General features: G+C 45.3%; 47 protein-coding genes and 1 pseudogene (2 of these 48 cut by a window edge). 6 read left to right on the top strand and 42 right to left on the bottom strand.

What is annotated here, in order from left to right; genetic code table 11:
• From smc to motA, 13 genes are all read right to left on the bottom strand, one after another.
• Nucleotides 1–2,976, bottom strand: partial view of a chromosome segregation protein SMC gene (smc, locus tag T355_RS0112860; protein ID WP_027398084.1) — the 5' portion only. 585 nt of this gene lie to the left of the window's left edge; only the first 2,976 of its 3,561 coding nucleotides appear in the window; its start codon is at nt 2,974–2,976; the stop codon falls past the left edge of the window.
• Nucleotides 2,977–3,126: 150 nt separating this feature from the next.
• Nucleotides 3,127–4,263 (bottom strand): sodium ion-translocating decarboxylase subunit beta, encoded by a 1,137-nt coding sequence (locus T355_RS0112855; protein WP_027398083.1) that lies wholly within the window; start codon nt 4,261–4,263, stop codon nt 3,127–3,129.
• Nucleotides 4,264–4,283: 20 nt separating this feature from the next.
• On the bottom strand, nt 4,284–4,631 hold the full coding sequence (locus T355_RS0112850) for an OadG family protein (RefSeq protein WP_027398082.1): 348 nt from the start codon (nt 4,629–4,631) through the stop codon (nt 4,284–4,286).
• Between the two features lie 225 nt (nt 4,632–4,856).
• A complete protein-coding gene (locus tag T355_RS0112845; RefSeq protein WP_027398081.1) occupies nt 4,857–5,639 on the bottom strand; it encodes a sirohydrochlorin cobaltochelatase in 783 nt (260 codons plus the stop codon).
• An 11-nt stretch (nt 5,640–5,650) separates the two neighbouring features.
• Nucleotides 5,651–7,006, bottom strand: coding sequence for a phosphoglucosamine mutase (glmM, locus tag T355_RS0112840; protein WP_027398080.1), 1,356 nt, complete (start codon nt 7,004–7,006; stop codon nt 5,651–5,653).
• 33 nt (nt 7,007–7,039) lie between these two features.
• Nucleotides 7,040–8,659, bottom strand: a complete 1,620-nt coding sequence (locus T355_RS0112835) for an NAD(P)/FAD-dependent oxidoreductase (protein ID WP_027398079.1) — start codon at nt 8,657–8,659, stop codon at nt 7,040–7,042.
• A gap of 21 nt (nt 8,660–8,680) precedes the next feature.
• Entirely contained in the window at nt 8,681–9,619 is a 939-nt protein-coding gene (locus tag T355_RS0112830; RefSeq protein WP_027398078.1) for a YbbR-like domain-containing protein, read from the bottom strand.
• The gene (cdaA, locus tag T355_RS0112825; protein WP_051555589.1) at nt 9,609–10,481 is read right to left on the bottom strand and encodes a diadenylate cyclase CdaA; all 873 of its coding nucleotides are present in this window, start codon (nt 10,479–10,481) and stop codon (nt 9,609–9,611) included. The genes T355_RS0112830 and cdaA overlap by 11 nt, the downstream gene beginning before the upstream one ends.
• A 238-nt stretch (nt 10,482–10,719) precedes the next feature.
• Nucleotides 10,720–11,799 carry a branched-chain amino acid aminotransferase gene (locus T355_RS0112820; RefSeq protein ID WP_027398076.1) on the bottom strand — a complete coding sequence of 360 codons (1,080 nt, stop codon included), beginning with the start codon at nt 11,797–11,799 and terminating at the stop codon, nt 10,720–10,722.
• Nucleotides 11,800–11,933: 134 nt separating this feature from the next.
• Nucleotides 11,934–12,818 (bottom strand): NAD(P)H-hydrate dehydratase, encoded by an 885-nt coding sequence (locus T355_RS14520; protein WP_051555588.1) that lies wholly within the window; start codon nt 12,816–12,818, stop codon nt 11,934–11,936.
• 10 nt (nt 12,819–12,828) lie between these two features.
• Nucleotides 12,829–13,200, bottom strand: coding sequence for a holo-ACP synthase (gene acpS / locus T355_RS0112810; RefSeq protein ID WP_027398075.1), 372 nt, complete (start codon nt 13,198–13,200; stop codon nt 12,829–12,831).
• Between the two features lie 68 nt (nt 13,201–13,268).
• A complete protein-coding gene (locus T355_RS0112805; RefSeq protein WP_027398074.1) occupies nt 13,269–14,039 on the bottom strand; it encodes a flagellar motor protein MotB in 771 nt (256 codons plus the stop codon).
• 3 nt (nt 14,040–14,042) lie between these two features.
• Nucleotides 14,043–14,819 carry a flagellar motor stator protein MotA gene (gene motA, locus T355_RS0112800; protein WP_027398073.1) on the bottom strand — a complete coding sequence of 259 codons (777 nt, stop codon included), beginning with the start codon at nt 14,817–14,819 and terminating at the stop codon, nt 14,043–14,045.
• Between the two features lie 320 nt (nt 14,820–15,139).
• Here motA and T355_RS0112795 point away from each other — a divergent pair, with 320 nt between their 5' ends.
• Nucleotides 15,140–16,021 (top strand): LysR family transcriptional regulator, encoded by an 882-nt coding sequence (locus tag T355_RS0112795; RefSeq protein ID WP_027398072.1) that lies wholly within the window; start codon nt 15,140–15,142, stop codon nt 16,019–16,021.
• A gap of 88 nt (nt 16,022–16,109) precedes the next feature.
• Here T355_RS0112795 and T355_RS0112790 read toward each other — a convergent pair whose 3' ends face one another.
• The 20 genes from T355_RS0112790 to pth all read right to left on the bottom strand — a co-directional run bounded on the left by T355_RS0112790 (nt 16,110) and on the right by pth (nt 38,252).
• A complete protein-coding gene (locus T355_RS0112790; RefSeq protein ID WP_027398071.1) occupies nt 16,110–17,348 on the bottom strand; it encodes an ATP-binding protein in 1,239 nt (412 codons plus the stop codon).
• A 24-nt stretch (nt 17,349–17,372) separates the two neighbouring features.
• Nucleotides 17,373–17,882, bottom strand: coding sequence for a shikimate kinase (locus T355_RS0112785; protein ID WP_027398070.1), 510 nt, complete (start codon nt 17,880–17,882; stop codon nt 17,373–17,375).
• Nucleotides 17,882–19,039, bottom strand: a complete 1,158-nt coding sequence (aroC, locus tag T355_RS0112780; protein WP_027398069.1) for a chorismate synthase — start codon at nt 19,037–19,039, stop codon at nt 17,882–17,884. The genes T355_RS0112785 and aroC overlap by 1 nt, the downstream gene beginning before the upstream one ends.
• Before the next feature lie 83 nt (nt 19,040–19,122).
• Nucleotides 19,123–19,689, bottom strand: coding sequence for a type 4a pilus biogenesis protein PilO (locus tag T355_RS0112775; RefSeq protein ID WP_027398068.1), 567 nt, complete (start codon nt 19,687–19,689; stop codon nt 19,123–19,125).
• The gene (locus tag T355_RS0112770; protein WP_155851745.1) at nt 19,658–20,668 is read right to left on the bottom strand and encodes a hypothetical protein; all 1,011 of its coding nucleotides are present in this window, start codon (nt 20,666–20,668) and stop codon (nt 19,658–19,660) included. The genes T355_RS0112775 and T355_RS0112770 overlap by 32 nt, the downstream gene beginning before the upstream one ends.
• Nucleotides 20,669–20,743: 75 nt before the next feature.
• A complete protein-coding gene (locus tag T355_RS0112765; RefSeq protein WP_155851744.1) occupies nt 20,744–21,163 on the bottom strand; it encodes a hypothetical protein in 420 nt (139 codons plus the stop codon).
• Nucleotides 21,147–21,677 carry a hypothetical protein gene (locus T355_RS0112760; protein ID WP_027398065.1) on the bottom strand — a complete coding sequence of 177 codons (531 nt, stop codon included), beginning with the start codon at nt 21,675–21,677 and terminating at the stop codon, nt 21,147–21,149. The genes T355_RS0112765 and T355_RS0112760 overlap by 17 nt, the downstream gene beginning before the upstream one ends.
• A 3-nt stretch (nt 21,678–21,680) precedes the next feature.
• Nucleotides 21,681–21,872 (bottom strand): hypothetical protein, encoded by a 192-nt coding sequence (locus tag T355_RS0112755; protein WP_027398064.1) that lies wholly within the window; start codon nt 21,870–21,872, stop codon nt 21,681–21,683.
• Complete coding sequence (locus T355_RS0112750; protein ID WP_027398063.1) at nt 21,865–22,266, bottom strand: hypothetical protein; 402 nt, start codon at nt 22,264–22,266, stop codon at nt 21,865–21,867. The genes T355_RS0112755 and T355_RS0112750 overlap by 8 nt, the downstream gene beginning before the upstream one ends.
• A 35-nt stretch (nt 22,267–22,301) precedes the next feature.
• Nucleotides 22,302–22,889: a prepilin peptidase gene (locus tag T355_RS14890; protein ID WP_051555587.1), complete on the bottom strand. Its 588-nt coding sequence runs from the start codon at nt 22,887–22,889 to the stop codon at nt 22,302–22,304.
• The gene (locus T355_RS14885; RefSeq protein ID WP_051555586.1) at nt 22,886–23,296 is read right to left on the bottom strand and encodes a prepilin-type N-terminal cleavage/methylation domain-containing protein; all 411 of its coding nucleotides are present in this window, start codon (nt 23,294–23,296) and stop codon (nt 22,886–22,888) included. Before T355_RS14885 ends, T355_RS14890 begins: the two co-directional genes overlap by 4 nt.
• 10 nt (nt 23,297–23,306) lie before the next feature.
• On the bottom strand, nt 23,307–24,494 hold the full coding sequence (locus T355_RS0112735) for a type II secretion system F family protein (protein WP_027398062.1): 1,188 nt from the start codon (nt 24,492–24,494) through the stop codon (nt 23,307–23,309).
• Nucleotides 24,491–25,510 carry a type IV pilus twitching motility protein PilT gene (locus tag T355_RS0112730; RefSeq protein WP_051555585.1) on the bottom strand — a complete coding sequence of 340 codons (1,020 nt, stop codon included), beginning with the start codon at nt 25,508–25,510 and terminating at the stop codon, nt 24,491–24,493. Before T355_RS0112730 ends, T355_RS0112735 begins: the two co-directional genes overlap by 4 nt.
• Nucleotides 25,511–25,550: 40 nt before the next feature.
• Entirely contained in the window at nt 25,551–26,822 is a 1,272-nt protein-coding gene (locus T355_RS14505; RefSeq protein WP_051555584.1) for a GspE/PulE family protein, read from the bottom strand.
• Between the two features lie 175 nt (nt 26,823–26,997).
• Nucleotides 26,998–30,801, bottom strand: a complete 3,804-nt coding sequence (gene addA / locus T355_RS0112720; protein WP_027398060.1) for a helicase-exonuclease AddAB subunit AddA — start codon at nt 30,799–30,801, stop codon at nt 26,998–27,000.
• Nucleotides 30,802–30,803: 2 nt separating this feature from the next.
• A complete protein-coding gene (gene addB / locus T355_RS14500; RefSeq protein WP_051555583.1) occupies nt 30,804–34,352 on the bottom strand; it encodes a helicase-exonuclease AddAB subunit AddB in 3,549 nt (1,182 codons plus the stop codon).
• A 121-nt stretch (nt 34,353–34,473) separates the two neighbouring features.
• Nucleotides 34,474–35,460 carry a phenylacetate--CoA ligase family protein gene (locus T355_RS0112710; protein ID WP_027398059.1) on the bottom strand — a complete coding sequence of 329 codons (987 nt, stop codon included), beginning with the start codon at nt 35,458–35,460 and terminating at the stop codon, nt 34,474–34,476.
• 36 nt (nt 35,461–35,496) lie between these two features.
• Nucleotides 35,497–36,282 (bottom strand): CheR family methyltransferase, encoded by a 786-nt coding sequence (locus T355_RS0112705; RefSeq protein ID WP_027398058.1) that lies wholly within the window; start codon nt 36,280–36,282, stop codon nt 35,497–35,499.
• A gap of 88 nt (nt 36,283–36,370) precedes the next feature.
• Nucleotides 36,371–37,624, bottom strand: a complete 1,254-nt coding sequence (locus T355_RS0112700; RefSeq protein ID WP_027398057.1) for a radical SAM protein — start codon at nt 37,622–37,624, stop codon at nt 36,371–36,373.
• The gene (gene pth, locus T355_RS0112695; protein ID WP_027398056.1) at nt 37,611–38,252 is read right to left on the bottom strand and encodes an aminoacyl-tRNA hydrolase; all 642 of its coding nucleotides are present in this window, start codon (nt 38,250–38,252) and stop codon (nt 37,611–37,613) included. The genes T355_RS0112700 and pth overlap by 14 nt, the downstream gene beginning before the upstream one ends.
• A 240-nt stretch (nt 38,253–38,492) precedes the next feature.
• On the opposite strand from pth, the gene lgt reads away from it, so the two are divergent.
• From lgt to T355_RS0112680, 3 genes are all read left to right on the top strand, one after another.
• Nucleotides 38,493–39,305, top strand: a complete 813-nt coding sequence (gene lgt, locus T355_RS0112690; protein ID WP_027398055.1) for a prolipoprotein diacylglyceryl transferase — start codon at nt 38,493–38,495, stop codon at nt 39,303–39,305.
• Between the two features lie 83 nt (nt 39,306–39,388).
• The gene (gene speD / locus T355_RS0112685) at nt 39,389–39,856 is read left to right on the top strand and encodes an adenosylmethionine decarboxylase (RefSeq protein ID WP_027398054.1); all 468 of its coding nucleotides are present in this window, start codon (nt 39,389–39,391) and stop codon (nt 39,854–39,856) included.
• A 155-nt stretch (nt 39,857–40,011) separates the two neighbouring features.
• Complete coding sequence (locus tag T355_RS0112680; RefSeq protein WP_027398053.1) at nt 40,012–40,854, top strand: menaquinone biosynthetic enzyme MqnA/MqnD family protein; 843 nt, start codon at nt 40,012–40,014, stop codon at nt 40,852–40,854.
• A gap of 93 nt (nt 40,855–40,947) precedes the next feature.
• Here T355_RS0112680 and T355_RS0112675 read toward each other — a convergent pair whose 3' ends face one another.
• The 4 genes from T355_RS0112675 to T355_RS0112660 form a co-directional block, all read right to left on the bottom strand.
• Nucleotides 40,948–41,811, bottom strand: coding sequence for an RsiV family protein (locus tag T355_RS0112675; RefSeq protein WP_027398052.1), 864 nt, complete (start codon nt 41,809–41,811; stop codon nt 40,948–40,950).
• 362 nt (nt 41,812–42,173) lie between these two features.
• Nucleotides 42,174–43,730 (bottom strand): ABC-F family ATP-binding cassette domain-containing protein, encoded by a 1,557-nt coding sequence (locus T355_RS0112670; RefSeq protein WP_027398051.1) that lies wholly within the window; start codon nt 43,728–43,730, stop codon nt 42,174–42,176.
• A gap of 96 nt (nt 43,731–43,826) precedes the next feature.
• Complete coding sequence (locus T355_RS14495; protein ID WP_051555581.1) at nt 43,827–46,949, bottom strand: efflux RND transporter permease subunit; 3,123 nt, start codon at nt 46,947–46,949, stop codon at nt 43,827–43,829.
• On the bottom strand, nt 46,949–48,211 hold the full coding sequence (locus tag T355_RS0112660) for an efflux RND transporter periplasmic adaptor subunit (RefSeq protein WP_027398050.1): 1,263 nt from the start codon (nt 48,209–48,211) through the stop codon (nt 46,949–46,951). Before T355_RS0112660 ends, T355_RS14495 begins: the two co-directional genes overlap by 1 nt.
• A 149-nt stretch (nt 48,212–48,360) precedes the next feature.
• On the opposite strand from T355_RS0112660, the gene T355_RS0112655 reads away from it, so the two are divergent.
• Entirely contained in the window at nt 48,361–49,536 is a 1,176-nt protein-coding gene (locus tag T355_RS0112655) for an FprA family A-type flavoprotein (RefSeq protein WP_027398049.1), read from the top strand.
• A 113-nt stretch (nt 49,537–49,649) separates the two neighbouring features.
• Here T355_RS0112655 and T355_RS0112650 read toward each other — a convergent pair whose 3' ends face one another.
• The 4 genes and pseudogenes from T355_RS0112650 to T355_RS15185 all read right to left on the bottom strand — a co-directional run.
• Nucleotides 49,650–50,003 (bottom strand): helix-turn-helix domain-containing protein, encoded by a 354-nt coding sequence (locus tag T355_RS0112650; RefSeq protein WP_037330195.1) that lies wholly within the window; start codon nt 50,001–50,003, stop codon nt 49,650–49,652.
• Complete coding sequence (locus T355_RS0112645) at nt 49,996–50,358, bottom strand: type II toxin-antitoxin system RelE/ParE family toxin (protein WP_027398047.1); 363 nt, start codon at nt 50,356–50,358, stop codon at nt 49,996–49,998. The genes T355_RS0112650 and T355_RS0112645 overlap by 8 nt, the downstream gene beginning before the upstream one ends.
• A gap of 603 nt (nt 50,359–50,961) precedes the next feature.
• On the bottom strand, nt 50,962–51,306 hold the full coding sequence (locus T355_RS15520; protein ID WP_231483052.1) for a flagellin: 345 nt from the start codon (nt 51,304–51,306) through the stop codon (nt 50,962–50,964).
• 1,368 nt (nt 51,307–52,674) lie between these two features.
• Nucleotides 52,675–53,331, bottom strand: a pseudogene (locus T355_RS15185) (flagellin); the annotation flags it as partial.
• 324 nt (nt 53,332–53,655) lie between these two features.
• Here T355_RS15185 and T355_RS14880 point away from each other — a divergent pair.
• A complete protein-coding gene (locus T355_RS14880; RefSeq protein ID WP_051555580.1) occupies nt 53,656–54,000 on the top strand; it encodes a helix-turn-helix domain-containing protein in 345 nt (114 codons plus the stop codon).
• Between the two features lie 79 nt (nt 54,001–54,079).
• Here the strand turns inward: T355_RS14880 and rpoC are convergent, their stop codons facing one another.
• Nucleotides 54,080–57,671, bottom strand: partial view of a DNA-directed RNA polymerase subunit beta' gene (rpoC, locus tag T355_RS0112625; RefSeq protein WP_027398046.1) — the 3' portion only. The gene runs 515 nt beyond the window's last position; 3,592 of the gene's 4,107 nt are visible here — the last part of the coding sequence; its start codon lies beyond the right edge, outside the window — the gene reads right to left on this strand; it ends in the stop codon at nt 54,080–54,082.

Raw genomic sequence — 57,671 nt, 5'->3', positions numbered from 1 at the left:
TTCTGTGGGCGCATTTGGATTTACTGTGCCAATGGCTCCAATCTCCCTTTCCAGGCGCTTCAGCTCCCGCTTCAGAGCTGTTGGCTCCATTTCCGGCACCATCTCAGCTGCACGCTCCGGCACTATACCATATTCTGACAGCATCTCATTTTCCAGCTGCTCCAAATCGTATTCCGTATGGGAGGCATTCAGCTCCAGCTGATGCAGTTCATCCTGAATGCCATTAAGCCGCTGCTGAGCGGACTTGGTTTCCTTTTCATTTTTCTGGCTTTCCACCAGCTTTTCCATGCGCCGCTCGTGAACTTCCTTATATTCACTTTTTGCCTTTGCATAGTCATCCTGCAAATGCTGGGTTTTGGTTATAAGCCCGCCAATCTTATTTTGACTTTCCTCCAGCTCATTGTCCAGTCTGCGAATTTCCTGTTCGTTTTGGCTGATGGATTCTGCATTTCGGGAAAGCTCACGCTGACGAAGCAATGTTTTTTCCTTCATGCGGAGAATACTCTGCTCCAGCACCGTTTTATCATGCTCCAGCTGATTGGTAAATACCGACAGGTCCTCGGCCTCCTGATCCATATCAGCATAATCATCATTGATATCCTGAAGCTCATTATTTAAGGCTTTATTATTCGCATCCAGATTTTCAGTTTCTTTTCTCAGCTCAGCCACCTTGCCTTGAATGGAAAGGAAATTGGCCTGGGCATTTTCCAGAGTATGCTCCAGCACCTCATAATCTGCATTGGCCTTTGTCAGTTTTTCCTCAATGGAGGAAACATTCAGCTGATGCTCCTGCTCCCGCATTTCCAAAGCATGAAGATCATTTCTGAACTTGTCCAGCTCAGATGTGGTTGCTTCTATTCTCCTTTTAAGGTCACCGCGCTTTTCCTGCAAATCATCAAAGGATTTTTTATCCTTTGCCAGCTTATCTCTAAGCTGTTTTATTTCATCCTGACGATTAAGGAAGCTACTTTCACGATGCTGATGGCTTCCACCAGTCATGGCACCGCCGGGGCTAAGAAGCTCACCCTCAAGGGTTACAATACGAAGGCGCTGCCCCATCTGCCGATTTAAGCTAACGGCGTTATCCATGGTGTCAACCACCAGGGTTCTTCCCAAAAGGAACTCCATAACCTTTTTATAGGCATCATCAGTAGTGACAATTTCATTAGCCCAGCCAATAACCCCTGCTGTACCATTTGGCAAATTCTCCCGATTATTTCTTGGAGTAATAGAAGAAAGTGGCAAGAAGGTAACCCGTCCCAAACGGTCACGTTTCAGAAACTCAATGGCTGCCTTGGCAGTATCAGTATCCTTGGTGACGATATTTTGCAGACTGCCGCCCAACGCTGTTTCAATGGCAGTCACATATTTCCCCGGAACTTCCATTAATTCAGCCACCGTACCACAGACCTGCTGGCGCCATGGGGTCTGACTTTTCAGTACGGCCTTAACAGCTTTGCCAAAGCCCTCATAGGAGTTTTGCAGATTCTCCATTATCTGCAGTCGGCTGGTCATCTTCTGAATACTGCTGTCCAGCTGATTTTTTTCCTTAGTTAGGCCATCGAAGGTCTGGCTATCCTCTTTAAGCTGATTTTCCTTAGCTTGGATTTCACGGGCCTTTAAATTCTTCTCTTTGACGGTTTCCTCAACCGCCATAGTCAGTTCCCCCTGATCCCTTTCCATCAGGGCAATTTCCTTTTGCAGTTCCTCTAGCTGCTGCAGCTGGTCACCGCGATTTTGGCTGTCGTTTTCCAAATCACGCTCCATTATGAGAAGCTGACTGTTTTTTTCATTATATCTCCGGGTGCCTTCCTGAACTTGCTTCTCAAGCTCAATACGCTCTGCCCTTTTTTTCTGCAGTGCTTCTCGGAGGTCCTTGGCCTGTTCACGACATTTCTGTATTTTGGCTGTGGTTTCCTCAAGAGTTCCTTGGGATTCCTCCCCACTCTTGTTGGAATCATTTATATCCTGCTGAGCCTCTTCTACTGCAGCCTTTAATTCCCGAAGCTGCTGACTCAAAAGCTGACGTGATGCCTTGCCTTGACGACGTCGCTCCTCCAAAACTTTAATATCACTTTCAGCTGCCTCTAGCTGGCTCTGGAGCTCATTGCGCTTCTGAGAAATAGCCTCCTGCTCCTTTTCCAGCTCCAGTACCGCCTTATCGAACTGCTCCTTACGATTTTCTGAAAGCTGCAGAGCTGTTCTGGCTGCTATCTCCTGATCCTTCTTAGCTGTGATGGCTGCCGTGTGCTTAGCCTTTTTCTTGTTAAGGTCAAGATAGTTAAGGTAAATGCCAGCCAGATTGAATTTCTTCAATTCCTCCTGAAGGGCATTGTATTTTTCTGTCTTTTCCGCACTGAGCTTCAAAGGTTCCAGCTGATTCTCTATCTCGCCAATAATATCCTGAACGCGAAGGAGATTAGACTCTGTGTCCTCCAGCTTCCGCATGGATTCCCGCTTACGGTTTCTGTATTTGGTTATTCCCGCTGCTTCCTCAAAAAAGAGTCTTCTTTCCTCAGGACGGGCATTCAGGACATCATCTATTTTATTCTGACTTATGATACCCATACTGTCATGACCAATACCGGTATCTGCAAAAAGATTGGTTATATCCTTCAGACGGCAACGGGCCCTGTTGATGTAGAACTCGCTGTCACCATTTCTAAAAAGTCTTCTGGTAATAGTGACTTCCTGAAAGTCCACCGGCAGGGTTCCATCGTTATCAAAAACGAGAGACACCTCAGCCACCCCCATGGCACGACGGGCAGCACTACCATTGAAAATAACATCCTCAGCCTTGGTACCGCGGATATTACGGATATTCTGTTCACCCAGTACCCATTTGATGGCATCAGAAATATTACTCTTGCCACTGCCGTTTGGCCCCACAATAGCTGTTATTCCCTTGTCAAAATCTACTTCTATCTTATCGGCGAAGGTCTTAAAACCATAAGCCTCCAGTCGTTTTAACTGCAACTAAAACACCAGCCTGTTTGAAATTTAATAACACTTTATTTTAGCATAAAATAAGCCATTTTCATATTCTTATGGGCCATTTCATTACAAAACAAAAAGGCTGAAAAGACAAAAGCATCTTTTCAGCCCTTCGGACATTATCAAATAATCTTATTTGGCACCCAGCATAGCCATCATGGTACCAGCAGCTACTGCTGTACCGATAACGCCAGCTACGTTAGGACCCATTGCATGCATCAGGAGGAAGTTGGAAGGATTTGCCTTCTGACCAACCATCTGAGATACACGGGCTGCCATAGGAACGGCAGATACACCTGCAGAACCGATGAGCGGATTAATCTTGCCACCGGAAAGACGGCACATAACCTTACCAAGCAATACACCAGCAGCAGTACCACCAGCAAATGCCAGGAGACCAAGGAGGATAATCTCAATAGTCTGTACAGTCAGGAAGTGCTCTGCACTCATGGTCATACCAGTACCAGTAGCCAGGAAGATAGTAACGATGTTGCACAGTGCATTCTGGGAAGTATCGGACAGACGGTCAGTTACGCCAGACTCACGGAACAGGTTACCCAGCATCAGCATGCTGATAAGAGCAGCTACAGGTGGAAGCAGCAGAGAAATGATAATAGCAGAGGAAATTGGGAATACCAATCTCTCAAACTTAGTTACATTGCGGAGCTGTTCCATCTTGATAGATCTTTCTTCCTTGGAAGTCATCAGCTTCATAATAGGAGGCTGAATAAGAGGTACCAAAGACATGTAGGAATAAGCTGCTACAGCAATAGCACCGAGAAGGTTTGGAGCCATCTTGGAAGCCATGTAAATAGCAGTAGGGCCATCAGCACCACCGATGATACCGATAGCAGAAGCCTCCTGGGCAGTGAAGCCAAGAGCCATTGCACCAGCCAGGGAAATAAATACACCAAACTGTGCAGCTGCACCCAAAAACAGGGTGTTAGGGTTTGCAATCAACGGTCCAAAATCCGTCATGGCACCTACACCAAGGAAAATCAGTGGAGGGAAAATCTCGTACTGAATACCATAGTGGATAACCTGCATAACACCTGGTTCTTCGAGGAAACCGGTGCATGGGAAGTTAGCCATGATACAACCAAAGGCAATTGGAGTCAGCAAAAGTGGCTCGAATTCTTTACCGATAGCCATGTACAACAGTAACAGGCCTACCAGAATCATAATGAAATTACCCAAGGTAAAGGAAGCAAAACCGCTGTCCAGCCATACTGACTGAATAGATGTTAAAAATGCGCTTAATATATCCATACTCTAGTGACTTCTCCTTATCATCTCATCTTCAAGGTGGTAAGGCCTTCATGACGAGCTACGCCGCCCCATGCAGGACGATCGGCTACTCTGATAGCCTTAACGCGAGAAAAGCCCACACCCATGGTTGCCAAAGCTGCTGCAATAGCTGCTACGGTCTCGTCTGCAATACCCTTCTCCACTACTGGAGCTGGTGCTGCTGTCTTAGGTGCTGGAGCTGCCTTCGGAGCTGCCTTTGGAGCTGCTGCTGCTTTTGCAGTCGGATCAATCTTGTGGATTAATCTGATGTAAAGGCTTAAAACAAACAGCACCGCGAATACGATTGTCATGTTAATAAGCATAATGACAATAGGATTCTGAGTTTCCATAAATACACCGCCTTATAAAAAAAATTTAAAACTGCCACTGCTTCAATTTGAATAATAATATTCAGGGTGAAGCAGTGCCCCCCTTTAACACTTTTAGTACACTTACATATTATAACGCACTTGCTGAGATTTTTCCATTTCAAAATAGAAAAATATTCAATTTAGCGTTTCAAAACAATAAATTCTATTTATTGTTACTGAATTATTAGTTACTGTTTAACTTTTTTATCGCAAGGCCTTTTCTATTCTTTTTATGTAAATGGAGCGATAAAGATTATTTTCTCCCAAGCCCTTTGTAGAAAAACGCACCTCTATACCGGCACCTGAAACAATGTTTTTCCAGCTATCCGGCTGATCTCCTGCCATATCCACTGTAGCATGATCACCACCAGTTAAAAGCATAGGTCTCATGAAAACCTTTTTCACGCCCTTTTTCTTAAGACGTTTCAGGACATCATCAAGGGTCGGATAATCATCAGCCTCCAGAACCCCAACATGAACAGGCAAATCTTTTTTATCGGCATACTGCTGTACCCACTCATAAACCGGGTTATGACGCTTCGGTGAGCCATGTCCCATAAGCAGCAGCTCTTCTCCCGGCTCCAGTGAATCAAGATAAAAAAGTATGTCTGCAATGCCTTCATAGTCTTCAGGGCCCTTTCCGGCCAATGCAGGCTCAGCCACATGGATTTCAGTGAATTTTTCCTTGGCTTCCTCCACCACTTTGACAACCTTGTTGTCAAACTCCAGACCTGGAGTCAGATGGGTAGGTGCCACAACCACTTTTTGGTAACCAGCATCCTCCAGATCTCCCAGAACCTCTTCCAAAGTCTCATAGGTCTCCCCCTGGGCAGCCAGCTTTTTTATGAGAAAGCGGGAGGTCCAGGCCTCAAAGATATCATAATCCGGGAATGCATTGCGGATATCCCCGATAAGGGAATCTATGCACTTTTTCTTTACGTCCTTATCACCTACACCGAAGGTAGTTACAATAATTGCCTGTTTCATATTCGTACACCTTATCTTGCACCCTGCTCTTTTAAAACAACATCAGCGATTTCGTGACAAATTACATCCAGCTGGGACTGATCAGGTCCCTCAGCCATTACGCGGATAAGTGGCTCTGTACCAGAAGGACGGACCAAAATGCGGCCATCGGAGCCCAGCTTTTCCTCTCCAGCCTTAATGGCAGCCTTAATATTCTCGTTTTCTTCCCAGCCTTCCTTGGTCTTAACAGCAACATTAACCAAAAGCTGAGGATAGCTTACCATCATCTCGTTAAGCTCGGAAGCCTTCTTGCCGCTACGCTTAACAGCAGACAGAACCTGAATGGCAGTAACAGGGCCATCACCAGTGGTATTGTAATCAGTGAAAATAATATGACCGGACTGCTCGCCACCCAGCTTATAACCATTAGCCAGCATGTTCTCCAGCACATAGCGGTCGCCTACCTTGGTGATTTCAGCTCTGCCGCCCAATTCCTTAATGGCCTTATGGAAACCGATATTGGCCATAACAGTGGTTACAACAGTATTATGGGTAAGGGTACCATCAGCAATCATTTCCTTGGCACACATTACCAGAATATGGTCACCATCAATGATATTTCCCTTTTCATCCACGCAAAGACAACGGTCAGCATCACCATCATGGGCTATACCAAAATCTGCCCCAAGGCCCACTACAGCCTTCTGAATGCGGTCCATATGGGTGGAACCGCAGTTATCATTAATGTTTCTGCCATTTGGCGCATTATTAAGAACAATAACATCGGCGCCAAGACTGTTAAGAACCATTGGCATTACCTCATAGGCTGCACCGTTGGAACAATCCAGTACAATCTTCATGCCATCAAAACGCTCTTTGCAGGTGGACAGAATGAAATCCTTGTACTCATTAATGTAGTTATGACGATAATCAATATAACCCATCTTTGCACCGGTGGAACGTGGGAAATCATCACCAGCTTCAATCTTTCTTACGATTTCCTCCAGCTCGTCCTCCACAGAATCAGGCAATTTATAGCCATTGCCGCCGAAGAACTTAATACCATTGTCGTGGAATGGGTTATGAGATGCAGAAATAACAATACCGCAGTTAGCGTTCTTTTTCTTTGTAAGATATGCAATAGCAGGAGTTGGGATAACACCGACAATAATTGCACGTCCGCCGGCAGAACAAATACCCGCACACAAAGCAGCCTCAAACATCTGACCGGAAATTCTGGTATCACGGCCGATGAGAATCTTTGGCATCGTTTCAGAATTTTCACCAAAATACAAAGTTGCCGCCCTGCCCAAACGATATGCCAATTCCGGAGTCAGCTCAACATTTGCCTCTCCACGCACACCATCAGTACCAAATAATCTAGCCATAATAAAATAACCTCCAAGTTAGTAATATCAAATTCACATTCCTTTAGTATGAGCCTTTTTATCTAAAAATGCAAGTGCCGCATTCATGCCATCAAGGGCTGCACTCATTATGCCACCCGCGTAGCCTGCCCCTTCACCAATGGGATAAAAGCCCGACAGGCTCTCAGACTCGAAGGTGCCCTTATCCCTAATAATTCTGCACGGCGCCGATGACCGGGACTCAATGCCAGTCATTACTGCACCCACATTATCAAATCCCGCTATTCTTCTTCCAAAATATGGCAGGGCATCTGTCAGCATACCACTGACGAAATCCGGCAGGCACTGATGGAGATCCACAGCCCGTACTCCTGGCTGATAGGAAGGTTTTGTAAGAAAATCTGTGGAGCCAAATTTTCCGGAAAGAAAATCACCCACCGTCTGAACTGGCGCGTAATAATCTCCACCTCCAGCCTTAAAGGCCGCCCTTTCCCATTTACGCTGGAACTCAATTCCTCCCAGCACATGATCCGCAAAATCCTTGGTATTGACCGTAACCAAAAGCGCTGAATTAGCCACTCCTGAATCACGTCTGTAATCACTCATACCATTGGTAACCACACCCTCCAGCTCCGAAGTTGCGGCCACCACCTGACCTCCCGGACACATGCAAAAGGAGTAGGCACCACGCCCCTTTTCCTTATCATTATAAGTAACAGCATAATCAGCCACCGGAAGAAGCTCATGGCCAGTATCATCACCATACTGATTTCTGTCAATCATTTCCTGAGGATGCTCTATACGGACACCTACCGCAAAAGGCTTCGCCTCCATACTAAGGCCGAAATCGTAAAGCATCTTATAGGTATCCCGGGCAGAATGACCAATGCCAAAGAAAGCCGCTGAAACATTCATCCGCTCACTATCATTAATAATAACGGCCTTAATAGAGCCGTCACTATTCTTCTCTATACCCGTAACCTGGCTTTCAAAGCGCACCTGTCCCCCAAGGCGGATAATCTCCAGCCGGATATTTTTGACAACTGTACGCAGCATATCCGTGCCAATATGTGGCTTATGGAGATATTTTATATCCTCCGGGGCACCAGCCTTAACGAAATCATCAAGCACCGAACTAATGAGGGGATCATTTACCCTTGTGGTGAGCTTGCCATCGGAAAAGGTCCCGGCTCCTCCCTCGCCAAACTGGACATTGGACTGAGGGGATAACGCTCCTCCAGCCCAAAACTTCTGAATATCAGCATGACGGCTGTCCACATCCCGGCCCCGTTCCAAAACAATAGGCTTATAACCAGCCCTGGCCAAGGTAAGAGCCGCAAACATACCTGCAGGGCCAAAGCCCACAATTACCGGTGGCTGATCATCAGCTACTGGTGATGGATATTTTCTCGGCATCTCCTTTTTAGGGGCCCAATCTATATTTTTATTTTTCTTAAAGCGGTTAAGGATTTTCTTTTCATTACCATCTATTGCTACATCCAGTATATAGACGAACTTAATCCCAGCCCCCTTATAACGTCTGGCATCTATGGCTTTACGCACAATTACCACCTCACTGACAGAGTGAGGTGGTAATTCCATTCGTTTTTCAACCAAGACATTAAGGGGTGTCGTATCATCAAAGGAAACATTAACGTTCTGTATCCTAATCACTTAGCTTACCTCTCTTATTGCTCAATCACTATTTCTCTTTTTAATCTGTATCTTCACTTTAACCTTTTGGCTAGGAGATATTATACCATCAGGCAGCACAAGATTCACGTCTTTTATAATATCAGCATTTGCCCCATCCACCACAACAGTGTCCGTGAATATCTCACTGAGCTTCTCCAGCACCTCGGTCTTGCCTGTAATCTCCACCTTATCCGGCTGGGCAGAAACTACTGATACCTCAAAGTTTTGTGCAGGAACGCCACTGTATGCCGGCTTAATCGAAACAACCTTCTTATCAACGCCACTCAATATCTTGGCCGTAACATCAATTTCCTGGGTGGACAGAGAAACACTGTCGACTATATTTCCATCAACATCAACAGGTGTCAATTTAACCTTTATAGTAAAATCAGATGTATTATTGGCTAGATTAAGATATCCTACCACCCGATTGACTCTTTCCACATTGGTTCGTGGTCCTGTAACCTTGACACTGTCTTTTTCCGGAATAATCTTATCCAGGGCACTGTGTGCGCCAGTATTACCAGTAACCTGAACGTTCACTGCCAGCTGCTTTTCAACAAGTGCCTCCATAGTTACTTCAATAATTTCATCTGAAATATCTACAACCTCAAAGCCCTGAGGAACTACGGTACGCACCTTCAGCTTGTTGGTGCCCTCAACAGCATCCTCCAAATCCACATAAGCCTTGAAATCATCAGGCTTTGTGGCAGTAAAGGAAGCCCGTGGAGCTTTAACCTTCACTGTTACATCACGTGGGTTCAGCTTAACGGTATAGCCATCCGGCCCATTAATGGTATAAACCGGCACCGTAAATGTGGAATTTACAGACGGATTCTGGTCATTCATAACAAAAAACCAAAGAACTACCGCCCCCAAAAGAGCCAGTATCTTGGCAGGAAGATTGTGTCTGAATATACTTTGGATTCTATTCATCATCTTTCTTCCTCCAATTTGCAATAATATCCTTAAACTTAATACTTGACTTCTCTTTTACAAAGAGAGGACGTATACGCTGACGCAAACTGTCATGGGTCATATAGCGCTCAATACGGCCATTTTCTGCCACAGAAACCACACCGGTTTCCTCACTGACGATAATAATTACAGCATCACACTGCTCAGAAAGACCAATGGCCGCTCTGTGACGGGTCCCCAGCTCACTGCTGAGGGAACGGTTTTCCGTAAGAGGCAAATAGCATCCTGCCGCCACCAAACGCTTGCCGCGTACCACAGCAGCACCATCATGCAACGGTGTATTGGGAATAAACACATTCATCAAGAACTCCGTGGTTATAAGTCCCTCAATTTTAATGCCTGTATCTATGATTTCATTTATACCAACATTTTTCTCTATTACCAGCAAGGCACCGATTTTCTTGTCTGCCATATTAAATACGGCCTTATCTATTTCATTTGTCAGAGTATTGGCTTCCTCCACATCGAGGTACTGGTCCAACCCCAAAAAGCGTCCCTGTCCCAGACGTTCCAAAGCTCTGCGAAGCTCTGGCTGAAATACGATAGGCAAGGCCACAAACAACAAGGTTACAGTTTTCTGCAGCAGCCAAGAAATTACATGAAGCTCCAAAAGGCCGGCCACCAGAGTAACAATCATCAGCACAATAAGGCCCTTCACCAAGGTGATGGCCCGGGTATCCTGCAGCATTTCGTAAACCTTGTAAAGAATTACGGCTACAATCAATATATCAACTACATCCCAGAAGCCCACAGTCCTTATCAGCCCATGTATCTGAGAAGGAATGGGCAAATCCAAAATGTGAATAAAAACATCAAACGACATACAAACGACTCCTTGTAACTATAACACACTACCATATATATTTTTTATTCTATCATCATTAATTAAAATCCTGCTTTTATTTTCAATAAAACTTAACTAAAAATTGTATCATTAATCCTAAATTTTGGTTAGATTAATATTACTATATTATAGTAGCAATATTTTATGAAAACAAGGTGATTAGCCGCAAAAAGAAAAGGCGTCCCTCCTTTTAGAGGAACGCCACAGGTTCATTTTATCAATACTGTCCAGCTACATCAATAAAACCGAAGGTATCCTCCACCTCACCGGTATGGAGACCATCAATGTAATCATACATTTTCTGGGCAAATGGACCAATCTTGCCATCATTAAATACCATCTTGGTATCAGCACTACTATAGCCCAGCTCTCCTACAGGGGAAATAACCGCAGCAGTACCGGAGCCAAATACCTCCTCCAGCTTGCCGTTCTTGTATGCTTCAAGAAGCTCATCAGTGGAAATCTTGCGCTCCTCCACTTCGTAGCCCCAGGACTTTGCCACCTGCAATACTGTACGTCTGGTGATACCATCCAAAATAGTACCATCCAGTTCAGGGGTGACAATTTTGTTGTCAATCTTGAACAGGATGTTCATGGAGCCAACCTCACCGATGTATTTACGCTCAACGCCATCCAGCCACAAGGTCTGGTCGTAACCTTTTTCGTGAGCCACCAGGCCTGCATGAAGGGATGCTGCGTAGTTTGCTGGTGTCTTGGCAGCACCCAAGCCACCACGTACAGCTCTTACATAGGTGTCCTCCACCATAATCTTTACCGGAGCAAAGCCATGAGCATAGTATGCTGCCACAGGAGACAGAATAATCATCAGCTTGTAGCACTTGCTGACGCTAACGCCCAGGTATGGGTCATTGGCAAAAATAAATGGACGGATATAAAGGCTCTGACCAGGGCCATCAGGAATCCATTCCTTTTCAATGTCAATGAGCTGCATGAGAGCATCATAAACCAGCTTCTCATCAACCTGTGGAATATCTAAAATCTTGGCAGATTTATTCAGTCTTGCAATATGATCCTTGGCACGGAAAACAACGGCCTTATTGCCCTTGTAGCGATAAGCCTTGCAGCCCTCAAAGATTGCCTGCCCATAATGAAGGGTAGTGTTGGCAGGGCTAACCTTAATATCCTCGTAAGGCACGATACGAGGGTCAAACCATCCCTTGCCTTCCTCATAATCCATTACAAACATGTAATCAGTAAAGTGAGTGCCAAATCCGATTTTGGTAACATCCGGTTTAGCCTTTAAAGTATCCGCCTTAACAAAACGAACATCTGCCATAAATATACATCTCCTAACTTTTTGTACATAAATCATGTACTTGTGTAAACATATAATACCAAATTATAGTCGCTTCAGTGTAATAAATCAAGAGTTTTTTGTTATTTTTGGCAACTTTTTGTAAACCTTGTACACTAATTTGGCAATAAAAGTTCCAAAAGTACCCTGCCAATGTTCCCAATCATATCCGTTGCAATCAGCCCATTACCATTTTTTTCATAGGCCATATCACCAGCCCTGCCGTGAATATATACTCCCGCCAGAGGAGCACACTTCCCTCTTGTTTGGCAATATACACCTGCTATGGTTCCTGCCAGTACGTCGCCGCTGCCCGCTGTAGCCATACCAGGGTTCCCTACAGTGGTTATATACAGGCGCCCATCCGGGTAAGCAACCATTGTTTCCTCACTTTTGGCCACCAAAATTACATTATTTTCTTCTGCTGTCTTTTCAATTATGTTACAACGATCCTGCAATAATTCCTTGACAGAAATATTAAGCAATGCTGCCAATTCTCCCAAGTGGGGAGTCAACACTGGTACATGACGGCAGTCTTTAAGAAGATGGCACTGCCCACGAAAGGCATACAACCCATCAGCATCAATTATTAACGGTGTCTCCGTCTGGCGTACAAACTCCCGCACCAGTTCCATGGTACTTTCATGTCGTCCCAATCCAGGTCCAATTACAACCACATCGTACTGAGTGGCCTTTTCCAGCAGAAAATCCAAGGCATCAATGCCAATACAACCCTTTTCAGCCTCAACCACCGGAATAGTCATAACCTCAGTGAGCTTAATTTCAAAAATGGTATTCAGGCTTTCAGCGCAGGCCAGGCTAACGATTCCGGCTCCTGCCCTCAAAGCCGCCTGTGAAGCCATAACAGCAGCCCCTGTCAGCCCTGTAGAGCCGGCAATAACCAACACCCGCCCACAGGTTCCTTTATGACAATCCTTAGGCCTTGGCAGCATCATTCCCTTTACAAGCTCCCCATCTATGGGAATCAAATCCAACTTCATAAAAATCCCCTTATCCTTCCAACACACATTGGGCTACAGCACTATTTTTTGAGTGGCTGATGCTTATCCATATATTTTTCACGCCCTTTTTCTCGGCAAATTCCCCAAACCAGCCGGAGAGCCTTACCCTGGGACAGCCAAGCTCATCATTATATACGTCTATATCCACCAGCTCACCCCCCCGCAGTCCGGTCCCAAAGGCCTTTAAAATAGCCTCCTTGGCCGCAAAACGACCAGCAAAGGACTGTACGCTGCTTTTTCCTCTGGCTTTACAGTATTCGATTTCCCCGGCTGAATAAACTCTTTTTATGAAAGCCTCACTGGAAATTGCTTTTTTCACTCTGTCCAACTCTATAATATCCACACCAATGCCAATAATCATAATTTTCTCCCCATCTGTAATTTTAAGTTTCCATAGCAAAAAAGGGCCCCAAAGGAGCCCTTTAATTATTAACGAATAGATTGCATTGCTGATTTATCAAGGTGAACTGCACGTTCAATGAGCACTTCGACCCTACGGTTCTGGGTGCGCCCCTCCTCAGTGACATTGTCAGCGATAGGTCTGTACTGACTACAGCCCAATGCACTGAACCGGGCCGGATTCATGCGGGAATCCTGAGCCAGGATATACTTCATAAAATTCAGGGCACGGGCAGAGCTAAGCTCCCAGTTTGAAGGGAACTGAGCATTGCTGATAGGAACATCATCCGTGTGTCCGGAAATCAGAATACGCTGTGGAATAGGTGCAATCAGTGCTGCAATGGCTGGACCGATGCGCTGTACCCCAGGAACCAGATCAGCAGATCCGGATGGGAACAGTGCCTTCTCCTTGATTCTGATCATAAGACCATCTTCCGTAAGAGTGGTGCTTAAATCGTCATTCAATTCATTCTGTTCAATATATTGGTCCAGGCTTCGTTTAACAGCCTCAAGCTGATTATTCTCCGCCAGATATGCCTCAGCACCGCCATCCTCATCGGATAGATAATCTCGGGAACTGGTAGAGGCAGGTCCTGCACCAACAAAGAAGGACGGACCGCCCAAATTAAACGCCGAACTGAAGGCCTGAGCCATCTGAGTCAGCTTGGTTTCATCAGTCTGGGAAATTGCGAATAAGCAAATAAACAAGGCCAGGAGCAGTGTCATCAGGTCAGAATAAGGCAGAAGCCACGCCTCTGATGCTTCTTCTTCATGAGGCTTTGGTCTTTTTTTCTTCGCCATGAACTATTCCTCCTTCTTCAAGCCTTCACGTGCTGTCTGAGGAATAAATACCATCAGTTTAGCTTCTATTGCTGTAGGAGAGTCACCAGCCTGCAAGGACAAAATGCCCTCGATGATCATACGCTTTTGATTTATTTCCTGCTCAGACAAAATCTTTAACTTGTTACAGAATGGGAGCCACAATACATAACCGGTGAATATACCAAGTATTGTAGCAACGAATGCCGCCGCGATGGAATGACCCAGCTTATCGATATCATTCAAGTTACCAAGTGCTGCAATCAGACCTACTACGGCGCCAAGTACGCCCAGTGTCGGTGCATAAGTACCAGCCTGGGAGAACATGGATCGATTTTCTGTATGACGGGCCTGCATGATAGCCAGCTCCGCATCAAGTACATCACTAACGAATTCCGGCTCCATACCATCGATAACCATACCAAGACCAGTACGGAAGAATGGATCCTCGATTTCCTGAACCTTACTTTCCAGAGCCAGAATACCTTCACGACGGGCCAGCTGAGAAAGCTCAATAAACAACTGCAAAAGCTCACCAGAGGACTGTAGATTGTTCTTTTTAAAGGTCATTCCTATAAGCTTAGGAAATCTCACTACCTGATCCATACGGAAACCGATGAATATACAGGACGCTGTACCACCTATAATAATAAGGAAGGCCGCAGGATTGTTCAACGCTGAAATTGGAGCTCCCTTAATTACCATACCAACGAATACTGATATGAGACCCATTACCAAGCCAACGATTGTAGCTAATTCCAAAATAATTCCCCCCGTTCAACCCATTACATGTCGTTTAAAATGAATAACATATTATAGATTGTTTTTTACACTATGTATATTCAATAAAAGTATAAAAAATCCTACTTCCACTGATAAATATATAATCATTATACAACAAAATTCTCAAAATTCCAAAATACTAAATACCTAAAAATTCTTAAATATTACAGAAGAATAAATTTTCGTTATACTATTATAAGAACTATTTAATATTTGCATAATATATGATATAATAATCAACGGATAATTTTGATTTATCGGACAAAATTTCCCTATACATTATATCGGAGTGATTACCAATGGAATTAAGACAGCTAGAATATTTTCAGATGGCAAGCCGGTTAAAAAATATCACAAGAGCGGCAGAAAGATTAAATGTTTCCCAGCCTAACATTACCGTGGCTATAAAAAAATTAGAAGCTGAGCTGGGCATTCAGCTGTTTGACCGCAGTCAAAAGCAGCTCTCCCTCACCCCTGAGGGCACAATCTTCCTCAACCGCATTGAACTGGCTCTTAGGAATATTCAGGATGCGGTTCTTGAAGTCAACGACTACAAGCAACTGCAGAAGGGCACTATAAAAATTGGTATTCCATCCATGATCGGTGCCTACTTATTCCCAAGAATATTCTCCAGCTTCCAGCACCTTTATCCTCATCTGGACATTTACCTTTACGAGGAAGGCTCCATGACTATCCGTGAGCAGCTGGAAAGGGATGAACTGGATTTTGGTATTGTAATTCTTTCTGATGCCTCCTCCAGTCTGCAGCTTCTCCCTATGGCCCGCAACCAGATTGTGGCCTGTGTCCCTGAGGAGCATCCGCTGGCCAGAAAAAATTCTATTAACATTAACGACATAAGCGAGGCGGATCTCATTATGTTAAAGGAAGGCTCCTTCCTCCGTTATATGGTATTGAATAAGCTGAAAATGGCCAATATTTCTCCAAATATTGTACTGGAATCCAATCAGATTGAAACTATTAAGGGCTTAGTCAGCACAAATGTCGGCATTTCCTTCCTGCTTGATTTCATCGTAAAGGGAACTCCGGGCATCAAGATTTTGCCTTTCGAGGATCCGATTTATGTTGATTTAGGCCTGGCCTGGAAAAAGGAGCGCTACATTTCCAAGGCTGCACAATCATTTATTGATTTCTGTAAGAATACTCTTAATGAGCATCACTGACTTAGGTGATACGAAATAAAGAACAAAAATAAAAGACTTTGAAGATGTGATATCACGTTTCCAAAGTCTTTTTTCTTTGCCAATATTTTTATTTCATCTGGCCCAAATAATGGATTACAAACTGTCGGGCACTTCTGCCACTTCTGCCCGAATGCTCCAAATTCCACTGATGTCCCAAAATGCGCAGCTCTTCCCGTTCAAGGTGAATACCCTCCTGACTAAGGAAGTGATCAATAATATCAAGATATTCATCCTGGGTTGGCTCCAAATAAGTGATAATAAGGCCAAAACGATCAGACAGGGATATGGTTTCATTGATACTGTCATTTCTGAAAAGCTCATCCTGACCATCAACACGGTCTCTCCAGGTTTCACGAATTAAATGACGCCTGTTGGAGGTGGCGTAAATCAGCACATTTTCCGGACAGGACTCAACTCCGCCCTCGATGGCAGACTTTAAATACTTATAATCACTGTCTGATTCCTCAAAGGAAAGATCATCAAAAAATATAATGAAACGCTTGCTGGCGTACTGTCGCAAGGTAGCCATAATCTTTGGCAGCTCATTAAGCTGGGTTTTCTGCATCTGGAGCAGTCTCAGCCCCTGGCTGTAATATGCCTTGGCCAGTGCCTTAACCCCTGAGGATTTGCCTGTGCCTCTTGCCCCTACCAACAGTACGTTATTGGCAGGCTTCTTATTAATAAATGCCAGTGTATTGTTAATAAGCTGCTCCTTTTGGCGCTTGTATGCAATTATATCAGCAAAATCCATGGCCTCAAAATGCCGTATTCCCTTCAGCTTCTGATGCTTGGAATCCCAGGAAAAGGCCTGATGGGAAGCAATCTCCCCATAGCCGTATTTTCGATAGAAAACCAAAAACGCATCTGCTACTGTCTCAGGAGTGTTGCAGCCCTCCAGCTGTTTTTCCAGAAAAGCAGTTGCCTCAAGCGTATATGGTATAGAAGGAATATAATCATCCAAAATACTTATATTAACAATGCTCGAAGCCCTGTTAAACAGCAGAGGCATCAGCTTTTTAATATCATGCACAAAGGCCTTTTTAAGACTATCGCCTATAGCCCCCTTGGAGGCTTCAGCCATTTTTGCTGCCAGACACCCCTCCTGGCTGAGAAGATGGAGAAAAAGGGCTCTTATAAGATTGCCGCTCCATCCTTCATTTTCTGCCTTTTCCACCAGGTGTCCTGCGAAGGCATGGCTCAGTGCCAAATTATCTGGTTCGCTGCCGGATGCTATAAGCTCCTGCACCAGCTTATCCTTTAATATACTACGGCACACCAACATATTTTCAAGGTCAACAGATACCATATCATGACCTCCATTTCACATTTATTATCTACGCTTCATATAAGAAATAATATCCTGGGATACCTGCAATGGTGATAAATCCGTAGTATCCAAGGTATAATCTGCCTGATCATACATAGGCTGGCGCTCTGCCAGCAGGTCAATTATTCCCTGGCGCCTGTCTTCCATGGCATCGAGAATAGGCCTTGTGCCCCTGGCAGAGGTTCGCTCCATGATGGAATCCACACTGGCCGCCAAGCATACAATTTTACCAGTACGTTTTAATATTTCCACATTTTCAGGGTCCTTCACAGTGCCCCCTCCAGTGGATATAACCACGCTTTTCTTTGAGGCCACCTCCCGACACATTTCCTTTTCCTTTTCCCGGAAATAGGCTTCACCATATTTTTCAAACATTTCAGGGATAGTCATAGAGTATTTTTTTTCAATGGCCTTATCCATATCGATAAACTTAAACCCCAGCATATTGGCCAGCATACGGCCGGTACTGGATTTGCCAACACCCATAAAACCAATTAAAACAACATTTTTTATCATAAGCCACCCTGAACCCTGTTTTTATAATTATTCATTGAACTAAGCAAATCCACCATGGCATCACCGCCAAATTTATCCAGCACAGCCTCAGCAATAACGATAGCCACCATAGCTTCCCCTACTACAGATGCAGCAGATACCGCACAGCAATCACTGCGCTCCTTGCAGGCACTGACCTCTGTTTTGGAACCAATATCCACAGAATTTAGTGGCTGCATAAGGGTTGGAATAGGCTTCATGCAAGCCTTGATGCATATTTCCTCCCCGTTGGTCATACCGCCTTCCAGGCCACCTGCCCGATTGGTTTTTCTGTAAACCTTATTATCCTTATCCAAGAACATTTCATCGTGAATCTGGCTGCCAGGAAGCTCACCGCACTGGAAGCCGGCGCCGATTTCCACGCCCTTTATGGCCTGAATTGCCATCATTGCCCATGCCAGCTTGCCGTCAAGCCGCTTATCCCACTGGATATGACTGCCAAGGCCAAGAGGTGCACCACGGACAATCACCTCGAAAACGCCGCCCAAGGTATCCCCGGCTTTCATGGCCTCTTGTATTTTCCCCTTCATTTTTTCCTCTGCCTCTGGGTCGTAGCAGTTAAGCTCGGAATCCCCGCTGCCAATTTTGCTTCTATCAATATTGGCTTCATCCACGGCAATACCACCAATTTTAGTTACATGGGATACCACTTCAATACCGCAGGCCTTCAAAAATTCCTTGCAGAGTCCGCCCACAGCCACTCTGGCTGCCGTTTCCCTGGCACTGGCACGCTCCAAAATATCCCGGGCGTCATTACGGTTATATTTCAGCACGCCGGTCAAATCCGCATGTCCCGGACGTACCGCCGTAACCTTGTCACCAAACTCAGGACCAAAAACAGACATACGATCAGTCCAGTTCTGCCAATCACGGTTCACTACCCGCAAAGTAACGGGATCCCCCATGGTTTCCCCAAAACGAACACCTGAAACCACATCTGCCCTGTCCGTTTCTATCTTCATGCGTCCGCCACGGCCATAACCCTGTTGGCGGCGGGCCAAATCCCTATTTATCGCCTCAATATCTATCCTCAGTCCGGCAGGAATTCCCTCCACAATAGCTGTAAGGCACTGACCATGGGATTCTCCGGAGGTCAAAAATCTAAAATTACTCATACAACACCTCATAACCGTAATTTCTTGGAAACATGTACCTTTTAATTCTATGATAAGTGTTTACATAAAGCAAGAATTTATCCCTATTTTTCGCCCATACAGTAAAATATTGAAACATTAATATGGCACTCCAGTCCTTGTGGTGAGTATTTTATGCTAATTGCTTGGGTTTTATTATATGGTGGAACCTGTGGCAGATTTTTCAGAAATTCCATGATGGAAGCATATTCACCCCGTACCCCCACTTCATAGGACTGTTCCATGTACTTATCTCTCTTAATCACCTTGCCCGGCCTTAAGGATATTAATTCCAACCCGTTAGCTTCAGCATGGTCTTCCAGCTGTTCAATAAAGGCAACGGCTGATTCATCAGAGGGCAGCAGCCTTTCCATCAGCTGATATTCCTTGTTTATCTCCCCAATATAGGCCTCAAAATCCTCACGCTTTCTCTGAAAAGCGGTAATTGACGCCACCTGATTTTGTAAGGCACAAAGCTGCTCCCTGTTTTCCGCCCTGGTCTGTCCTACCCGGGGCAGCAAAACACAAATATTTAAAATCATAATAAACAGGCCACAAGCAAAAGCAAACCCACCAATATATATTTTCATCGGCAACAATTTATAGCTGCCCCTTGCAAATAAATTCCACATCGCCCTGTTCACCCTGCTGAGTTTTTTCAATGGATAAGCTTTTCCCCAGCTTATTGATATACTTAACCAGTACCCCCATATTATCGGCCCGTCCCTTTAATATAAGCTGCTTATCCTTATCAACTTTGACCTCACTGAGAATTACCCCTTCCCCACTCCCATTGGACAAATAAACCATTATAGCGTACCCTGATAAATCCATTCCCTTGTTCCTCAGAGAATTCAGTATATTGGCTTTCCCCCTGATTGCCTCTGCCCTACTCTCTGTTTCCCTTTTAATATCATTTACATTTTCCAATAACGCCATTTGTTGCTTATAGCCATGTATTTTTTCCTTCAGCTCTTGGCCCTCCCAAAATGCTGTGCCACCAATAATCAAGGATACACAAAAATTTACAAGGAAAAACAGGATACCTACCCTTAGCCAATGCCAATTAAAAAAGCTATTGGGAATCCGCTCAAAGCAATATCCCCTTTCCCTAATATAATCACAAGCTGTAAATATAAGCTCCCTCACCACATCAGTAATCTGCCCTTGGGAAATAGAGCCCCAGTCCATATCAAAAAGCTCCTCGCTAAATGAACCTGCAATTTTTTCATGGTAGTCCATAGCCATAACCCCGGCAATAAAAAGCTCATCACGGTAATCATCAACCAACAGCTTGTAATCATCCAGAGAAATCTTTTTTAAGGTAACCACATCATCCTGATATCTATAAGCCCATTTACAATTCTCGCCGGAGTATTCCATTTCCAGCCCTATGGCCTGCCCAATTTCCTTTAATGTAACCCCTGGCATTTCCCGCTCTGTGGTAATCACTCTGTCATCGTCAATGCAGAAAATTACTTCACTGTCTTTTTGCTGCTGAAGCATCAGCCGCCCAATTAATCTGTCATGAAAATCCTCTCCAGCATCCTTCAATGAATCAATCCATATTAAAGCAATGCTGCCGTCCCTGTAGCTTCGTAGCCCGACCATATATATGACATCTTCCTTATGGCAAACTGCCACTATATCCCTCGCATCCCTCTGAAAAATGTTCCTGAAATTCAATTAAAACATTCCCTTCAGAACAAATTTGTCCCCTTCTTCATCCAATACCAGACTATAGCTTACCTGTGCCTTGCTGTTTTCTCTTTCGGCCACAGCCCATATTATTACCTGTCCATTCTTTTCACCCACAAACACATAACACTGCCCCTGTTCATTTTCCAATACGTCACCTGTGGGCTCCATGGGACGGGACTCCATTAGAACACCTTTTAGGAAAGCTTGGTCCTGTTCAAGCCTGTCATACTCTCTCTGGACTGCAAATTCTGCCATTTGCCGCAGCTGCTTTTGAGCAATGCTGTTATCCAAAACCTTATGCTCCAGATAATTTAGCTGCCCCAAGGCTACCATTAAAAGGGATGCCGAAAATATCATAATTATTGCTGTAATGGAAATACTTCCCCTATCATGCGTCATCAGCACCAGACTCGCCTGCCCTTTCTTTAGCCCATACACAGCGGCTATAAATACTATTTTCAACTGTAACCACTCTGCCAGTAATATTATTTTCCAAAGTCACCATCATTATCACCTTATGCGGCAGAACCTTTTGGAAAGAAATATCTTTTATATTCACATACCTTGTACTGTCATCATTGGAAACCGGCTGCCCGTTCAGCAAAAATATCCCTTTATTATTTGATGACAAATAAAACTGAAATGTATCCCTTTCAGACCTTTTATAGTCCTGGGAGGAAAGGAGTAATTTGTGATGGTCCGCAACGCTGATGCTGTCCGCATATCTCACCTTCTGCTGAACCGTATCAGTAATAATTCTAAGCTCCTCAAGGTAGGCCCATTGGCTGACGGTTTTTATATAGTTTTTTGATAATACTCCATAGGCCGTCACCAACGCCGTTATTAATATCATGCAAATTGGCATACATACCATTACCTCCGGCAAGGAGATGCCCTTATCATTTCGGATTTGGAACATAGCCTATCTGTCCGCCTCCATTTCCAGCCTGTCCTTATATTCCCGTAAAGCCAGCTCTTCCATGAAGTGATGCTCCATATTAACTGCATCATCATAGGCAAGAAAGCTGTATTTTATCATGGCCAGCAAAGACAGTAACAGCACCGTCAATAGTATTACATCCATAATTACAAACCCAGCATCATCTTTACTCAATTCGTATTCGCCCCACTCTGTCCACTATCACCAGCCGTTTTTTATCCCCCAAGGAAAGATTAAAAGTACAGTTCGTAGCCTCCCCATCCTTGTAAAAAACCAGTTCCTGTCTATTGCAGGAAATATGAATGTCCTGGGGAAGGTTCCAGGATTCCACCCTTTTACTGCCCACACGATAATAATATCCCTGTCCCCCCGTCTTTAGCGAAAAACATGGTCCCAAGGAAAGCTCCCTATATCCTGAGGCTGAAAAATCATCTGCATTCCGTGATATTTCCCTGACATACTGTAACCGCTTTGCCAAAAAAGCTGTTTCATTGTCCAGCCGAAGCTGGTCCGTGAACCTTAAGGTATGAGCTGCTGTCCCAACGGCCACAGAAAGGACCGCAACCACCAGCACCACCTCAATAAGGCTAGCACCTGTATCCTCTAAAAAAGGCTTAAATAAAAATCTATAAGTTCCTCTCCATAGATAAGTCCTATTGTGCTTCCCAATACCAAAAACGGGCCAAAGGGAATAGCTTTTTTCCTTATCTTCCATAGGCTGTTCCTTCCATCCCTCGTTACCATCATCAACAAATAACAAATTACATATAACCCTCCCAAAATAAAGGAAGTATACAGCGCCGTTACTGAGGCTTGGGGGCCCAGCCATATCCCGGCTGCTGCCCCCAGCTTTACGTCTCCCATTCCAAGTCCTTCCTTTGATATATAACGTATAAGGTAGAGCAGCACACCGAATACAGCCGCCCCCAATAGGGCATCTCCTATATTTTTCTCCAACAGCACAACACAGCACATTATTCCCGTTACCGCCAAAATAAGCACCAAGGGATTCAACAGCCGTTTATAGTGATAATCCAATATTCCCAAAGGAATCATGGTGATATTAAACATGGGAAGTAGCCACCAATCCTTAAGTGGTGAACATACCAAAAGCTCTGCCCCGGTTATTACTGCATAAAAGGCAAAAATCTCCTGACCATGCCTTTTTAATAACTCAAAGCAACCCCTCATTCCGTACCACGTCCCGTTTTCTCCTGCCTTCCAAAATCAGCCAATCTGTGACCATCACACAGGGCCTCATTTTCCTCCACGTCTATGGTGTATTCTGAATCTGAAATTTCACCCACAGTACCATCCTTAAGCATATACTTTCCCTTTGGAGGATGAAGCTCCGTAACGTTCTTTACATAATCATCCAAATCGCCAATTGTCCCGGGATATTGTCCTGTTTCCGTGTAATACATCATAACAGCCCCATCCAAGGTCTGAAGATCTGCCTGTATTCTGGCCGTATTGGCCATTACAATGGCATTATTGTATTTTGGTACTGCCACTGCAAGAATAATTCCCACTATAGAAATGTAGATTATCAGCTCCAGCATGGAAAATCCCGCTTCATCTCTAAACTTTTTCACCATATCCCTCTCCTTAAAAATAGGCCGTCATCAGCTCTAACATTGGCCAAACAACGCTTATTACTATAAATCCTATAATAAGCCCCAAAACCGTCACTATCACCGGCTCTGCCATGGTTTCAATTAACCGGATTTTATTCTCTGATTCCGCCAAACACAACTCACTGCCATGACGAAGCATAACAACAAGCTCCCCAGAGGCCTCCCCTACAGATACCATTTCCCGTATAACCTCAGGATATAAATCCCCTCTCATGCAGGCTGTAAGCCCATTTCCCCTGGCCAGCCTGTGGCCCATTTCCTGCACAGCTTCACGCAAGCATAAATTACTGCAAAGAGCCACGCAGCTATTCACAGCCTTATCAATAACTATTCCGCTCTCCAGCAGCATGGACAGTGTTCCCAGCAATACGCTCATATCCTTCATAAGCCATAGCCTGCCAAAAAATGGCATCCTTAGCATCAATCCGTCCCCATAGCTTCCAAGACCTTGATGGCTACGGACTGCTCTGATTACAAGCCCAATCAGAATAAGTGCAGCCGCTACCATAAAAACAACCTTCCCGGACACCTGTGAGGCACTAATCAATAATCTGGTAGTCCAGGGCAGCTCAAGGGATAAATCCCCAAATACATCAAGAATTACCGGCAACACCCCAAGAATGACAAATGTCAGGGAACACAGGCTCAAAAGGACCAGAAAGCCAGGATACAGCATAGCCATTCTGAAGCCCTTCTCCAATGCTTCCCTTCGCTGAAAATTGTCGGCCAAGGCACTGAAAACCCATTCCAGATTGCCTCCATATTCCCCGGCCTCCACCATTGCTATCTCCTGGGAGCTGAATTTTTTCCCGCAAGCTGTCATTGCGCTGGCCAAGGACATACCCGAGGACAGCTTCTCCTTAAGGCCTCCAGCATTTCCACTTTCCCCCTCCATTATCCTCACCACCTCACCTATGGGAACACCTGCCTTCATCATAATTGCCCCTTGACGGTAAAACTGACTTTTCTTTATTTTCTTCCAGCTGTCAGAGTTATGGCCAAGCTCAAGGAATTTGAATTTTGTCTTTTCCTTGAGGCTGATAATTATCATTCCCTGGGACCTTAATTCCTCATAAACAGCCGCTCTGCTCATTCCTTCAATATTCCCCTGACTTCGCCTGCCCCCATCATCCAGCACAATGTAATCAAAAATTTTCATAGTGCCCTATCCAGTTCTAAAAGCTTTTGGCTTCGCAGCTTTTCCATGGCCATTTCCATGGTTTGCATTCCCTGAACAGTCCCCGACTGCATTACGGACTTAAGCAGCTCATATTTCCCTTTTCTGATGATATTGGACACCGCATTATTCCCCTGCAATATTTCTGCCCCACAATGCAAGCGGCCATCCAGCCCCTTATATAGCTTTTGGGCACATATTCCCCTTAAGGCTGATGCCAGCATACTTCTGGCAAGATTCTGTTTCTCCGGGGAAACCATGCTTATAAATCTCTCCACTGTTTCCACCACTCCCCCCGTATGCATGGTGGCAATGACATAATGTCCTGAAGCTGCTGCACTTAATGCCGCTTCACAGCTTTTACCATCACGCAGCTCTGCAATCATAATCACATCAGGATTCTCCCTCATGGCACTGATAATTCCACTGGGGTACCCGAGAAAATCTCCCCCCAGTTCCTGCTGGCTGAACAGGCATCTGCCCTGGGGATATATAAACTCCACCGGATCCTCCAAAGTAAGAATATGATAGTCCTTATTTTGATTCATCTCCGCCAAAAGAGCTGCTACTGTAGTGGTTTTCCCGGCTCCCGTGGAGCCCGTTACCAATAATAGTCCGTCCCTGCAATCCATGAATTGGCGGATGGCCCCAGCCTGTCCCAGCTCATTAAGAGTGGGGATTGTATGGGGCATTATTCTGAATGCGAAGGCTATCTTCCCCCGCTGACGATAAATATGCACCCGATAACGCCACCCCGAAAGCTCCCAAGTAAAATCCACCTCTTTTCTCTTTAGAAATTCCTCCTGCTGGTCACGGTGGGTGATTCTGGAAAATATCTTCCATATATCCTCCTTACTGGCCACCCCCTTCTTCATGACGGAAAGCGTTCCCCACTTCCTGCAGAAAACTGGAACTGCCTCCGAAATAAATACATCTGACGCTCCCCCTTGAGATGCCCCCATCAATATTTCCTCAAAATCACTCTCACATAGTCCCATATTTCTTCCTACTCCCCTGTATATTGCTCCCTATCTCAAATTACTCACTACATACCCGTGCGACCTCCTGGATTTCCACCAGCCCCTCCTTTGCCTTTTCAATCCCATCCTCCCACATGGTTTTCATTGCAGCATTTTTTATAGCTTCCTCCAGCTCACCTATTGTGGGCCGTGAACTGATACATTGCTGCAACTCGCTGTCAATCATCAGCACCTCCTGAATGGCCACCCTGCCCTTAATGCCACGGCCCTTGCATTTTTCACAGCCCCGACGGCGATACAGCCATAATCCTGGCTCGTAATTTGCTCCCATCCTCCTGGCAAGCTGGCTTTCCGGCAACACATCATAGGCCTCACAGCAATGGGGGCACAGTCTGGGAACCAGCCGCTGAGCCACGATGCCCTTTAGGGCAATGGCCAACAAAAAAGGCTTTATCCCCATATCCAACAAGCGATAAATAACCTTGGCTGCACTTGATGTGTGGATTGTAGCAAACACCAAATGACCTGTAAGGGAGCTCTTAACCAGCATCCTGGATACCTCATCACTGCGCACCTCCCCAATTGCCAGAACATCATAATCCTGTCGCAGCACTGCCTTTAAGATATCTTCAAAATCCAGCTTTATTTTTGTATTGACCTGCACCTGATTAATTCCCTGCAGCTGATATTCCACGGGATCCTCAATGGTAACAATATTCTTGGCAGGATTATTCAGATAATGCAGTGCCCCATACAAGGTGGTTGTTTTCCCAGAATTTACCGGCCCCGCTATAATCACTGCCCCACTATTTTCTTGGCATAATCCCAAAAATTTAGCTTTGTTTTCCACGGAAAAGTCCAGACTGTCAATATCCATAAAAACGCCAGCCCTGTTCAAAAGCCTAAGTACAGCCTTTTCTCCATTGATAAGGGGAACAATTGAAACCCGAACATCAATCTCCTTGTCCATATTTTCATAGGAAAAGCGACCATCCTGGGGCAAACGGTTCTCCGCAATATTTAGCTGGCACATTATCTTAATACGGGAAATGACGTTGCTATATAGCTCCATGGGAATCTCATCATATACAGTTTCCAGCTTTCCATCGATTCTGTAGCGTAATCTCCCTGCTATGGTGCCCGGTTCCACGTGTATATCTGAGGCATTTTGTACCAAAGCCTCCTCCACGATGCGATTAACCAGCTCCACCACCGGAGAATGGTCGTTGACGATTTTAACTGGAACAGATATAGGTGCAGGATAAGTGGTAGTGCTTCGCTTGGCAGCATCAAATAATTCTTTAAAACTTTTCCTGTTTTTAGTTTTCATACTAATATTCCTTTGTGGTTTTACATCTTCACTTTTCTTTATTAATTATTTTATCATTATACAAAAATTTTTCAACACTTTTTATCGAAACTCAAAATATATTTTTGCATAAGAAAAAGCTGTAGCAGAAATATTACGTCCTACTACAGCCTATACAATATTATTTATGATGTGCTCACATAGCAATCACACTGCTGTCATGGAGCATATAAAGATACCTTTCAGCCACCTTTATACCTAAAATAGATTCTGCCGCCGCTGTATACAGCTGGAGCTGGAGTCCATAACGCTTTTTCACCGCCTCAGGATTGGTATCACTGTCAGTCTTGTAATCCAGCAATACATATCTGCCATCGGCTTCCTTAAACAGCACATCTATGACGCCCTGGCTGAATATAAATTCTCCCTCCACATCATCGTAATAGTCACCAGCATTAAGCATGCGGCTAAATGGCAGCTCACGCCAAAGCTCCGAGGCATTTTTCACCCGCTGGCCAATGTCCGTTTTAAAGAAGGACACTACCCCCTTCACATTTACATAGCCCGCCTGCTCCTCAGTCATAACCTCGTTGGCCACCATGCCTGCCAGCTGGTTCTTCACATCCTTTGCATCCAGTTTACCGGACAAATCAAGATGCTGCATGACAGAGTGCATAAGAGTACCATACTCGTTGCCCTTCAGCCCTGCCTTGCCCTCAGCCTCCTGAATAAATCTTGGTCGATTGAAGATATATTCCCCATGCTGGGCCGTCAGCTGCTGAGTATCCCCTGGCTGCATATCATCAAATGAAATCTCTGAAAAGCGGCGCTTTAATTCAGATACAGTCAGCTTGGCCGGAACCTCACGGGTGCCACGATAATCATAATCAAGGGACAAATTATGGGCTAACTCACCAATATCTGTTTCCAGCTCTATTGGCTTGCCTGCCTTCACCGTCTGAATCAACGGGTTATCCACTTCATTAAGCTGATTTACTCCGGCTATACCTTCAGCACCTATAACAGAAACCGTCCAGCGCGACTCCCTACCCATGGCATCGGGAATGGCAGCCCTATTTTTTGTAATGCCAGCGTATTCCACCAACGGCTTACCATCTGGGTGATGGGCCACTGCACGGGCCACCCAGTCAGCGTAAGAATTTACTGACAAAAGTGTATGAACCGGCAGCACCTTGTCAGTGGTATCAATATGCTGACACCACTTGGCAGCTTGCTTTTCCAAATTGCGGCATCGCCCCACCATAATCAGCTTTTCCCTGGCTCTGGTCATGGCAACATATAAAACACGCAGCTCTTCCGCCTGAAGCTCCCTCTTCCATTTTGCCTTTACTGCCTGCCGGGAGAAGGTTTCATATTTGGCCATATATTCCAGATCCACATATTTAATGCCCATGCCCAATTCTTTATGGACCAAAACATCATCAGACAGGTCCATTTTATTAAAGCCCTTGCACATATCTGCAATAAACACCACCGGGAATTCCAGTCCCTTACTTTTATGGATTGTCATTACACGAACAACATCCTCTCCTTCTCCCAGAGTTCTGGCCATGGACAGATCTGTTTCCATGTCCGTCATACGCTTGATAAACCGCAGAAAACGGAACAGCCCCTGGTAATCAGTATTCTGGAACTCCTGGGCCCGGGTTACCAGCATACGCAAATTGGCCTGGCGAAGGATTCCACCCCGCAGACTACCCACATAATCATAATAGCCCGTATCGCGGAAAATCTGCCAAATCAGCTCCGGCACCCCTACTTGTCTTGCCAGCTGGCGCCAAATGCTTAGCTTGTTCAAAAAATCATTTATTTTTTCTTTAATATCAGTGTCCAGCCTTGATTCCGGAGTATTGGCCGCCAACATGGCGGTATACATGTCCCCATCCTTGGCTGAGGCCTTCAGCTTGGCCAAATCCGAAGCACTTAACCCCACTATAGGTGAGAACAGCACTGCTGCCAAATGAATATCCTGCTGGGCGTTATCTATAACCGACAACAGGGAATGCATAATCTGAATCTCCATTGTCTGGAAGAAGCCCTCACTGGTGTTGGCATACACTGGAATATCATTTTGCTGAAGAATCTCCTGCAAAACATCTGCCTTATCCTTAGTAGCTCTGAGAAGAATTACAATATCCCGCCATGTAACAGGACGGTACCCATTATTTTCTTTATAATCCTTATCAAAGACCATCCTACCGCTGGCCTTGATTTCCCTTATGCGATTGGCGATATACTGAGCCTCCAGCTCAAAGCCCACCAAATCCTCAACATCATCCTGATTTTCTGTACCAGCCTGGTCACTCGTATTCCCAGCTTCATCATCAGAATTGGCTGTCATATCTATCAAAGCCAGTTCCGTATTGTTTTCCATTATCTCCCCAATATCAGGGGAATCATAGCCATAGGGATCCCCCTCATTAAGCATGGCCCGCTCATCATATTCAATTTCAGTTGGATTTGGGGTCATCACCTGGGCAAATACATAATTTATGGCAGAGAGAATTTCCCTGCGGCTGCGGAAATTCCGCCCCAGAGTTATAAGCTCTCCATTTTCATTATCGGCCTTTTCATATTCCTTATATTTCTTCAAAAACAAGGCTGGCTCTGATGAGCGGAACCCATAAATGCTCTGCTTAACATCCCCTACTGTAAAGGTATTGGCATTTCCATCGCCGGAAATAAGGCGCACAATGAACTCCTGCACCTCATTGGTATCCTGATACTCATCCACCATAATTTCCTGATACCGCTGACGGAGCTCCAAAGCTATCTCTGAAGGCTTCAGCTCTCCTGGGGCCGCCTCCGGGGAATTTAAAATCGCCAGAGCAAAATGCTCCACATCACTGAAATCCACGATATTTTTTTGTTTTTTCGCACTGCCATAGGCCTGGGAAAAATCCTTTACCAATTTTACAATAGAAGAAACATCTTCACCGGCAGCCCGCAATTCCTCTAAAAGGACCTCCTCATCATCCTGCACCAGTTCATGCATTTCCTTCAGCAGGTCCTTTAGGGCATCCCTTACATTTTTAAAGGACGCTTTAACCTCCGGCTCTACACCCTTGGAAATAGTAGGTATTCTGGGAACATCATTCATTCTGAAAAAAGCCATATAAAGCTCATGCCATCCCTGCTGCAGGGCTCCATCTACCGATGTTATCACTTCATCGAAAAAGCTCACATCTTCTTCGAATTTTCCCTGAACCTTTGGCTCCTGAAAATTAACTACAATGCTTTTCAGCTCATCAAGATATTCCCTTGCAGGCACCATGCGACAGGAAATTTCGTCCTCTATAACAGGCCACCACTTTGTGTCCTTCAAGGAAACAAAGTCACCATCCTTTGACGGATAGTCCTCCTCCAGGCCACTTAACCACAAATCGGGAAAGGGCTGATTTTGGGATTTCTCATAGAGCTTCAACACAATATCATAAAGGGCAGAATCTCCCCTTACAGTGCCGTATTTATCTGCAAAGCGTTGCAGGGCTTCATCTCCCTCAGCATATTTTGACTCAAACATATCCTCCAGTACATCCTGTTGAAGGATAACCAGTTCATTTTCATTGGCAATGCGAAACTTCGGGTCAATATCTATGGCATTAAAATTATTTTTAACCACTGTCTGGCAGAAGGAATCAATGGTGGAAATAGAAGCTCCAGATAACAGAATCAGCTGGCGTTCCAGCCTTCTCACCATATTTTTGTCCGCGTTTTTTTGTTCCAATTCCTTGGAAATGGCAGCTTGCAGCCTTTTCTTTATACGCTGCTTCATTTCCTCCGCCGCAGCTCTGGTAAAAGTAACCACCAGCAGTCTGTCCACATCCCAGGCGTTATTATCCTTTTCAGGGTCTCTGAGCAGATGGGACACCACCCTTTCCACCAGCACTGCTGTCTTGCCAGAGCCCGCCGCTGCAGAAACCAGAATATTTTTTTCATCATTATTTATGGCTAATTTTTGCTCCTGCGACCACTCCATGGCTATTCCTCCTTCCCTTTAAAATTTTGGTCATGAGTTCCAATAATTTCACCCTTGACCCTTTCAGTTATCGCTTCCATAATTTCCGCCTCACTGCCGTCAATACGGCGATAATCATATCCCTCCAGCCTTGGGTCAAAGCCACAAAGGGGATGATACTTACAATAGGTGCAAGGGGTAATTTTGTCCTTCTTGTATGGCTTGATATCAATACTGCCATCCATTATGCTCTCGCCAGTATCCTTGAAAATAAGCTCAATATATGCCATAAGCAGATTAAAATCCTCACTGCTTTTCAGCATACTCATACTTGAAGCATTAAAGGACTGACTTCCCTCCTTGCCCTTATAGGCTATTTTCAAAAAGCGGCTCTTATTATCCGTGTACAAGGTATTATCTATCTGCTCTGCAATGTCCTTATCCAAAAGCACCCAGCCAGGCATTTTTAATTGCTTGTCCAGGGCTTCCTTTAATTTTTCCGGATCATGGCTGTGATTATCCATGGAAAATACAGGACGTTTGAGGAAATAATACAACATTCCCGCCGGCAGCATAGATTTATCTCCTTCACTGCATTTATTCATCAGCTGGTTCACCACCAGCAAATAGGTTAAAAGCTGCAATTTCAGACCATAATATACATCCACCAAATTAATGGCAGCATTACCAGTCTTATAATCGATAATCATAAAATGGCTGGCCTGTTCGTTCACATCAATACGGTCAATCTGCCCCTTCAGCTCCAGGCGATTATTGTGATGAAGCTGATATACCAAATCCAAAGAATCCGCCGGACCCTTATGCCCTCCGAAGGACCTTTCAAAAGATTCCGGGTGGAACTTGCTCACCTGGTCAAATTCCCCCAATCTCTTCAGGGTAAAACGGGCAGTGGTCTCCAAGCGGGAAAGCTGGTTCTCCAGCTGCTTTGTGGAATAAAGCATACCGTTATTAAGCCGTGGTGCCAGCTTATGAATTATCTCATGACAAATCCTGTCACGTTCCTCCCCCTGAATATCACACCAGCGTCGGCCCTCTTTTTTCAAGGCTTCACCGTACTCCTTCAAAACTGCATGGAGCAGAGTTCCCAGCTCCGGACTGCTGAAGCGATTAATTTTACGCTCCTTTAAGTTCAGTCCATACTGGGCAAAAAACTGGAACGGGCATCTATTATATAGCTCAAACTTGGTTACAGAGCCCCGCAAAATTCCCTTAACCGTATAAAGCTCCCTGGCGATATCCCGTGGTAATTTTTCCAGACGTGGATTCATAAAAAGTCCCCGACGTACTAATTCCACCAGCTTTTCTGTATCCTCTCCCTGTAAAAGGCAATTATATACCTTCTGCCACAGCTCCGGCAGTTCGCCCTCATCCCTGAGCCTTCTAAGGGCAACAGCCAAGTATGACAGGGACTGGCGCTTATGGGTCAGCATTTTCAGCTGCTGCTCCTCCGTAAAGCTGTTGATCCAGTCCAATGGTATGGTTCTTACCCCCTTATCTGGCAACAGGGACTTAATCTTGCCCACAATCTCCGCTCCCATCAGAGCTTCATCAGACGGGGAGGACAGGGCATAGGATACCCACATATACTCCCTGCCCTGAGTGAAGGCCTTGTAAATTAAATAATTCTCATTGAAGCTGGCTTCCTCCCCCAGTACCGACAATTCAATAATATTTTTTTGGTTTATATGCACGCGGTCTGCATCGGACAGAACCGTATTTTCCACAGAACGCCTTGGCATGCTTCCCGCATTTGCTCCCAGAATATACACGGCCTTTATATTATCCAGTGCATTCTGGTCAAAGGATGCAATATTTACATAATCCAGTCCCGGAGGAATAAGGGCCATTTCCAGAGAAGAAAAGCCCTCCTCCAAAAGCTGACGCAGCTCGCCTATACTCATTTTGGAATTGCCAGTAACTTCCACCAGCTGGTCCAGCAATTCCATAATGTCATTCCACACCTGCTGATGCTCCCTAGCCACGTCAAGATTACCGCTTTTTTCTGCCTGGTCCGATTTCTCCTGCAAAATTTTGGGCACCTCAATAGCCACCAAGAAATGATAGATAGCCTGTATCATATCCCGGGTGGTATCAGCCTGCTTCAAATCATCCTGAAGTATGTCCAAGGGCTCTGCCACCTGGCGTCGCAGCTGATCCGCTGTGGCTGCCCTCAGCTTTTCCTTGTCGTCAACTCTTTCATCCTCTTCATCAATAGAATAGCGTGGATAAAAATCCCATGGCTCCTCCCGTCGCCAAACCTTGCTGCCCTTTAAATTAAACTCCAGACAGTAATTCTCCAAAAGGTCTATCTGCTGGGCTGTAAGGCGGAAGAAGCCAGCTTTTATGCAGCAGAATAAATCATCATAGCCCCATCCCTCTGTAGCTCCAATGGCAGAACGGATAAGCTCTGCCACCGGATGATTGGCACATTGACGCTTCTTATCCCGAAAGAATGGTATGTCATAGTCCTTAAACACAAAGCTTATAAGCTCTCCATAGGATTCCTCATCCCGTATGAGAACGCCAATGTCGCGCCACTTATATCCCCTGTCCCTAACAAGGCCAATAATATCCGCAGCTGCCGCCTCAACCTCCAGCCTACAGGTTGCTGCCTCCACTAACGAAATTTCCCCGTCACCATCCACTGGCTGAATAATACGCTTGTCAAAGCACGCCTCCAAGGCCTTGAGTGCAGGATTGGTATAGCGCTTCGTCTCTGAAAAATGCTGATAATTAACGGGAATATCATATTTTGCTGCCAGCTTTTGCAGGCGATTACAGCTGATATAGGCGCGGTTAAACAGCCCGGAAGCCTCCCTATTGGCCCACTGCCCCTGGACTGTATTCATATCATCCATATTGAAGGTAACATGAATATTGGCACCATACTGGAACAATCCCTCCAGCACCTGAAGCTCCAGAGGATTAAAAAACAGGAAGCCATCCAGCCAAATATCTGCCCCAGCCACCATTTTTGACATGGGCAGTCGTTCCACCAAGATGCTCATGATATCCTTACCATCAGTATAGCTGCCTTCCATGGCCCTGTTATACTCACCATAGAGCAGCGACAGATCTGCCAGCTTATGGCCAAGTCTGCTGTCCTCCATGCTATCGCCAGCTTCAGCAAGCTGCTCAGGTGTTATGCCGTATCCCTTAAATTCATTGATAATTCCACTAAGCACATTAGCGAATCCCCGCTGCCGTGATGCCCGGCCAAACACCTTTAGTTCATTATAGTGCTTATCCAAAATACACTTCAGAAGCAGCTGGCGTCCCATATCCGTGATACCCTGCTCCAAACCGCCGCCAGTTTCCTGCAGCACCTGATAAGCAAAGCGCTTAAAGCCATACACCTGACAGCGCATATAGCCACGGCCCTGCTTTTCCATCATTGCCGACAGCTGACGCTCCACTTTATATGTCATGTGCTCCGGCAGCAGCAAAATAATAGCAGGCCCCAGTGGTCTTTCCACCAGTTCCTTCTTTATCTGCTCCAATACATACAATGTCTTGCCACTGCCGGCCCTGCCTGTAATAATCTCCAGCATTTTCTCTCCCCCTTTATCCCCAAGGGATTATCTTTAATATATATAATACATATCAAAGTAAGGCCTGTAAAATTTCCAAGTACAAAAAAAGGACCAGCGATACTGGTCCTAATTTGTAATTTTAGTTGGAAACCGTTCCTTCGTATTCAGTTGGCTCTGCCACTCTCATCATGGTACGTCCGCACTTGCATTCGTCATCAATACGAAGCACCGCATGGCCGGTACGCAAACGGAAAATCGGCATAGCTTCGTTGGCAAGGGAGGTTAGTACCAGCTCCCCTACACGATGGGGTTCATCAATGACCTTGTCACTGCCAAATTCCACAATCTCAGGATAGAAATAATCCTCCTGAATATGGAAGCCCCTATCATCCGGACAATGATACATAATCCCGGCACAACCAAATCCCGGTGAATTGTAAACCGTATTGGTCTTAACATTCATGCGGCGTTCCAAATAGGCACGCATCGGATTATGCAGCGTTTCCTCCAAGCACACAATGGAAGGAAGATAAAGATCCTGGGCATTTTCCCCATCTGCCTGTAGCTTTACAATAAACTGGGTAACCATACGGAAATCGCTGATAAGTACATCCACATGACATCTGGTCATAAGCTCCACAATATTGTCCATATTGCTGCCCATAAGCATAACCGATGCCCCTATACCCTCCAGAGCATACTGGACATCCATCAGCCGACTGTCAGAGGCCTCGCCCAAGATTCCCACCACGGTGGTATCGTTAATACCGTAGGTCACCAGTACCCTGGTCATCATTTCCATCTGACGTGCCACATCTCCACTGGTGTACATCTTAATGAAGGTCTCCGCATCTCCCTGTCTGGAAATACGCAGAACACCACTCAATGGCATGGTAAGCAAATCAAAAACGGATACTTCCTTCAGTACATTTCGCTCCGTAAATGGCAATTTTTGAATGTCCCTTAAAGACTGTATATCGTCAGGGCACACCCCAGCCTTTTCAAACTGCTGCTGATAGAAGGCACTTTTTTCGTGAGCCCATTTCACCCGCTTCTTCAGCGCCTCCAACTGAAACTTCTCCAGCTGGCCCCGTTCCATGGTCTCTATTCTTGGATTTGCAATCATTATAATCTCTCTTTCCCTGTGCCAAAAACGCAAACATCAGGTAAGTGGCTTCTGATAGAAGAATGGCTGGAAGCTGGTATAGCCCAGCTTGCGGAAGTTCAGAATAGCCTCAGTAGCACCAACAAACAAAATTCCCCCTGGCTTCAATGCCTTGAAGAAGTTAGCATAAAGCTGATCCTTTGCTTCCTCGGTGAAATAAATAACTACATTGCGGCAAAGAATAAGATCAAAGCCACTTTCAAAGTTATCCTTTAAGAGGTTATGGCGTTTGAATTCAATGCAATCCTTAATCTCCTGGGAAACCAGATACTTGTCACCATTCTGGGTGAAATACTTTCTCTTGCGCTCAGGATCCATAGCCTTCAACTCATTGTCGGTATACTCGCCCTTTTTGGCCTTGGCCAAAATTTCAATATCCAAGTCAGTGGCCAAAATGCGGTGACGCATATTTGGGGTCAAGGTCTTCATTATCATAGCCAAAGAATATGGCTCTGCACCAATGGAGCAGCCGGCACTCCAAATATTCAGCTTGCTACTGCGCTTTAAAAGATCAGGAATAACATCTGTCTCCAGCTTGGCAAACTTATCTGGTGTACGGAAAAATTCGGATACGTTGATGGTCAGATACTCAATAAATGCTGCAAAGTCATCCTTGTCCTGAACCACCTTGTCAAAATATCCGGAATAGGTGTCATAACCATTTCTCTTGGCCAGATTCATAATACGGCGCTGCATCTGTGGTGCCTTGTATAAATCCAGGTCTATCTCAGTTTTTGCCTTTAATTTTGCTTTAAATTCAGTCCAATCCTGTTCTGGTGTCATATTTATCCCTCCAAATGATTCTTCGTATTCATTATTTATATATTCCACCTGAAAATCAAAAATCCTTTATTTTTCATAATAAAGTATTTTATCCCTCCACATAATGACTAAAGCTGCCAATTACCAGCTGTGGAAATTCTCGTTTCAGCTCTGATAAGAATTTTCTGGTGCCCACAAATGGTGTTTTCTGCTCCGGCATTATATCAAGAAAAGCGTCAGGATCAATGTTAAGATTACGCACCTGTATCATCTGCACAGGCAGCTCCCTAAAGAATTCCTTCCAGGCTGCCAGCTCATCCTCCCGATCATTAAAGCCCGGGAAGTACAACATATTTAATGAAACATAAATGCCATGATCCAGCGCATAGCGTATAGATTCCTTTACATTATCCAGCTTGTAGTTACTGCGGTAATAGGCATCATAGCTTTCAGGGATGGCACTGATAATGCTGACGCGCATGGTATCCAGCCCCGCATCCACAATCTGCTTTATCCCCTCGGTGTACCCCGCATTGGTATTAATATTTATCTGTCCCTTGCTGGTCCTTTCACGAATCAGCTTAATACCCGCAGAAATATTAACTGCCGCCAGTGATGGCTCACCCTCACAGCCCTGTCCAAAGCTGATAATACCCTCAGGAGCATTTTCCAGATGATAAATTCCCAGCTCAGCAATCTGTTCAGCTGTTGGGCGGAACTTTATACGGCTCTGGGGGGACGGACAGCACTCTGCTGGCTGCAAGGATATACAGCCAAAGCAGTTGGCATTACATACAGGGGATGTGGGAATACCGCACTCCCAACGGCGGTAGAAAATATTTTCTGCCGTACAGCAATGCCATTCCAATGAACAGTTAGCCAGATGGTCAATAAGGGGATTATCTGGCAAATCTTTTTTCACTTGCTTTACCAGACGCTTCAAGTTCTTGGTATTGTAATGCTCAGGGTCCCATTTGTGATTTTCATCAGTATAAATAGCCGCCCCGTAGAGCTGGTCCTTATATACACATACCGCCGTATAGCCATATAAAGGCAGCCTGCTGGCATCCTCATCCAGCTGAAAGGCCGGCATCATGGTACGGGTATACCCTGCTGGCAAAATGGCCGACACTGCATTGCCTGTCAATGTCAGCACCTCGCCCTCCTGACTCATGCCCACCGCCTGACGGTCCGGCAGAAACATCAGGTCCGCACTTTCAGGCAGGGGAATCAAATCCTCAGGAGTAAGAAGACGCAGCTCGTCGCCCTCACGGCCCATGGCCAAAATGCCGGGAGCATCAAAGATTTCTCCGTTTTCAGCTGCATAAAGAGCGATAATGGGCTCCCTTTTATTCCTTGCCATCCTCTGCCGCCTCCTTATCTGCATCCACCGGCTTTTCCTTCCAGTTCTTCTTCTCTTTCTTCTGCTTTTTCGGATTGTATTTATTCATGGCATTATCAATGCCCTCAGTTACCATGCACTCTATGGCTGGAACAAGATATTTGATGGCCTCCTGAATTTTTGGCACATCCTCCTCCGGGAAATTTGCCAACACGTGATTTACCACAGTCCACCCTGGCAAAGGACGCCCCACGCCGATTCGCACCCTGCCAAAATTTTCATCACCCACATGGGCAATGGTGGATTTAATACCATTGTGACCACCGGCACTGCCCTTTTTACGGATGCGGATAGTACCAGCTGGAATATCCATATCATCGTGACACACAATAAGGTCCTGGGGCTCCAGCTTGTACCAGCGCATCAATGGTCCGATACACTCACCGCTGTTATTCATATATGTCTGGGGCTTTACCAAAAGCACCTTTTCCGTGCCTATTCTGGCCTCTGCCACCAATCCCTTTTCCTTTTCCTTCCAAGGCTCTGCCCCCAGGGCCTCAGCCAGGGCATCCACCATCATCCAGCCCACATTATGGCGGTTTTTGGCATATTCCACTCCTGGATTACCTAATCCAGCGATTATCTTCATGAAACAAAATCTCCTTATATGACAATCAATTTAACGCAAATACATGTAGATTATACATTATTACCGCCCTTTTGGCTAATATCCTTGACTAATAGCGTATAATTATTAATGTAATGGTTACAATTACTAGTGCTATATAAACTGTAAAGTAAATGATTATATGGAGCGTTAGACACACAGTTTTAGCGAAGTGGCGTGGCGACAGATAATCATTTAACTTTTACTATTCTGGAGGATAACATGCATCAATACCTATTTTATATAGGGGATTTCCCCGTAAGAGCCTACGGTCTTGTCCTTAGCCTCAGTATTATTTTAGCAACAGGCGTTGGCTATTTCCTCGCCAAGCAGGACGGCCGCTACTACAATCATGTGGTGGATCTGGGCATTTACTGCGGTTTAAGCGGACTCTTGGGTGCCAGGCTCTGGGACGTGTTCTTTTTTGACTGGGACTATTACAGCCACCACCTTACGGAAATACTGAACGTTTGGCAGGGAGGTATGGCCATTCAGGGTGGTGTTATTCTGGGTGTATCCGTGGGGATTCTGTACTGCCGTCGCCACAACATCGATATATTGGCCATGATGGACATAAGTGCCCCAGCCATTATCTTTGGTCAAGGTCTGGGACGCTGTGCCAATCTTTTAAACGGCGATGCCTTTGGTGCCCCTACAAGGGGAAACTTCGGTATAATTTACCCCTCCACCACCCTTGCCCATCACACCTACGGCAATCAGCCCCTGTGGCCTGCTGAAATCTGGGAGGGACAGCTGGATTTCGTTATTTTTGCCATTCTCCTGCTGTTTCGCGCCTATCCCCATATAAAGGGCCAGGCCTTTTCCCTTTATGTAATGCTATACTGTGCAGCAAGATTTTTCCTGGAATTTCTACGAGGAGATTATGCCGACCCCGTATTGTGGCTCTTTACCTCTGCCCAAATGACCAGCATTACTGGCTTTACACTTGCCCTCATCTGCTTCATAGCCCTGCAAATCAAGGGACATAAGGACAAAAAGACTGACAGTACCCCAAAAACTGAATCAAAGGTATAACACTTATTTACAATTTCTTTACTATAAAAACCATTTATTGTATAATTATGTAGATAAAATATGTTATGAAAGGGGTATCTTACTTGAGTATAATCGCCCGTCACCTTACAGTTGATATGTACAAATGCAAGACTTCCTGCTTTGAAGATGTGCAGGCCTTACAGTCAACATTAAAGACTCTGCTGATGGAAAGCAACCTTGATATTCTTTCTTCCACCGGCCAGATTATGTCAGATGACCATATTGCAATTATTTTGCTTTTTGACGAAGGGCACATTACAGTCCACGCCTTCCCGGAGCTTCAGTATGTTTCCGCAGATGCCTTTATTTGCGAGGAAAACGCCGCACCGGAGGAGGTTTTCAGCTCCATCCGCAAGCTCTTTAAGCCGGAAAAAACAAAAACCACCATCTTAAAGCGCGGAGATTTTGGCACCAACACCGACATGAAGCCAAAAACAAAAACCAAGGTGGCTCCATTGCGCCGCATTCACAATACCGGCAGCAAGGTTATCAATATGCTGAAAAGCAAGGACGACAACAAAAAGAATTAATTTGCAAGTTCACATATTTACAAAAAGCTCCTGATACCCCAGGAGTTTTTTTGTGCCCTGTTTTATGTATACATTAAAACATAAGACAAATCACTAAACAAAATTGCCTTTTGAAGGTATAATAGTGACTGTACTTTTTATTACAGGAGGTTTTTATGGAGAAACCACGTCTGGGACATATTCATTTTTTAAATGTATTGCCTATCACCTACAGTCTGACACAATGTGGCTATGGAGAAGGCATTGATATAAAGGGCGGTGTCCCATCTGTTATGAATAACGACCTGATAAACAATCGGCTGGATGCCAGCGAAGTATCCTCCATTGTTTATGCCAGAAATTTTGATAAGCTGCTTATTTTGCCGGATTTATGTGTACGGGCTGACGGACCTGTACGGAGTATTATTTTGGTATCCAAAAAGCCTATTACGGAAATCAATCAGGACAGGATTGTGCTCACTGCCCAGTCCGCCACTTCCCATGTCCTGCTGAAGATTATCCTGAACAAGTCCTATGATGCCACCCCGGAATACTGTGTGCGCCACCTTACCCCGGACAATCCGGTTCCCGATGACTGCACGGCAGCCCTACTTATTGGTGACGATGCCCTTAATGTATATCATCATAAAAACAAGGACAAGTTCTACTATTACGATATGGGTGTAGAATGGAAAAAGCTCACCGGCCGGTGCATGGTTTACGCAGTATGGGCCGTTCATAAGGACTTTGCCCAAAATAACCCGGAGGCACTTCAGCTCCTCCACGAAAGGCTCTACAAGGGTCTTCGTCATGGCTACGCCCACAAGGCTGACGCCATAAATTCCATTTTGGACTCCAAGCCCTTTACCTTCCAGCAGCTGGACGAGTATCTGGAGGTCATAAAGTGGAATCTTACGGAAGAATACCTTGACAACCTTATGATATTCTACAAATACGCCTACGAAATGGGCCTTATCCCTCGCATGCCAAAATTGAAGCTGGCTGATGTGGATCTGTAATAATTATATTTCCAAAAATAAAACCACTGTCATTACATTGATAAGTCATCATGCAGTGACAGTGGCTTTTTATTGCCTTTATTCTATGAATTTTTATCCCTTGGCTCTGGTGCCATAGAAAATGTACTTGCTGTTAAACAGCTTGAAATATTTCTTGTAAGGCAGCTTCACTTCCAAGGTTCCCATGGCATAAGGACCAATGGCGTAATTGCCGAAATAAACAACAAAATCGTCCTCTGTCATACCGAACTGGAGGGAGTCATCCTCCATCATCATCTTAACATCCTTTAATACCTCTTTTTTATCCGGCAAACTGGACTTGTGCTCAATCTGGCGTTCTGTCTCCTCCACGATAATTTCAGCCAGCCCGTCAGTTGTCTTGAAAATATCATTGAGCTTCAATTCCTTGCCGGTTTGGGAATCAAATACATGGGCCTTGTAATAGTATACAGGATGGGCACCGCCCAAATACACAAACTCTCCTCCTACACAGCTAAACACGGCAGAATCTGCCCGCAGCCCTTTGTAGGTAAGCTCGTAGCTATAGAGAGGACCACTGTTTTCCTTATACCATTCATGATTCTTGCTCTGCTCATACTGTTCAATGAGATCAGGCTCCCACTGATTCATTACGCGACGCATATAGCCCCAGTTATCTGCCGACAGCTTGTCCAGAGAGTCCTGCAATTTAAGATAATCATACACAATGGACTGATCCAGCTTAACCTCATAAGTAGAGGCCTCCATCAAAACCCTGCCATCGTGATTAATCTGGGACCGCTGTATACTTGAGCTGTAAGCTAAAGGATGGCTGAAGGGTATGCCTCCCGGTGTGGTCAAATTCCCCGATTCCTCACAAGCCATAGCCATACCAGTATAGCTGTAATCGCTGGTGATTGGTGCCACCAACCCCAGAGCCAGCACTGCACTGCCTGCCGCCAGCACCTTTTTCCACATAAAAATCCCTCCATTTCGATAAAATATAATGCCCGTTGACCACCTGCAAGGTAGCCATCTTTGCCTACATAATATACGAAACAAAGGGATTTTGCTACTTAAAATTTAATTAAAAAAAATGACTCAAAAATAGCAGGGACAAGTCTTCTATAGCACGGAGTTTACACCTAAAACTATTTTTTACCAAATAGTAAATAGCGATAAAAATTATAACTCGCTTCGCTCAAACAAATAATTTTTATCACTAATGCAGGTAGGCAAAAAATAGTTTCTTAACGATGCAAATCCTATTGCTCTAGCAGACTGCCCCTGCTCTTCTTTATACTTTTCTATAGCAGATTGCCCCTGAACTTTATTATTTATTAAATGATTTTTGTGGTCCAGCCCTCAATATTCCAGACAGAATCCACCCAATCCTCATAAAAATCCGGCTCATGGGAAACCAGCAAAATAGTGCCCTTGTATTCCTTAAGGGCCCGCTTCAGCTCTGCCTTGGCATCCACATCAAGATGATTAGTAGGCTCGTCCAGCACCAGCAAATTTACAGGCTTCTGCATTATCTTGCACAGCCGCACCTTGGCTGCCTCGCCGCCGGAAAGCACCATCATTTTGGAGGTAATATGCTCATTGGTAAGGCCACAGGCTGCCAGGGCCGCCCTTACCTCAAACTCTGTCATGCCAGGATATTCCTGCCAGATTTCCTCAATGGCGGTATTATCATTGCCCTTGGTGGATTCCTGCTCGAAATAACCAGGTGTAACGAATTCCCCCAGCTCAATACTGCCCGATATTGGCTTAATCATACCAAGAAGGGTCTTTAAGAGCGTTGTTTTACCAAGACCGTTTACACCACGAAGGGCCACCTTTTTTCCACGCTCCAGCTGTAAATCCACTGGATTTGTAAGAGGTGTGTCATAGCCCAAAATCAAGCGCTTTGCCTCAATAACAAAACGGCTTGGGGTTCTGTCCATCTGAAACTTAAAGTGAGGCTTTGGCTTTTCCGTACGCTTTTCCAGCACCTCCATCTTGTCCAGCTTCTTCTGACGGGAATTGGCCATGCCACGGGTTGCAACTCTGGCCTTGTTTCTTTGAATAAAATCCTTTTCACGGGCAATTTCAGCCTGCTGACGCTCGTAGGCCGCATCCTCCTGACGACGCTTAATGGCATACATCTCCTGGAACTTCTCATAGCTGCCGGTGTAGCGGGTAAGGGTAGCATTTTCCACATGATAGATTACATTTGTAACCGCGTTCAGGAACGGCACATCATGAGATACCAAAATAAAGGCATTTTCATAGCCCTGCAGATAGGTTTTCAGCCATTCGATATGCTCCACATCCAGATAGTTGGTAGGCTCGTCCAAAATAAGAATATCCGGACTCTGGAGCAGCAGCTTGGTAAGAAGCACCTTGGTGCGCTGACCACCGGAAAGCTCATCCACCATACGGTCAAGGCCAATATCACGAAGGCCCAGTCCCCCAGCCACCTCCTCAATCTTGCTGTCAAGGGTATAGAAGCTATGGGCATCAAGGATTTCCTGAATCTCCCCTGCATCATTTAAGAGTTTCTCCATTTCCTCCGGGGAGGCCTCTCCCATTTTGTCATAGCAGGACTGCATCTCTGCCTCCAGCTTGTACATTTCATCAAAGGCCGTTTTTAAAACATCACGAATGGTCATGCCCGCCTTCAATACCGCATGCTGATCAAGATAACCAGAGGTCACCCTCTTGGCCCATTCCACCTTACCCTCATCAGGAGTCATCTGCCCCGTAATAATTGACAGAAAGGTTGACTTGCCTTCGCCATTGGCACCAACCAAAGCAACGTGCTCCCCCTTCAGCAGGCGAAAGCTCACATCCTCAAATATAGTTCTTGCCCCAAAGCCATGGGACATTCTTTCCACATTAACAATACTCAAATTCTTGTCTCCTTAATAATTGCATTATTGCAAATCCATCTTTTACAAAAACTCAGGCTCTATCATACCAAAAAATCCATATTTTCGCTATAAAAATCAGCTATTGTGCTCCTCTTTTCCACCCCATGAAAATCTTCTGCGAAGCCCCTCAAGCCAGGTACTGGCCGGATGATTTTCAAAGAACATGAAAATTATAGGAATAATCAGCAGGGTGAAAATGGTGGAAGACAGCAGTCCCCCAATGATAACCCAGGCCATACTTACTCTGGTCTCCGCCCCTTCGGACATAGCAAGAGCTGTAGGCATCATGCCCACCACCATGGTAATTGTGGTCATCATAATAGGCTTTAAGCGGACCTTCCCCGCCTCCACAATGGCATCATAGGCACTGTAGCCACGACTTTGCAATGTCATGGTGTAATCCAATAAAAGGGTACCATTTTTTGCCACCACGCCGTCCATAACCAATATACCTATCATGGAATAAAGATTCAGGGTGTTGTTGGTCACCAGCAAAAAGAGGATGGCACCAATTATTCCTAAGGGCAGGGAAAACATTCTGATAAAAGGCGTAATAAGTGATTCATAAAGCACAGCCAGCAGCATATAAATAAGAACCATGGCCATAATAAGAGCCATAAAAAGCTGCTGGAAGGAATCATCCATTTTATCCGACTGGCCAGTAAATCTATAGGATACTCCCTCGCCTAGGTCCACATCCTTCAGTACCTTTCTCACGTCCTGAAGCACATCATTTAACGGGCGTGCTCCTGCATTTGCAAAAATGGTAATGGAACGCTGCTTATTTACACGGCGTATCCTCACCGGGCCTGTGGCATACTTCATATCAGATACATCACCAATAAACATGGTTTGCCCGTTCACATCAATGGGAATGGATGCCACGTCCGAGGCCTTGAAGCCATCGGCTCCCTTAAAGCGCACGTTAATATCCGTATCCTGATTATTGTTAAGGGGATCATTGCTGATATTTCCTGCCTTCCTGCCGGAAATAGCTGAGGAAATGGCTTCATCCACATCCCCCACGGAAACTCCCATAGCCCGAATTTTATCACGGTCCATGGTAAGCCGCAGCTCCGGAGATCCCTCCACATAAGAGGAGGCCACGTCTGTAATGCCCTGTACCTTGGTATTCAGCACATCCTTTACCTTGTTTGCAGCTGCCACCAGCTTTTCATTGTCCATACTGCGAAGCTCAATACGCACTGCACCGCCGCCCCTAAGTCCGCCGCCGGATACTCCGGCCACGGAGGTCTGGGTCTCGGCCACACGAATAGTTGCATCATCAATGCCCATGCTGAAGGCACGCATTTCATCTGCAACCTCCCAAACACTGCGGCTGCGATCTCCCCGGTCCTTCAGCTCCACCCTTATACGTCCTTCATTGGAGCTGCTGCCTCCGGCATTGCCCAGATAATGCTTCACTTCGGGAATGGTATCCAGCTTTTCCTCTATACGGGTAATAACCTTGTGGGTTTCATCTGCTGTGTAGCTTACCGGCATTTCCACAAACATCTGGAAGCTGCCCTCATCTGTTCGGGGCATATATTCTGCCCCCACAGCCCCCAATGGTATAAGAGCTACTGAACCAATGAACAGTGCCAAAGCCCCTAAAAGCAGCTTTTTCTGATTGGCAAAGCTCTTTTTCAAAAGCTCCTCATATTTGGTAACAGCCCTTTCCTCCAGTCTGTCCATAAAATCCCACAGCTTTTTCCTGGAAGGATGATAGCCCTTACGATAGAATTTTGAAGCCAGCATTGGTGTAAGGGTAAAGGACACAAATAGAGAAAACATGCCTGCAAATACGATGGTAAGACCAAACTGGCGGAAGAATTGCCCCGTCATTCCTGACATAAAGGCGATAGGCAAAAAGGTCACCGCATCGCATAGGGTGATAGCCACTGCTGCCATACCGATTTCCATTCGGCCATTTTCTGCTGCCTCATCCGGAGCCTCCCCCATTTTCAGATGGCGAATAATATTTTCCAGTACCACCACGGAATCATCCACCAAAATACCAATACACAACGTCATGCCCATAAGGGACATCATGTTAAAGGTAAATCCCGCAGAATACATTACGAAAAATGTAGCTATCAAGGAGGTTGGAATAGCCACCATAACTGCCGCCATGGAGCGCCAGCCCCGCAAAAACAGAAACAGAACCAAGCCAGTGGTAATAAGGCCCTCAATAAGAGTGCCCAAGGTATTGTTTAGGGAATTTCGCACATAATCCGCATCATTGCTGGTAACAGTAAACTGATAATCAGGATTTTCCCGACGGATATTTTCCAGCTTTCTTTCGATGTTATCTGCTGTTTCCACCACATTGGCATCGCTATTTTTGTAGATAAGCATCATTACCGAGGATTCGCCGTTAAATTCTCCATAGCGGTTCACCCTGGCATTCTGATGGCGCACTGAGGCCACTGCAGTAAGAGGAATCTGGGCCTTGCTGGAATTCTGCACAAATATCTTTTCAATATCCGAGACCTTCTCATATTGAGCCACAGCTCTTACGTCGGACTTATACTTATCCGTGTAAATGGTACCTGATGGCAGCAGCTTGTTTTCCTTCTTGATGGCCGTCACAATATCATTGAGGTTCAGCTTGTAGGCCGCCATCTTGTCCTTATCCACCTCGACGGCCACTTCCTTGTCCAGGCCACCGAAAACCTCTATTTCAGATACGCCACCTGCCTGCTGCAGTTCATCGGCAAATACCTTGTCCACCTTGGAATACATGTCCGACATGGAATGCTCAGAGGTAACTGCCACCTCCACAATAGGCTCATCGTTGTCGTCACGCTTTATAACCACTGGCTCATCTGCTTCATCCGGCAGATTGTACCTTATGGCCTCCACCTTCTTGGTAGCATCAATGGCCGCGCTGTCCGCATCCGCATCAAATTCCAGCTCCACAGTTACCCTTGCCCGTTCATACTGGGCAGTGGACTGGATATTTTTTACATTTGAAAGGGAAGACAGAGCCTCCTCCACTGGCTTAACCACCTGCTGCTCCACGGACTCAGCACTGGCCCCGGGATATTTCACCATTACAGTGATATAAGGTGTATTTACCGCCGGCAGAAGCTCCACCCCGATACGGATAAAGCTAAACAAGCCCAGCACAACAAAGAGGCATACAATCATTGATATGCCCACAGGACGCTTAATGGAAAATCTTGTAATATTCATCAATTTCCATCACCTGCTTCATCCGGTGATTCCAAGGTCACCCTGCCCCCGTTCTTGAGACGATCAATAGAGGAAACAGCCACTATCTCCCCTTCATTAATTCCAGTAAGGATTTCCACCTCATCATCGTTTATAAGGCCAATGGTGATTTCCCGCTCCTCCACTGTCTCCGTATCCGGATTATACACAAATACCGTGGTTTTGCCGTTCTTGGATAAGAGAGCATCCTTTGGGGCAAATAGGGTATCCCGACGCTGCAAAATATCCAGAGAGGTTCTGGCAAATAAGCCCGCCTTAATATTTACCTTAGCCACATCAAGGGAAATACGAACTGAATAGGACTTTGACTCATCGCTCATGGCAGGACTTACATATACAACCTTGCCATTATATGTGGCACCCATAGCATCAATAGTGACGTTCACAGGCATTCCCGTTGTAAGGAGAGCCGCATCATTTTCCGACAGGTTACAGTCCACATAAAGATGACTGTTATCTACCAATGTAAGCACCTTGCTTCCAGCAGTAAGGTAGCTGCCCACCTCTACATTTCGATACCCAATAACACCGCTTCTGGGAGCTCTTATGAACATATCCTCCCGCTGCTTTCTCAGGGCATCCACGTTGTAAGCGTTCTTACGGGCATTATACAGCTTTGAGCGAACACTGGCTGGTGAGCTGCCGTTATTCTGATCCATAAGGGCATCGTATTCCGCCTTGGAGGTTACATAGGTATTTTTAGCAGTTTCCAGTCGTTCCAGAGATATGGCACCAATAGTATAAAGGTATTGCTGCCGTTCATAACGACTTTTTTCTATTTCGTAGGCCGCACCGGCTCTGGCCAAATTGGCATTATAGGAGGCCTCCTCCGTTTCGGTATCAGCCAAGGCAGCCTCTGTAGCTGCCTCCCCCTGCATAATGGCAATATCCAGATCCCCGGTGTCCTGGGCCAAAAGAATATCCCCTTCTGTCACTTGATCCCCTAGCTGAACATTCACAGACTTTACATGACCATTGTATTTTGGAGCCAACACAATGGTGGCGTCAGCGGTGGTATGACCAGACAGCACAATATGACGCTTCATATCAGCCCGCTTTACCTGATAAGTGGCAATTTTAGGCAGGGCCAGCTCAGGCTTTTTATTGTTATTTCTGCCTTTCACAAACAAAAAATATCCCAATATAAAAACCAGCAGCAAACACACAGCCCCTGCCACCCGAAACTTTTTATCCTTCTTTAATTTTGACCAATCGTGGCGCATTACTTACCTCCACACCAACAATATATTTAAAATTTTAATTTTTCAGAGAAATTTTAGTATATCTGCGATATAATATACTTACATATTACATTTTAGTCTACAAATGTTTTTTTGACTATTATTTTATTTTTGAAAGGTGGTTTTTATTAATGTTTTCAGTTGAATTTAAGCCAGGCATTTATTGGGTTGGCTCCATGGACTATTCCATGCGCAGCTTCCACGGCTACAGCACTGACCGTGGTTCTACCTATAACGCCTATCTCATTATTGATGACAAAATTACCCTTATTGATACCGTAAAGGCACCATTCTGCATGGAAATGTTTGGCCGCCTCAGAACTATTATTGACCCGGCCAAGATTGATTATATCGTGTCTAATCACGTGGAGCCGGACCATTCCGGTGGTATTCCGTTTATGATGCAGCATTGCCCTAATGCCAAGATTGTCACCAGCGACCCTAACGGTCTGAAGGGACTGACTGGCCGCTATGGTGAGCGTGATTATATTGCTGTAAAGGCCGGTGATACCCTGTCCTTGGGCAAGCGTACCCTCACCTTCGTACCAACACCAATGCTCCACTGGCCAGATAGTATGGTTACCTACTGCCCTGAGGAGGAGCTTTTATTCGCCAATGACGCCTTTGGTCAGCATTTGGCCACTACTGCCCGTTTTGAGGATGAAACCGACTTACATGAGGTTATGCATCAGGCCAAGAAATATTATGCCAACATTCTCATGCCATTTGGTATGCAGGCCACCAAGGCCATTGCAGCACTTGAAGGCCTTAAAATCAGCATGATTGCCACTGGTCACGGTGTATCCTGGAGAAAGCATATCCCTGAAATCATTCAGGCCTACAAGGACTGGAGCACCTTTAAGAAAACTGACAAGGCCGTTGTAGTCTTTGATACTATGTGGCACACCACAGAAATCATGGCCAAGAATGTGGCTGATGCCTTTAACAAGGCCGGTATCGAGCCAAAGCTCTTTGACCTCCGCTGTGATCATATTTCTGATGTTATGACGGAGCTTTTGGATGCTAAATACATCGCTGTAGGCTCCCCTACCATCAACAACCAGATGATGCCATCCGTAGCCGCCTTCTTCTGCTACATGAAGGGCCTGGCACCAAAGGGCCTTAAGGGCTTCGCCTTCGGCTCCTACGGCTGGGGTGGCCAGAGCATACCACAGGTAGAAGAAGCTCTGAAGGACTGCAAGGTTGAGATTGTCCTTGACCAGCAGAAGATTCAAAACACTCCTAATCCAGCCTTCTTAAAGGGCCTGCAGGAAAATGTAGTTAATTTGGTGGAAAAAGAAAAATAAGAAACTCGATTATAATATTAACCAAAACACCTCCCCTGTATACATAATAGGTGTATACAAGGGAGGTGTTTTGTATGCTTACTGCAAAGGTTTGTGAAATAATAGTTTACATCTTATCTTTCTATTGGTACCACTCGCAAGGTTTTTCCCAAAGGTGCCAATACTTTTAACACTGTAGATAGTGTAGAATTTGCACTCCCCCGTTCCATTCGGGCAATAACCGGTTGCTTCACACCGCTCAATTTCTCCAGGTGCTTCTGAGTAATTCCTTTCTCATTACGAGCTGCTATAATTTCGGAGATAAGTGCAACCCTCAAATCACTTTCAGAAATTTCTTCAGAAGTGAAATATTGTTTCTCCAAAGCTTCCCATTCATCAACATATTTCTCATCAGTACCATGCCGTTTCCCATAATCAACCAGCTTAGTTTTCGCATCATTCACCGCGTCTTTATATTGCTTATTCATTACGACCAATCCTCCCGACGTAGTTTTTCAACATATTTCTTGCTCTCTCTATTTCTCGTTTTGGTGTCTTTTGCGACTTCTTAACAAAATGATTCAGTATCAGAAAAGTTTGCCCTGTCCACAAGGCAAACATGAATCTGTCATCTAGTGGGCGCAACTCCCATATATCTCCGTCAACATGCTTCACAAAGGGTTTTCCTGCTCTAGTTCCATTAGCACGCAATACTTTCATATAATCATTTATCTTATTTGCTTTTATACGATTATGTTTATCCTGCTTAGAAATAATAGAGCGAATATACTCTCTTGTTTCTGATATACCGTTCTCATCCTCATAAAAACGTATGTTATACAATGTGTATACTCCCTTCTTATAAAATTATAACTTATAAGTTATAACGCGTCAATATTCTGTACTTCCACCTTGTTACTGATAACTTATATAAATATTATTAATTTATTATATATATTTATATTATTATTTTAATATAACATTGTCAATCTATTAATGTTTTTATATGGATATACTTCTACCCTAGCTTTCTTAAAGAGCTTGCAGAAAAATGTTGTCAATCTGGTAAATGGACAAAAGTAAAATAGCAACCCTTAAAATCTGATAAAGCTACATAATACGCTCAAAAGGACTGTCTCTGGTGAATAATAATATGCTCCCTTCTAAGTAGACAAGAGATATAATAAAAATCTTGAACTACTTGGGAGGGAGCATTTTTACGTCCAAATATAAGATTGATAATCGATAAAACAAATTAACCCCCTATTAATATGGTTACTATACTAAAATTGATATATAATAAAATGACAGCCTTCATCATAAGTTGTCCAGACCCATGACGAAGGCTGTCGGCTATGGTTGTATCTAACATCATGTCCTCAGTAGATAGATAAATGAAGTTGAGGCCATGGTATTAGTAAAATCATGCTTTAATTACCTATTCAATTACTGTAACAGACTCAGAATATTGGAGCTGCTCTGGTTAGCCTGAGACAGCATAGCCTGGGCTGCCTGAGACAAAACATTGTTCTTGGTAAACTCAGTCATTTCCTTGGCCATGTTTGCGTCTCTGATGGTAGACTCGGAAGTAGTCACATTTTCAGAAGCAGTGGTCAGGTTGTTGGAAGTGTACTCCAGACGGGACTCAACAGCACCGATGGTCGTCTGCTGATCAAGAGCCTTCTGAATAGCATTATCAAGTACATTGATAGCTGCATTAGCCTTTTCACGGGTAGAAATGTTCAGCTTAGTGCCATCTGCTCCCTGAAGTCCGAGAGCCTCAGCCCGCATATCGGTAAGACCAACAGTGATAGCCTGATTTGCTTTGGCACCAACCTGCAGATTGATGGCATTGTCATCAGACTTGTTCTGGGCACGAACGGTTTCCTCAAAAGCGTCCAGTGATGCTTCAGCGGATTTCTTCAAATTGCCCTGCGCATCAGCAATGCGGATATTAAGGCCGGAAATCTGTCCAGCTATACCAGATGCGTTGGCAGTAACAGTTATAGCGTTTTCACCACTAGCGGTGGTAACGACATGACCAGCACCATTGATACCAACATTAGCACCAGTCATCAGCTGAGGACCGTTGAACTTAGAAACAACTTCCTCCTGAGCTGATTTTAGGGCATCTTTAATGGTCCGATTAGTACCATCAGCATTCTTGGAGCCTGAGGCTGTATCATTTGCCAAGGCTGTTTTTGCAGTGGCTACAGCACCAATAGCACTCTTGTAAGAAGCTATATCCGTGTTAGACAGCAAAGCTGCATCACCGTCGGCTCCACCCTTAAATACTGCTATTGCATTCGTTGCTCCAGCGTCTTTACCCAAAGCTTCAACACTGTCCAATGCTGCAGAGAAAGCCTTTTTCATAGCCTCTCTCAGATCGGCGGTGGTGCTGGCCGCTGCATGATCAGTTGACTTAGTGGCGTCAACAGTACCATCATCCTTGAGAACAACATCTTTATAAGCCAATTTTGCATTAGTAGTGGCATCATCAATCTTAGCAGACATGACAGTCTCTAATGCACCATGCAATGCCTTTACAGAATCCTGAGCACTGCTTACAGCCTGATTTTTAGTCAATGCTTCCAGCTGATCACTTGCTTTGACGTAATCTGCATTGGCATTTACCTGCTGCTCCTGAGCAACATCCAAATCCTTGACAGATTCTCTATAAGCAGCTACTGCTTCCTTTAATCCATCATTTGTTGGGTCCGCATAAGCGGCCTGCAATTTTTCTTCCATGTTAGCAGTATTCAAGGAAGCTGCTGAACCATCCCAGGAAATGCCAGCTTTTTCTAACGCAGCACCGAGAGTACCTGCAGTGCCACTGTTGGTGGTTGCTCCAGAAGTATACGTACCCACGGCTGCAGTTGCCTTATCGACAGCCTTCTGAGCTTCTCTTACTGCCTTGTGGAGAGCACCTTCTTCGTCGCCATAGTCATTAGCATCAGCAAGGGTAACAGTTCCACCATCGGCAGTTACTGTAGTAATCGACGCACCCGCTGCGTCCTTAATATCCACGCCGCCTGTAGCTAATTGATTCTTCAAGTAATCAATAGCCTTGTTCTCGGCGGCCGAGGTGGAAGCATTAGTTACACCACTGGCCTTCTGAACAGCTTCGTTGGAAGAAGTAGCAAAAATCTGACTATCCTTGTCAATATTTTCTGCTTCGTTGAAGATGTCCTGCAAGGTCTTGTCACCCACCTGGAAGGTAGCAGAGTAGGTCTTACCCGCCTGAACATAAGATACCGTAATCTGGTCAGTTTCAGTAAGTTCCAGAGAGTCTCCATTGCGGGCCTTCAATGCGGTTAGCTTTGTATCGGCAGTGGTGCTCTTGTCCAAATTCTGATTGGTCAATGCAGTAAAGGTGGCCTCGCCCTTGTTATTCTTGGAACCATCCAACAGGTACTTGCCGTTAAAGGTTACATTGGCATTATCATTAATCTGGTCAATTGACTGATCCAATTCCTTCTGAATGGTAAGGCGGTCATTGTCAGTGTTTGAATCATTTGCTGCGCTGATCGCTTTTTCCTTTAAGGTCTTGAGGATTTCCACAGTGGAGCTTACAGCACCCTCAGCAGTCCTCATCATGGAGCTGCCGTTCTGGGTATTGGCATTTGCCTGATCCAGAGAACGAATCTGAACTCTCATGCGCTCGGAAATTGCATAACCAGAAGCATCATCAGCAGCGCTGTTGATTTTCATGCCGGAAGAAACCTTCTGAAGGCTCTTGGCTAAAGCCGACTGGTTCTTGTTCAGTACATTCAGGGTGTTCAGAGCATTTACATTGTTTTTTACTACCATAGACATAATATATTCCTCCTTGAAATTTACATTTATCCGGCTTCCCTGCCGAATGTTTATATTTTGCTATTTTAGCAAATTTTATAACAGACCTATCCCAAATATAAAGCAGCGTGCTGTATCAACATTTGATAAACGGAAGTGCCTATTTATATTGCTTCCCCAGTGTTTTTATATTAGCTGTACTGTTTTTCCTTCGGGATATGTTTATTATAAATTGCTGTTCTAGCAACCTCTATTGTCATTATAGATTGCTATTTTAGCAAAGTCAAGAGTTTTTTTACATTTTAGCAAAAAATTATTTTTCATCTTTGTAAGGAGGTTTTGAGTATGAAAAATAATCACATATCCATAGGCGACCAAATAGTTGAGCTAAGACAAACATACAAAATACAGCAAGGAGAGCTGGCAAAGGCCATTGACATGCATCAAAGCGTTCTGAACCGTATAGAAAGAGGATTGCGGTCGGCCAGAGATGAAGAGATACGGGACATCGCCATTTATTTTGACATTTCGGCAGATACGCTGCTGTCTATCCCTCATCAGGAGCATACAGCTGCGCTGGAGCTATCCAGTGATGAAATAGCCCTTTTACAAAAATTCCGTGAGCTGGACGACAGGGGCCGTGATGCGGTGCTTAGCACTGTCACCAGAGAATACCGCTATGTAAAGTGAACATTTAACAAAAAAAGAGTTGTGAGTGGACCCCGCAGGGTTCCAACTCACAACTCCTTATTTTATTGCTTTCTTTTACTTATTCAGCAGCTGCTTCTGCTTCAGCCTCTGCCTCTACAGCCTGCTCCGGTTCATTTTCATAAACCACCTTGATGTTACGATAGCAGCCCATACCAGTACCAGCCGGAATCAGCTTACCAATGATAACATTTTCCTTCAGACCAAGAAGTGGATCAACCTTACCCTTGATAGCAGCATCAGTCAGGACACGAGTAGTCTCCTGGAAGGATGCGGCAGACAAGAATGAATCAGTTGCCAGTGCAGCCTTGGTGATACCAAGGAGAATTGGCTTAGCAACAGCTGGCTCCTTACCCTCAGCAATAGCCTTGGTATTGGCAGCCTCAAAGCTGTTGATGTCAACATATTCACCTGGCAGGAAGTCGGTGCCACCATAAGCCTCGATACGAACCTTGTGGAGCATCTGACGAACCATAACCTCAATATGCTTATCGTTGATACCAACACCCTGCTGCTTGTAAACCTTCTGTACCTCATATACGAGGTAGTTCTGGGTTTCCTTCAGCCCACAGACACGGAGAATATCATGTGGGTTAATGGAACCCTCAGTGAGCTTGTCACCAGGCATGATATGGTCACCATCTCTGGTAGCAAGACGGGAGTTAAATGGCAGAACGTATTCCTTGGCCTTCTCCTTGCCTTCCTTAGGAGTGATGGTAACGGTGAAGATTTTATCCTTCTCGGTAACGGTAACGTCACCCTCGATTTCAGCGATGATGGCATTATGCTTAGGCTTACGTGCCTCGAACAATTCCTCGACACGTGGCAGACCCTGGGTAATATCGTCGCCGCCTGCGACACCACCGGAGTGGAATGTACGCATTGTCAGCTGTGTACCAGGCTCACCGATGGACTGAGCTGCGATAATACCAACAGCCTCACCCACATTAACCTTGGTTGCATTAGCCAGATCACGGCCATAGCACTTGATGCAGACACCATACTGAGACTTACAGGTCAGTACGCTGCGGATGGATACCTTGTTACGAACCTTAACGATTTCATCAGCCAGCTTCTCATCAATATCGTCATTAATGGAAGCAACCTTTTCGCCAGTCTCAGGATTAATAATATCCTCAGCCAGTACACGGCCAACGATACGATCCTTGAGTGGCTCAATAACGCCGCTGCCCTCAACAATAGCTTCAACCTCAATACCACGGATGTTATTGTTGCGGACCTTAACTTCCTTGGCATCGCTAGAAAGAACAGCCTCAATGTACTCCTCAGTGAGAGGTACACCAGCAGGAACGATTTCAACGCCCTGGCTATCAACAACAGCTGCTGTTGTATCCTTGCCCATCATCTCTGCTACCATTGCGGACTTGATGGACTTTCTGATATTTTCATCAGGAGCACCGAGCTTAACAGTGTCAGTAGCTGCGGCATTGGTAATAGCAGCATCGCTGTTGGAAGAAGAACCGCGGAGGGTAATCTCTGCCACACCGGCCTCACCAATGGTCTTAAGGATTTCCTCATCAAGAGTTACACCCTTTTCAACAATAACCTCGGCAGTCTCTGGGCTGATAACATCAGAAGCCAGAATACGACCCACCAGAGTTTCCTTCAGCTGCTCAACTGCTGCAGCAGCAGACTCTGCCAGCTTAGCACGCTCGCGAATCAGGTTAATACCTACAACGTCGCAGTCTTCCTCACGAACGATAACGTCCTGAGCAACATCAACCAGACGACGGGTAAGATAACCGGAGTCAGCGGTTCTAAGTGCAGTATCCGCCAAACCCTTTCTGGCACCATGGGAAGAAATGAAGTAATCGGATACGGACAGGCCCTCACGGAAGTTAGCGGTAATTGGAATTTCGATGGTCTTACCGGATGGATCAGCCATCAGACCACGCATACCAGCCAGCTGACGCATCTGGGACTTGTTACCGCGGGCACCGGAGTCAGCCATCATGTAAATTGGGTTAAATGGCTCGTTATCTGCATAGTTGTCATACATTGCATCGGCAACCAGGTTAGTGGCATCGTCCCAAACCTTGCAGACCTTCTTGTAACGCTCCTCATCACTGATGAGACCACGCTCAAACTGGCGCTGGGTCTTCTTAACCTTAGCCTCTGCCTCATCCAACAGAGCCTGCTTCTTCTCTGGAACCTTGATATCAGAGATAGCAACGGTCATACCAGCGATACAAGCATAGTGGTAACCCAAATTCTTAACATTATCAATAACAACTGCTGTTTCGCTGGCACCAAGAGTCTTGAAGCAGATGTCAACCAGCTTGCCCAGCTGTTTCTTGTTCATGAGCATACCAAGAGACCATTCACCGGTCTTCTTGTCCTGGCTGAACTGACGAACAGCCTTTGGCAGTGTCTCATTAAAAATCATACGGCCCAGAGAAGTCCGAACCAGACCATAATCCTTAACTACATTGCCATCCTCATCAACATCCTTCATGCGGACCTTAATCTCAGCCTGAATATCCAGCTCCTGATGCTGATAAGCAAGCAGTGCCTCGTTGATACCAGTGAAGATTTTGCCCTCACCTACGATAGGTCTGCCCTGGCTGGAATTTCTTACAGCAGTCAGATAGTAGGAACCAAGAACCATATCCTGGGAAGGAACGATGATAGGGCCACCATCCTTAGGAGCAAGGATGTGGTTAGCTGCCAGCATCAGCACACGGGCCTCGGCCTGCGCCTCAGCGGACAGTGGAAGATGGATAGCCATCTGGTCACCATCGAAGTCGGCGTTGTATGCAGTACATGCCAATGGATGCAGCTTCAGTGCACGACCCTCAGTAAGGACTGGCTCGAAGGCCTGAATACCAAGACGATGCAGTGTAGGTGCACGGTTCAGAAGAACTGGATGCTCCTTGATTACGCCTTCCAGTACATCCCAAACCTCATCCTTGGCACGCTCTACCATGCGCTTTGCGGACTTGATGTTATGGGCAATACCATCGGAAACCAGACGCTTCATAACGAATGGCTTAAAGAGCTCCAGAGCCATCTCCTTAGGAAGACCGCACTGATGGAGCTTCAGCTCAGGACCTACTACAATAACGGAACGACCAGAGTAGTCTACGCGCTTACCGAGGAGGTTCTGACGGAAACGACCCTGCTTACCCTTAAGCATATCGGACAAGGACTTCAGAGGGCGGTTACCAGGACCGGTAACTGGACGGCCACGACGACCATTATCAATAAGGGCGTCAACAGCCTCCTGAAGCATACGCTTCTCGTTACGGACAATAATATCTGGTGCATGAAGCTCCAAAAGGCGCTTCAAGCGGTTATTTCTGTTAATTACACGACGATACAGGTCATTGAGATCGGAGGTTGCAAAACGACCGCCATCCAGCTGTACCATTGGACGCAGCTCTGGTGGAATAACTGGAACCACATCCATAATCATCCAAGAAGGCTTGTTGCCGGACTTACGGAATGCCTCAACAACCTCCAGACGACGAATTGCCTTGAGGCGGCGCTGCTGGCTGGTTACAGTCTTCAGCTCATTGGTCAGCTCCTGATGCAAAAGATCAAGACGGCTGATAATGCCCTCCTCTGGCTTCTGCTGATCCTCAGGGAGATCTGCTTCCATTTCAACCAGCAGCTCCTTGATGGCCTCAGCA

It is taken from the genome of Anaerovibrio lipolyticus LB2005, assembly GCF_000621545.1.
Taxonomy (GTDB): Bacteria; Bacillota; Negativicutes; order Selenomonadales; family Selenomonadaceae; genus Anaerovibrio; species Anaerovibrio lipolyticus_A.
This window is presented reverse-complemented; position numbering and strand designations above follow the sequence as displayed.

What these genes read in the sequence shown, in the direction of transcription:
- T355_RS0112855 (WP_027398083.1), bottom strand. Translation starts at nt 4,263, where the DNA reads ATGGATATATTAAGCGCATTTTTAACATCTATTCAGTCAGTATGGCTG.
- T355_RS0112850 (WP_027398082.1), bottom strand. Translation starts at nt 4,631, where the DNA reads ATGGAAACTCAGAATCCTATTGTCATTATGCTTATTAACATGACAATC.
- T355_RS0112845 (WP_027398081.1), bottom strand. Translation starts at nt 5,639, where the DNA reads ATGAAACAGGCAATTATTGTAACTACCTTCGGTGTAGGTGATAAGGAC.
- glmM (WP_027398080.1), bottom strand. Translation starts at nt 7,006, where the DNA reads ATGGCTAGATTATTTGGTACTGATGGTGTGCGTGGAGAGGCAAATGTT.
- T355_RS0112830 (WP_027398078.1), bottom strand. Translation starts at nt 9,619, where the DNA reads ATGATGAATAGAATCCAAAGTATATTCAGACACAATCTTCCTGCCAAG.
- cdaA (WP_051555589.1), bottom strand. Translation starts at nt 10,481, where the DNA reads ATGTCGTTTGATGTTTTTATTCACATTTTGGATTTGCCCATTCCTTCT.
- T355_RS0112820 (WP_027398076.1), bottom strand. Translation starts at nt 11,799, where the DNA reads ATGGCAGATGTTCGTTTTGTTAAGGCGGATACTTTAAAGGCTAAACCG.
- T355_RS14520 (WP_051555588.1), bottom strand. Translation starts at nt 12,818, where the DNA reads ATGAAGTTGGATTTGATTCCCATAGATGGGGAGCTTGTAAAGGGAATG.
- acpS (WP_027398075.1), bottom strand. Translation starts at nt 13,200, where the DNA reads ATGATTATTGGCATTGGTGTGGATATTATAGAGTTGGACAGAGTGAAA.
- T355_RS0112805 (WP_027398074.1), bottom strand. Translation starts at nt 14,039, where the DNA reads ATGGCGAAGAAAAAAAGACCAAAGCCTCATGAAGAAGAAGCATCAGAG.
- T355_RS0112795 (WP_027398072.1), top strand. Translation starts at nt 15,140, where the DNA reads ATGGAATTAAGACAGCTAGAATATTTTCAGATGGCAAGCCGGTTAAAA.
- T355_RS0112790 (WP_027398071.1), bottom strand. Translation starts at nt 17,348, where the DNA reads ATGGTATCTGTTGACCTTGAAAATATGTTGGTGTGCCGTAGTATATTA.
- aroC (WP_027398069.1), bottom strand. Translation starts at nt 19,039, where the DNA reads ATGAGTAATTTTAGATTTTTGACCTCCGGAGAATCCCATGGTCAGTGC.
- T355_RS0112775 (WP_027398068.1), bottom strand. Translation starts at nt 19,689, where the DNA reads ATGTGGAATTTATTTGCAAGGGGCAGCTATAAATTGTTGCCGATGAAA.
- T355_RS0112770 (WP_155851745.1), bottom strand. Translation starts at nt 20,668, where the DNA reads ATGGTCGGGCTACGAAGCTACAGGGACGGCAGCATTGCTTTAATATGG.
- T355_RS0112760 (WP_027398065.1), bottom strand. Translation starts at nt 21,677, where the DNA reads ATGTTCCAAATCCGAAATGATAAGGGCATCTCCTTGCCGGAGGTAATG.
- T355_RS14890 (WP_051555587.1), bottom strand. Translation starts at nt 22,889, where the DNA reads ATGAGGGGTTGCTTTGAGTTATTAAAAAGGCATGGTCAGGAGATTTTT.
- T355_RS14885 (WP_051555586.1), bottom strand. Translation starts at nt 23,296, where the DNA reads ATGGTGAAAAAGTTTAGAGATGAAGCGGGATTTTCCATGCTGGAGCTG.
- T355_RS0112735 (WP_027398062.1), bottom strand. Translation starts at nt 24,494, where the DNA reads ATGAAAATTTTTGATTACATTGTGCTGGATGATGGGGGCAGGCGAAGT.
- T355_RS0112730 (WP_051555585.1), bottom strand. Translation starts at nt 25,510, where the DNA reads ATGGGACTATGTGAGAGTGATTTTGAGGAAATATTGATGGGGGCATCT.
- T355_RS14505 (WP_051555584.1), bottom strand. Translation starts at nt 26,822, where the DNA reads ATGAAAACTAAAAACAGGAAAAGTTTTAAAGAATTATTTGATGCTGCC.
- addA (WP_027398060.1), bottom strand. Translation starts at nt 30,801, where the DNA reads ATGGAGTGGTCGCAGGAGCAAAAATTAGCCATAAATAATGATGAAAAA.
- addB (WP_051555583.1), bottom strand. Translation starts at nt 34,352, where the DNA reads ATGCTGGAGATTATTACAGGCAGGGCCGGCAGTGGCAAGACATTGTAT.
- T355_RS0112710 (WP_027398059.1), bottom strand. Translation starts at nt 35,460, where the DNA reads ATGATTGCAAATCCAAGAATAGAGACCATGGAACGGGGCCAGCTGGAG.
- T355_RS0112705 (WP_027398058.1), bottom strand. Translation starts at nt 36,282, where the DNA reads ATGACACCAGAACAGGATTGGACTGAATTTAAAGCAAAATTAAAGGCA.
- T355_RS0112700 (WP_027398057.1), bottom strand. Translation starts at nt 37,624, where the DNA reads ATGGCAAGGAATAAAAGGGAGCCCATTATCGCTCTTTATGCAGCTGAA.
- pth (WP_027398056.1), bottom strand. Translation starts at nt 38,252, where the DNA reads ATGAAGATAATCGCTGGATTAGGTAATCCAGGAGTGGAATATGCCAAA.
- lgt (WP_027398055.1), top strand. Translation starts at nt 38,493, where the DNA reads ATGCATCAATACCTATTTTATATAGGGGATTTCCCCGTAAGAGCCTAC.
- T355_RS0112680 (WP_027398053.1), top strand. Translation starts at nt 40,012, where the DNA reads ATGGAGAAACCACGTCTGGGACATATTCATTTTTTAAATGTATTGCCT.
- T355_RS0112675 (WP_027398052.1), bottom strand. Translation starts at nt 41,811, where the DNA reads ATGTGGAAAAAGGTGCTGGCGGCAGGCAGTGCAGTGCTGGCTCTGGGG.
- T355_RS14495 (WP_051555581.1), bottom strand. Translation starts at nt 46,949, where the DNA reads ATGAATATTACAAGATTTTCCATTAAGCGTCCTGTGGGCATATCAATG.
- T355_RS0112660 (WP_027398050.1), bottom strand. Translation starts at nt 48,211, where the DNA reads ATGCGCCACGATTGGTCAAAATTAAAGAAGGATAAAAAGTTTCGGGTG.
- T355_RS0112655 (WP_027398049.1), top strand. Translation starts at nt 48,361, where the DNA reads ATGTTTTCAGTTGAATTTAAGCCAGGCATTTATTGGGTTGGCTCCATG.
- T355_RS0112650 (WP_037330195.1), bottom strand. Translation starts at nt 50,003, where the DNA reads ATGAATAAGCAATATAAAGACGCGGTGAATGATGCGAAAACTAAGCTG.
- T355_RS15520 (WP_231483052.1), bottom strand. Translation starts at nt 51,306, where the DNA reads ATGCGGGCTGAGGCTCTCGGACTTCAGGGAGCAGATGGCACTAAGCTG.
- T355_RS14880 (WP_051555580.1), top strand. Translation starts at nt 53,656, where the DNA reads ATGAAAAATAATCACATATCCATAGGCGACCAAATAGTTGAGCTAAGA.